Source organism: Streptococcus sp. HSISS3, assembly GCF_000448605.1.
GTDB classification, from domain to species: Bacteria; Bacillota; Bacilli; order Lactobacillales; family Streptococcaceae; genus Streptococcus; species Streptococcus raffinosi.
Genome location: NZ_CM002130.1, coordinates 484,454 through 542,124, shown reverse-complemented (window position 1 = coordinate 542,124; position 57,671 = coordinate 484,454). Strand labels below are relative to the sequence as shown.

The window sequence follows — 57,671 nt, the reverse complement described above, 5'->3', positions numbered from 1 at the left end:
ACTATGTTATAGAGAAGCGACTTCGTATAACGATGTAGTGTCGTCGAATATTTTTCCGACTGAAGACTCTCCATCGTTTTCAAATCTATGAAATAACCACCTGAAAGATTCAGACTATCAATTTTGCACTTGAAAGGAATCCCTTCTAACGTTCCAGTGATAATCCGTTCTTTCTCCACCATCTCATCATCTGTACCATGATACAAACGATTAAAAAGCTCCTCTTTTTCTAAAGCAGCAATCATCTTATCTGCTTGTTTGAAAGAGGCTTTTACCTGGCCAGCAGTTTTTCCTCGTTGACTGATGATCTTATCTCGATTCATTTCCAAGAAAGCTTCATGAGCTTCTTTAGTCTCAAAATAAGAATGGACATAATTACCAACAAGTAGGCTTTCTGTCTCCGTCTTCTCAGGCCAAAAGCCCAAATCGACAACTTGTTGTCTTAAGGGACATTTGATGTACTCCTTCAGACGAGAAGTGGACATGTAATACCTATCTTGGTAGTAATTATCCTCTGTCAATGGAGGAAGTATCTCTACTTCTTTTATCATTCTTTCTCCTTCCAAAACAAAAAGAGCTCAGTATGACTGAACTCTCTACTTTCTTCTTAAAACCTTGCACTATGTACTAGAAAGGAATATTCTCAAACATAGAATCATCTAAAGGTTCTCCACCTCCAGGAAAGCCCCCTTCTGCAGGTCCAAAATCTGGACTTTGCGAAGAAGTGTTACTATGTTCACGAGGATGTAGGTTGTCAAAGTTTGACACATTAACCTCGGTTACATAGACACGTTGACCTTGCTGATTCTCGTAGCTACGAGTTTGCAACCGTCCTTCAACGGTCACAAGATAGCCTTTCTTGATCCAGTTCGCGAAATTCTCCGCTTTACCCCAAATGACGAGGTTAATAAAGTCGGTCTCTCGCTCTCCATTTTGATTTTTGTAATCACGGGGAGAAGCGATTCGAGCCGTCGCCACTGCCTTGTTCGAAGGTGTGTAGCGAAGTTCCGGATCTGAGACCAAACGACCAGTAATAATGACTTTGTTAAGCATAAGCTTTTCTCCTTTATAAAAAATTGTTGTTGTAAAGTTACCTTGGAAAGCTTCGAATACCTATTCGTAACCTTTCCTCCGCATGCCGACTGTTTAGAGTTGGGAACACCTGTTCCTCGCCTCTAATCATCGAGATGTCGCCTTCCTTTTTGTCCATCTACCTAAACTCAAAAACAAAAAAAGCATAACAAAGAAGCCGGCAAGCCTTGTCTCAAAAAACAAGGATGCGCGTGCCTATGGCAAACCATAGGAAAAACTTCTCGTTATGCTTACTTGCTAATAACGTTTGTTGTAGCCTTTCAAAAACTCAAGGCAAGTTATCTCGTACGTGTTTTAAAGCGTTAAGCCCCTTCTTTCTGTCTGATGGCTTAACTGATAGCTAAAAGCGAGTACGCTCTCTTTTAACCCCTTAAACATGGTATGCTTTTCACTGGGACAGAACCAGTAATCACATATCCTCCTCCATGTTTCCTCTTTTCTCTAGTCACTTGACTATGAGTTCACCGTTTGAGGTGTGGTGAAATAGATATAAATTAAACAATTTATGCCTTTAGTATAGCAAACGCATGAAAAAATAGCAACCTAAGGTTAAAGATGACTTACAGTAAAATACAAAAACACCTAAAAGGTGCATGATATACATTTTATGCTCTAGTGCCATGTCAATTAGAACAGTAACAAAACCTCGACATGGACCAGCTCCCGACCTTCTTGCCTCGGCTTCCGGTTAGGCTATCTGGTATTTACAAGGTTATTCATAATTACCTTGAAGGTTCCTAAATAAACCTTTTTAGCTATTATAATATTATTTATCGTTTGAGGCAAGGAATCAAGCACTACATGATGAATTGTGATTAAAAAATATTTAATTATGATATACTTAAAGACAAGATATTATGGATATGGAGTAACACATGGCTATTAAACAAAGCGAAGGGCGTCATTCTTTAAAACAAAAATTACATGAAAGAAAATTGTATTTTGAAGATAAAGAACTTGATGATGCCCTAATAAAATATAATTACTTTAATTTATTTAATGGAATTGAAAACCTTTTACTCTCTAGTAGAAATCCCAAACGATTCAATAAAGTTACATTAGATGACTTTATTACAATTTATAAATTTAATAAAAAATTGGCGACTACAATTCTGGAGATTTTAGATAATATTGAATCAAAATTAAAAAATTCAGTAGCACACCATTTCACACAAACTTATTGTCTAACAATAAGTGATACTATGAACTATACCTTAAAATCAAATTATATAGACCCAAAAAATAGTCAATTTGCTAACAACTATCCCTTTGTAAATTACCAAAACAAAAGGATCTATGACGAATTTGATAATTTTATCCTTTTTAAACCTTTTTATCTTACAAAATTAATCAACGAAAACGACCACATTGACTATCGGTTTTATACAGATTCACGTTATACTAGCCAAAGAGGTCAGACAACTTTTCGTACAGGCCAAGCTCCAAATTATACCTATCATACTCACGTTGCAGTACCTTTTTGGGTCGCAATTGAAACACTGACCTTAGGAGAGGTGATCTGTCTACTACATTACTTAGATCCTTACGTACTAAATAAGGTAATGGAAGACTTTAATATGCCATTATTTTATCGAAATGAATTTTTAAATATGTTTGATATTATTAAATCACTTCGAAATTTTTGTGCCCACGGTTCATTAGTATATCGCTACCAATCTCCAAAATATATTAAGTTAAATGCGAACTTGGTTTCATTATTTAATTTAACACCATCTGAAACAGGTACACCTCCTTCAGCCCTATCTTTATTTGACACTCTACAGATTGTCAATTATTTTGAAAGTACTAAACCATTAAAGAAACATATCAATTCAATTATTTATAGAAACAATAAACATTTCAAATCACCTGATTTTGACTTGAATACTCGTTTATTGACACGAATGGGGAATCCGAATTTAAAAGACTGGAAAAAATTTATTTTTATGGACTCACAATATCATTTTTAAATAAAGCTAAATAAATTTGCTTTCTCTGTTGACATCTGTATCCAAATATACTAGAATAGCTATAGAAAATAGAATTGCTCTTAAGAGCGTTGGAGAATATCAACCTTATATTTTCCTCGAAAAAGTCCCCCTTGGTTTGACTACCAAGGGGGACTTTTGGTTTTACATAAGATGAGATATAACTAGGTGTTTCTGTCCTCCTGCTTCTATTTCGTCGTATAAGCAAAACTCATGGTACTATCCACTCCTAATAATTTTCGGAAGGTGTAGTTTGGATTACCGTTATAATTCGTTTCTGATATGAGAAATGAACCATCCGGGTAAACTTTTTCAATGAATGCTACATGCCCGTATGCTGTTGGTGTTCCATGTGCTCCTCCCGCAAAGGAAATGATAGCGCCCGCTTTTGGTGTTGTCCCTGTTTCTCCACCAAGGCTTGTGGCAGTCCGTACCCAATCTTGACCATTACCTATGTTACTGATAATAGGGAGTTTATCGCCACTTCGGCCTTTGAGTTTCAAGCCTAATTGGTTAATCCGAGAGGCAACTCCCCAGGTACATTGACCATAAGCATAACCCATGCCATCACCACCACCAGGTACAGAATTCTCATAAAGGTCACCTCTGACGGCTTCAAGTGCTTTTGAATCACTTTGAGAGGTTCCTCCATTTGGTTGGCTAAAGCCTTTTTCAATTTGGTAATACCACTCCGTTGCTCGTGTTTGACCTTCTAGGAGTTTATCGCCTGAATTGCCTTCCCAATAAATGAGAAAGAGTTGCGTCAGACTAGCTGGGCTTCCACTATTTTTAAAGAAGTCTTTCAACCAATTGGTGTAATAGGGATTATCCCCATGAAGCATAAAGTCAAGTTGTAGACCAAAGTCATACCACTTTTGATGTTTGCTTTTGGCATACTCTAAAAGAAGTGTGTGACGGCGAGACCCGTCAGCCGTATCTGTCCATTGACCTAACCCTAAGCCACGTTTTAGGATATTAGGGTATCTGCCATTATAGATAGATGGTCCACCTAGTAATAACCACCCCTCATCATCCCAAGAGGATTCTGTTGCCCCAACAGGAGGATTGAGATAGTCTCCTTCTGCTCGTTTGGGATTGATAGACGACTCTACCGACCAGTTTCCTAAAATCGCTGCGATGGCTTGATTGGTTACACCTTGTTTTTTGAGGTACTCCGAATTTAAATCTAATTTAACTAAATTAGATTTCATATACAAATAGACTAAAATTCAATTTGGTACAAATAAAAATTTTCGTAAAACCTGGTTTTTTCTACATTATGATATTTATGGTAAATTATCACTAAAATTAAGTACTTTTGAGAGATAAATCCTCAATTTTTACATATATAATCCTTTTAAAAATCAAGAGGTTATCAAAGGGTTATCAAAAATATCATGTTTTCAGATCTTATGTAATTGAGAAATACGAACTACCGTATCACAAAGATGATGTACAGTTTAACAACAAATATACAGTTTCTTCGTGCCAGTGCAATTTCTTTTTCTATCCTGAAGATATTCAAATAGCCCCAGATATTATTTCTAAATACTTAGAAATGATTAAATAAATCAAACATTATTTCTAAATATTTGAAAATAATTACTATTTATATTATACTGTCTTTGAGGTAACTATTATGAACTATATTAAAAGACCACATTATTTAGACTTTTTAAGAAGACATCGTGACCGACAAATCATCAAAGTTGTGAGCGGAGTTAGGCGAGCTGGTAAATCTGTACTTTTTCAACTCTATAAAGAGGAATTACTAGCAACTGGGGTAGACAAGGAGCAGATTATATCCATCAATTTCGAAGATTTGAGTTACTATGAACTGCGACATTTTCAAACATTATTTACTTATATAAAAGAGCGGTTAGTTGAAGAGAAAACATACTATATCTTTTTAGATGAAATTCAACATGTTGAAAAATTTGAACTGGTAGCAGATAGTCTATTCATCTTACCAAATGTAGACCTCTATTTGACTGGATCTAATGCCTACTTTATGAGTAGCCAATTAGCAACAAACTTGACTGGGCGTTATGTTGAGATAGAGGTTCTTCCTTTGTCATTTGAAGAATACCTATCAGGTCAATCTCTCTCTGAGAATCTGAATACAACAAAAATTTTTAACAATTATCTATTTAGTGCTTTCCCTTACTTATTGCAAACATCATCTTACGCTGAAAAAATTGACTATCTCAGAGGAATATATAACTCAATACTGTTAAACGATATTGTAACTAGATTGGGAAATCCAAATCCTACTATTATTGAGCGCATTGTCCGAACCCTTCTCAGTAGTACAGGTAGCTTAATATCAACAAATAAGATTCGCAATACCCTAGTCAGTCAAAATGTTTCCATATCCCATAATACTTTGGAAAATTATTTGACAACTTTGACAGATAGTTTACTTTTTTATTCCGTTCCACGTTTTGATGTAAAAGGTAGAGCATTATTGCAACGCTTAGAAAAATATTATCCCGTTGATTTAGGATTACGGCATCTCTTATTACCAGACCACAAAGAAGACATTGGGCATATCTTGGAAAATATTGTATATTTAGAATTGAGACGTAGATATTCACAAGTATATGTTGGTAATTTAGATAAGTATGAGGTTGATTTTGTTGTTGTAACTGATGTTGGTCACTACGCTTATTATCAGGTCAGTGAAACAACACTTGCTCCAGAAACACTAGACAGAGAACTTAGACCACTAGAAGCCATTAAAGATCAATTCCCAAAATATCTATTAACAATGGATACGATTCAGCCAACAGCAAATTACAATGGTATTGAGAAGAAAAATATCATAGATTGGTTACTAGAAAAGTAGATAGGCACTGAACACATAAATTGAGACGCAAAAATAACACTCCTGTTGAGCTCTAGTGAAACTATGAACAGGAGTGTTTTATTATGACCGAAAAAGATTATTCAGTAGAAACGAAAAAAGCTTGATTTATTTCTATCGTCTTTAATACTTTATATTCCGTTCGACAAACTTGAAGTTGTTTACTTACAGTACTCCTCTATTTTGTAGCTATATTCTTTTAGAAGTCCCCGTGAATAGATTTTTTTATTTTTTGAATCTCTAACTTCTTTCCAAAGGATAGCCGCAACTTTTAACTTGTTGGAGTAATGATTGCTAAATTCATCCGCACAAAAGTCTTTTAGAAATTGATTCCATTGGCAAGCTGAATTATCATACTTGGCGTAGTCTGACTCTCCATAGTATATTTTAATCATATCTTGGATTGTAAAATTTATGTTGTTGTCCCGTTTTACTTTTCGCCAAGCTGTTGCCATATCAGCATTAAATTTAAACGGATTAACACCTGTTACAGCTGAAAAATAATCACGAAATTTCTGATTAAAGGAAAACCCACATTCAAGTAATGATGTATTTAGGGTTATTATTTCGGTTTGATTTTTGTTTTTTTTCCTCAAAAATTTTTCTACTCTATTTCCCTTAAAATATTGTTCTATAATATGATTTAATTCTTTTTTTGTACATCTGTATTCTAATCCAAGGTACTTACAAATTTGTGAAAGCTCTTCTCGATACCAGTAGTATCTGTTAAATTCTTCAAATGATTTTATATCTCTAAAATCAGGTCTGTTTTCTTCCAAATGCTCACCTCTACAACTCCAAATTTATCTTATTATACCATAGGTAATAAAAGTCATCCCCTAGCTAATTTGTCATATAGACCTAGTATTTCATATATCATAGTATGCCATTGTCCTGTTTCATTTCATTCATCACTGCTTCTGTCACTCCTAACCTATAGTTCATATTAATTATTAGTCTAATTTTACTATACAATAAAACATACTACTATACCATAAGTCAGTCGTTCTCTAATTATAGGGGGTGTGACACCCCCTAAGTCCATTGTATCCTATCTCATAAATTGGTATAATTTTCTTGTAGTTCGATGAAACTACACTCGAAAACTAATCCTTTCTGTCTCTAATCCTCCTAATAGAAATAGAGACTCCTAATCAATCCCGTTCACATCATAATCTCCTATAAACCCAGATGTGAACAAACCTCCTTTACAACTAGGGCCATCGCTCTAGTTTTTTTGTGTTTAAAAGTTACATGATGTCCTACTCACGCGCGTGCTGAAAAAAAAGTGATAGGCTATTCTACCCATCACTTGTTGTATGAATTTTACCCAAACAAATAAACGTGTCCATAAAATCATACTAACATCAGTCTCCCTTTTAGGAATAAAAATATACTGTTTAGGCAAACATTCCCTAATTTATATCTTATTATGGCATAATTAATTAAATTACCTAAAAAGGAAATAATGTATGAAACGGTATGCTTATGTTGCTCAAATGGATATGCGTGACTGTGGTGTCGCTGCCCTTGCCTCCATTGCCAAACACTACGGTTCTGACTTCTCACTAGCTCATCTTCGAGAACTTGCAAAAACGACAAAAGAGGGTACTACTGCCCTAGGTATTACTGAAGCTGCCAAAAAAATGGGATTTGAAACCAAGGCAATTAAGGCAAATATGGAATTGTTTGATATGACGGATATTCCTTATCCGTTCATTGTCCATGTCAATAAAGAAAGGAAATTGCAACATTTTTATGTTGTTTATAAAGCTAAGAAAGATTATCTGATTATTGGTGATCCAGATCCGAGTGTAAAAGTTACTAAAATGTCTAAGGAGCGCTTTAAGCAGGAATGGACAGGTGTTGCTATTTTCTTAGCACCAGCTCCTAGTTACAAGCCACACAAGGATAAGAAAAACGGTCTTTTAAGTTTTCTCCCTTTAATCATAAAGCAAAAAACACTAATTACCTATATTGTTTTAGCTAGCTTGCTTGTCACTTTGGTCAATATTGTTGGTTCTTATTATTTACAGGGAATTTTGGATGTGTACATTCCTAATAATATGAAATCAACTCTAGGCATTATTTCTCTAGGACTTGTCATCACCTATATCCTGCAGCAGCTCATGGCATTCTCCCAGTCCTATCTATTAAGAGTGCTTAGCCAACGACTGACAATAGATGTCATTTTATCCTACATCCGCCATATCTTTACACTACCTATGTCTTTCTTTGCAACGAGGAGAACCGGGGAGATTATCTCTCGTTTTACAGATGCTAACTCCATCATAGATGCTTTGGCTTCAACTATCCTATCCCTCTTTCTAGATGTTAGTATCGTTTTTATTGTCGGTAGTGTACTAGTGCTTCAAAATATACGGCTATTTCTTTTGACACTCGTAGCTTTACCGATTTATACAGTCATTATTTTTGCATTTCTCAAGCCTTTTGAAAAGATGAACCATGATGTGATGCAAAGTAATGCCATGGTTAGCTCAGCTATCATAGAGGATATCAATGGTATTGAAACGATTAAATCGCTAACTAGTGAGGAATTGCGTTACCAAAAAATTGATAGCGAGTTTGTTGATTATCTCGATAAATCTTTTAAACTAAGCAAATATGAAAATATCCAAACTTCATTAAAGCACGGTGCTCAACTCATTTTAAATGTTGCTATTTTATGGTTCGGGGCTAGCTTAGTGATGGATAGTAAAATCTCAATCGGTCAACTCGTCACTTACAATACTTTGCTATCTTATTTTACAAATCCTATTGAAAATATTATTAATCTTCAAACAAAGTTGCAATCTGCTAAGGTTGCTAATAAACGTCTTAATGAAGTTTATCTCGTTGCTTCTGAATTTGAAGGCACAACTAGTATGACGTCAAAACTTTCTGGTAACATCACTTTTCATGATGTGTCTTACAGATATGGATTTGGGACCTACACTCTAAGTGACCTCAATTTAACTATAAAACAAGGAGAAAAAGTCAGTTTAGTTGGAATCAGTGGTTCTGGTAAAACGACACTTGCAAAGATGATTGTAAACTTTTATGAGCCTAACCAAGGCAATATTCGACTGGGTAATATGGATTTGAAAATGATTGATAAAAAGCAACTCCGTCAGTACATTAACTACCTTCCACAACAATCATATATTTTTTCAGGATCTATTTTAGACAATCTCACCTTAGGAGCAAGTCCAGACATTACTCAAGAAGATATCCTTATGGCTTGTCAAATTGCGGAAATTCGAGCAGATATTGAAGCTATGCCCCTTGGTTATCAGACAGAACTATCTGATGGAGCTGGCTTATCAGGTGGACAGAAACAACGCTTAGCTTTAGCACGTGCTTTACTAACCCAAGCTCCTATTTTGATTCTTGATGAGGCTACAAGCGGTCTAGATGTTTTAACAGAGAAAAAAGTCATCAATAATCTGATGCAGCTAACAGATAAAACAATTATTTTTGTCGCACATAGACTAAGTATCGCTAAACAGGTTGACCGTGTTATTGTCCTTGACAAAGGAAAATTAATTGAAGAAGGTAGTCACCAAGAATTGATCAATAAACAAGGCTTCTACTACCATTTATTCAAGTAAGGAGAGTTTTATGAACAACCACTTATTTCAATCAGCGGAGTTCTACCAACGTCGTTATCATAACTTTGCTACTATACTCGTGCTACCTTTGACGCTACTGGTCTTATTCATTGTATTATTTTCTTTGTTTGCTCATACAGAAATAACGGTAACAAGTACTGGGGAAATCACGCCAACAAAAGTAATCGAGGTTATTCAATCTACTAGTAATAATATTATCTCAACTAACAATCTTAAAGATAATAAGACAGTAAAAAAAGGAGACCTTCTCGTTAAATACTCTGATAAGCTCGAAGCTTCTCAGAGTAATAGTATTCAGCAGCAAATAGATAGAGATGATAGACAAGCTGCTGCTTTAGAGACGTTAATTAACAGTTTAAAACAAGGGACGAATCTTTTCGGAGATAATGATGAATTTGGCTACTCTAGCACAATCAATGCATTTTTAAACCAAGCGATTACTATTACTAGCCAAGTTAATCAAGCCAATGTCACAGTTGCAAAGCAAGAGGAAAGTGTGAATAAAGCTAATTCTAGTATTCCTAAACAAATAACAGAACTACAAACACAGGTCAACCAATATCAAGAACCACAATCAGACATTGACAATCTTAATCTGAAGCTTTCTAGTAATGTAACCACTGGAACTTACGATAATAGCGCTTCTTCACAAATAGAGACACTGCGAAATCAGCAAGTATCACAAGCTCAAGAACAGCTTAATCAAGTCAATAAAGACAAAGAAAGTCTTCAAGCCCAACTTGAACAAGCTAATATCAGAAAAGAAGCAACTAGCCTGTACGCTAACTCAAATGGTGTCCTACATCTCAATAGTCAAATCAAAGGCGAATCTTATATACCTCAAGGAACTGTTATTGGACAAATTTATCCTAATCTTTCTGAAGCTAAAAATGTAGCCATAACATACTATGTCAACTCAAACTATATCAACCAATTGAAAAAACAACAAACTGTAAGATTTACACTAAATACCGTTGGAAAAACTCCTACAGTTATAAAAGGAGAGATTGTCTCACTAGATAAAGCTGCAACAGAAACAAAAAACGGTAACTTCTTCAAAGTCACCGCTAAAGTCAATGTAACATCACAAGATAGAGAACATCTTACCTATGGTATGCAGGGAAAAGTAGTGAGTGTTATCGCTAAAAAAACTTTCTTCAACTACTTTAAAGATAAATTATTGAATAACAATTGAATCCTTATCGTTACGTTTTTTATCGGCTCTATAATTTCTGTAGTGGGTAAAACCACTGTAGAGATTATAGAGCTTTTTGAATGCAGACAAAAAGTCCCATAAGAACTATAATGAAAAGCAACCAAACCATCATTAGGAAGAACTTATGAGACTTATTAAGAATACCACAGAATTAATCGGAATTAAAGACCCTAACATCATTATTTCTCTTGTTTTTGAAACTGATACTCATATGCCAGAAAAATCTTGTTCAAGTGCATTCACAATATCGCTTCAGCTAGCCATACCAATCCTTGCCATATCTCAGATTTCTATGAGAAACGAAAAAGACAATCGCAGACAACTTCAACTAAGCCTCATACGATTGCCTCTATACATCGCCTTATTAGGACAATGTATTATCTTATAATACATAATAAACTTTACGACTATACTTTAGCCCAAAGTCATTAAAGTCGTCTATGCCCTATAATTCTAACACCTTGTTTCAAACAATACCAGATGAGGTGTTTTTTTAGCATGCCCATTTATGGATCAAAAAGTGTTAAAAATAAGACAGTAACCTCAGAATAGCTACTGTCTTATCTCTTTTTTTACTTAAAGTCTTGATAGACTTGACAAATGGTAGAAAGGAGCCGTTATACAGAACACAGTCTTTATTTAGTATTTATTTCTAATTATAAAATTCCCAATTCTTTCATACGTATTTTTAAGGTCTTTAAACGTAATCGTGACACAGGACAAGTGGTTCCCTCAAAAAACATCACTTCCTTCGTCTTTGAGTCATAACTAGCAATATTTTGAACATTAACAATAGCTGATCGGTCAACACGTTGAAAATGGTTCTTCGTATCCAATTGCAAAATTTCAGACAAGCTACCATAAAACTCTTTGATAAACTCACTAGTATAAATGACTAAGCGATGCGATTTTACAGAAGTTTGAATAAAAAGAATGTCTGAAATGGGAATGTTGATGCCTGGTCTTCCTTGATAACTATAATGTAAAATTTCCTCATGCTTATTCGTCTGTCCATGTTTTAAAACCTGCTCTAAGCATTGTTTGACACGTGCTCGATAATCTTTCTCAGGTAGGTCTTTTGTGATAAAATCAAGTGCTGAGACATGATTTTTAAAGACTAAAGGCATAGCTTCTGAAAGAGTTGTCGTAAAAATAATAACAGCATAGGGATTTATTTCTCTAATAGTTTTTGCTATTTGAAATCCTTTGTCTCTATCTCCATCAATCTCCAAATCAAGGAAGTAAACTTGGTTGACAGCTTCCTTTTGTTTATAGTCTTCAAACTCCTCTAATGTTGTAGCGCACTCAACATAAATATGAAGGTTCAAGTTTTTTGCAACATCATAAAGCGCTGATTCTAGTCGCAACTGATGATGAATATTGTCCTCTAAAACAATGATACGCATACTCCACTCCTTTACTGAATCGTCATTATCTGAGTAAAGTCCTCTTGACCGACTTTCGTCTCTAAACTTAATTGAGGATAATCTCCCAATAATTTTTTGAGATTATACAAGCCCAATCCTCTATCGTCTCCCTTACTTGATACACCTTTTTCCCAAATACGACGTTTATTTAAAGGTATTTTTGAACGTGTATTATAAATCATAACTGTTATAACATTATTTTTATTTGTTATAGCAACCTCAACGAGAGGTTTATCAGCTTCTTGCGCTGCTTCAACTGCATTTGTTAGAAGGATTGATAATATCCTAATCATATCAAGCATAGAAATATCAACAACTGGAATATGCCCTGGTACATCACACTTGAAAGTGACGCCTTGTTTTTCAGCTTCTAACATCGCTTTAGCAAGAGCATTTCTAAAAGCCAAATCATCAATATTTTTCAAATCAAAGGCAGAATAGTCTAACTTTTGAAGATTTGCATTTGTGGTTAGCAAAACATCTTTGTAAACTAACTCTATCTCATTAATATTTCTTTCTTGGATAACTGGAGCTAGACTGGCTATAATACCAGCAAAATCATGTCTAAATCCTCGAATTTCATCATATAAACTACCAAGCTTATTAACAAACTGATTAAGCTCTTTGTTCTCATCCTCTCGTCGTTTAATCTCTTGATGAACCATGTAAGTATTTTGTTGAGATTTAAGATATTGAGCGACATATAAAAAGAGCAGCAGGTGAACCAAGGAAATGGTTGAACCAAACGTATTAATAAGAAATGCATGGTTTCCCATGATAATAGTCCACATAGTCATGGAAAGAAGTAAAGCAATAAAGATAATATTAGCTTTACAGACTATCTTTTTAAAATCATCTTTTTCTAGCAGATCAAACCTAAGGTCTATATTTTTTAAGACAAGAATGAGACAAAATAAAGGAACCAGATATTCGACAAAACTCACAGCTAAAAAAAATAAAAAAACAAATGATAAAGACTATCCAAATCAATAATCTTAGTCATGACACTGCGAAAAAAGCGATGGAAAGTGTCATAACTAAGTACTATAAAAGCTGCATTAAAAAAGGAAAACGCTCTATTCTTTTTATTAGCCAGACGAAAAAGGATATAAAAATAGGCAATAAAAAGAAATGGTTCAAAAAAGTAGGGTAAATTGACAGCAACAAGGTAAATAGGAAAAAATAAAAGCCAATAAACTTTACCAATACTACAGCCCAGTTGCTTACAGGTAGCGTAAAACGGCAGATAAGCCATCAAAAGCATCTCAAGAATATTTAGTACCGTTATGAGCGCTACAAACACATAAGGTAACATTTACTATCCTATTCTCCCTTTTCCCCTACAATTAGTCAAATCACAAAAGAAATGATTGATATCATTGAAAATCGACATTCCTCCACCTTGAACAGTGGCTAATTCTTCATTCTTTAATACTTCAAAGTGCTTTTCTTCTGCTTTACGATGGTTTCCATTTAACATAAGATTTTCCTCTCTCCCAATCATTTTATTGTAAATATCATAAATGATCAATATGAAATAATTTTTTAGGAAATACCATTATTCTGTTATCACCTAAAAATACCCTTTATTCACGATAAAACTTTATTACAAATTCTAATCATCATAATAATACAACCTCTCAATATATATGAGCTTTTTATTCAATTATACCACAATAATCTTATTTTAATGAATTATTAATTGAAATGTCGATTTTTGTTCCTTAACTAAATTTATTCTAACTTTATTGCAAGCTTTTTATCATGTTCGTGCAAAGATACCTCCATGATATCATCTTTTCTTCATTTACATCTAAAACCATAAAGTATTGATGTTAGTATGATTTTATGGACACGTTTTGGTAGACTAGTATCTAACCAAAGGAGATGTCCAAATGAGCCAAAAATATACCAAAGAGTTCAAGGAAACAATTGTTCAATTGCATGAAGCAGGACAGCCTATTTCAGATCTAGTCAAAGAGTACGGAGTTGCCAACTAAACTATATACAAATGACTTCAGCTATACGGGAAATCTAAAAATCAAAATGTATCCCTTCATGAACTCCAACAAATGCGCAAAGAGATGGCTAAAATGAAGGAGGAAAATGAAATCTTAAAAAAGCCTTGAAGTTCTTTGCGAAGAAATAAAAGATTCTACTATCTTCCAAATGATTGATCATCTTTATGCTAGTCATCAGTTTTCTATCAAGGTGATGTGTCGCTTATTCCAAGTTTCACGGTTTAGCTACTACGCCTTTAAAAGCCACCAACCAAGCCAACGAGATCAAGAAAATAAACTTCTTAAAAAGGAGATTATGATCTCTTATCTTGCTTCTTCTAAGCGATATGGTGCTCCAAAGATCCATAAAGATTTATTGGAAAAGGGATACCAGATTTCCGAAAAGAGAGTACAAAAACTGATGACTGAATTAAATATTCGTTCGATCGTTAGAAAGAAATACCGACCTGCTTCATTGTCAAAACAAGAAGCAAAAGAATACCCCAATTTGTTAAAACGTGATTTTTCAACAGATAAAATCAATCAAAAGTGGGTAACTGATATGACATATATTTACACACTTTCGGATGGCTGATGTTATTTATCAAGTATTTTAGATCTTCATTCTCGAAAAATTATTGCTTGGAGACTTTCCAGACAGATGGAAACACGACTCGTTATAGAAACACTACAAGATTCCTTAAGTACGCGAACTGTAGCAGATGGGCTTATCCTTCACTCAGATAGAGGGAGTCAATATACAAGTAAGGAATACAATGATTATCTTGAACACCACAGTATTCGACACTCCTATAGTGCCAAGGGATGCCCATATGACAATAGTTGTATAGAGTCGTTTCACGCTACGATTAAAAAGGAGTGTATTTACGCCAAAACTAATGTTGGTTATAAAGATTTTCAGACCTGTTACAATAGTATTTTTAAGTATATTGAAGGTTTTTATAATTCGAGGAGACGTCACAGCAAACTGAACTATATTTGTCCGAATGAATTTGAAAAACAAAATGCTTAGTTAATAGCACTCCTTCTACGAGCTTATAAAATTCATTTTATGATCTCGTAGAAGAGCGCTAGCCTTCAAACTTTCCTCCCAAAATGTGTCCAAAATATTGACAGAATTCCAGACAGAGACGTACTGTTATAAATTTTAAAGTAGAAAAATTAGAAAATGTACAAGTATAACGGGAAATGATAGATACAGAATGTATAATAAGAAATCAGATATAAATACTTAATATTATTGTAATTACAGTATATAATATCTCTGTTGATATAGGAGTATCATACATTTTAGGCTTTATTGATATCATTTCAGGAATTATCATAGAATGTAAACGTTTTTACGATATACTATAAATGTCTCGAGATAAAGCAATTTTATTTAGGAGGTATTCGTTATGAATGCAGTGTTAAATCAATTTGAAGTTATGGATGATATTAAGCTTTCTTCTGTTGAAGGTGGTGGATGGGCAAGATGCGCCCTAGGAACGGCTGGTTCCGCTGGTTTAGGATTCTTAACTGGATCTGGGGCTGGTACCTTTACTTTTCCTATTGTTGGAACTATATCTGGCGGTGCAATTGGCGGATGGTCTGGCGGCGCAGTTGGTATCGCAACTTTTTGTTAAATTTTTCAACTAATGAAAATATTAAGTGTTTTTATAAAAAATATACTTCTTATATTTTTTATAATACTAGGTTGTATCAATATATTTAAAGACCAGACCATTTTCTTGAAAACTTTAAATATAATTGGGCTATTTGGATTTGTCATAATTGCTTTTAGAGTATTTAGTAAAAATAGAAACTAATTCATACTCTAGAGTATAATCGTACTTTACGATGAATATTATATGATAATCAGAAACAATGAGCAGTGATGGACTTCTGTAATTTTAAAGTCTGTCATTGCTTTTTTATTTTATTAGCGAGTCAAAATAATAAAGTATTCTTCTCCTTCCTCTGTAAGGTTCACATAAAGAGATCGAACAGAAAGTATTAGTATTTACACATGAATGGTTAACCTAATATTTTTAGAGCATGTTCATGACCACATAGGTAAAGACACTTCAGTGTAAACGTTTTTGTGACATATTGAGTATGCCAGAGTTGCAACGAGACAAACTAAAATGAAAAGGAGATATTGACTATGATGACAGCAATGGAACAAAATGTATAATAAGAAATCAGATATAAATACTTAATATTATTGTAATTACAGTATATAATATCTCTGTTCTTATTTAAGATTCTATAGTTTTGATATTTAGTACAAGATGAGTATAACTGTAACATTACGATGGTTATTATTAACTATAGTGGGTTGATAAAAACTATGTAAGAGAGAACGAGATTCGTTCTCTCTTTATGTGTTCAAAGTGATGAGAATCTTAATTTTAAAGTTTTTGAAGTTACGAAATCCGAAAACCTACTGTTTGATGTCCTTGATAAGTTTATTGGTAGCTTCCAGTTTAGTGTTGAAATAAAAAGTGTCAATCAAGACCTAATTATAACATTTTAGGCAAAAACGTAAAATAATAGAAAGCTTGTGCTATACTTATCCCATCTTAAGAAATAGCTTAAGATAAAAATAAAAAAGGAGACAATAGTAATGAATACTATTAAAGACTTTAAAAGTCTAAACACTGACGTATTAGCTACTGTTGAGGGTGGCGTTTGTAGACCTGTTTTATATGGAGCAAATGGCTATGGTTGTCTAGATACTAGGACTCATCAATGGCGTTATGTCGTTACCACTGGAAATGTTCAAGCAACTGTTAACACAGTTGTTAATGGCTGGATGAGGTATGGACCATGGATTCCTCGTCCATAATTAAAGGTTGATCACTTACATAAGGGGACCATAAGCAGATGATAAGCACACATAGTAATAAAAAAGAAGTTAAATTGACAAAATTGCTTGATGATTGTCTTGATTCTAAATTGTCTCAGTCTGAAAGGGTGATTTTACAAAAAGCTAAAAGTGATTTAGAAAAAAAGAGTTCTTATTTTCCACGAATTGTAGCTGATTTGGAATCTTCACTTCGTCCTTTGGCAATTAATCAAAAGTTATCAGATAGTGTAAAGCTCCTCTATATGACAATTACTAGTCATGAATATAAAAATAAAGGACTTGGAATCGGTTTGATGAGTATTGGACAATGGTTGTGAGTTTATTTTAGATAAAAGAGCTATTCTCCATTTGTTGAGTGCGAACTTTATTTTATTCCAATATTATGAATTAGTTGACAATAACTTAAACTAATGGGATAGTAAGGCTGGTTAGTGTCATAAAGCGAAATGCAAACGTTTGAGACTATAGTAAGTCTTATTATATTAAAAGTTTCAAGCTGAGCTTGTTCAATGGTTGTGAAATGAGCATCATTGACAAGCTCTCTTTTGATGTCTTATTTTCTTTCTAGATAATTCTCGAAATCATACTCTAGTATATTTATTGAGAGCTTTGGTAGTATGAACGATAAATCCTTCTTTAGGTAATACCTTCTCGCTTAGAAACATTTATGTACAAGATTGAGACGCATTAATGAGAAAAGGTCGACAGTTAGAGTATCTATATTTGTAGTATCTTCCCTTAGCAAAGAATTCTAACTGATGAGGTTGTGTTCTGCCCCATTTATGATTAATCTTTGTTTTTTTTGCCCAAAAAGCACCTTTTGGGCAAAAAACTATACCTTTTAGGAAAAGAAGAAAAAAGAGAGTTTCTTTTATGATATAGTCTTAAGACAGGAAACTTAAAAAGTGAAAGGATGATAACTATGATCAAAAAGCAACTAAAACAGATAACAGTGTTAACAAGTATCTTATTTATAGCTAACTTTCCAAATGTTTTAGCAGATGAAACCAGTTCTATAGATCAAAAAACAGCGATTATAACTGAGGATACGGTTGGTCAAAATAATTCAACCGTTGATGAAATACCAGAAATTACTGAATCCACAGATAGTTTTACACAAGTACCCGCAGTCGTTTCTGAAGAGGCCACAAGTACTAATATGGAAACACCTGTTGCTGAAGAAGCGTCCGATATAGAAGCTGAAGCTGCTCCAGAAGTTACACAAGAGCAGTATCAAGAAAATGTAGAGAACTTAACTAAAGTTTCTATCAATGATGTATATCAAATGTTTACCCCTGATGAGAATAAACATCTTCTTTATGTTGGGCGTCCAACTTGTTATTACTGTCGCCAATTTTCACCAGAGTTGAAAAAATTAAATCAATTAACACCAGTTGAATACTACAATACAGATGGTGAAGATTTTGATAAGAATGCAAGTGATTTTCTTTTCGGTACTGTGGGTATCCCTGGAACACCAACTCTTATTCGTCTTGAAAATGGACAAGCTATCTCTGGCTGGGTTGGCGGCGGCGGAGCCGATGATATTTATCGCTATATGTTTAAAGATCTAGATAAAAAAAGTAGTGAGGTAGCTTTTACTGAGAGTAACGTAGGCAACAGCGAACAAGAAAAGCAACTCCCTAGCGTTGGAGAAAAAACCGAAGCTACTAACAAAAATACAGGTGTTAGCTATACTACTTTATCAATAACGCCTACATCTTCAAATGAAAAATCTATTGGTACGGCAATAGTTGCGCAGTCAAATAATCTTCCTAAAACGGGAGATAAGAAAGATTATTTGACAATTATTGGAGGTATTATGTTGCTGATAGTCTATGGACTACTTAAGAAAATTGATAAAAAGTATATCAGTTAACAAATAATCACTTGTTTTCAAGGGAGATCAAATGAACTTTCTATCACTTAAGACAAATTCTAGAGTTTATCAGTTTGCTCTTGAAGATATTTATTACATTAAGACAATCAAGGAGCATAAAATTGAAGTGGTAACGATTGATTGGTCTTATTCATTTTCTTCAATACTTATATTGAAAAGTGTAGGAGGTAACCATTATGAACAAAGTTTATTTTAAGAGATAAATTGTAAAACATAGTGCAACAAAAACTCTAAGCAGGCTCTGCCTGCTTAGAGTTTTTTGTGTTTAAAAGTTACACGATGTCCTACTCACGCGCGTGCTGAAAAAAAGTGATAGGCTATTCTACCCATCACTTGTTGTATGAATGGGGCCTTAAGGGATAGCTAGATGAACTTAGCAGCTCTCACTTACTAATTCAGACACGCAGAACAAACAACTCAATTTTACATACAAAAAAAGCGTAGGAGAATTTCCTACACTTCACGCTATGTTGAAATTTCACAGCGTTTCCATTAATCCTCAATGAGGTGATAACATGGAAAATGTGATTTTAATACTGTTATTATACTAAAAGTTTAATTCTTTATCAATAAAAAACATAAATATCTTTATATTTTGTGGTAGTGTAAAATAAGTTGTGTAAACACAAAAAGGAATAAATCCATTATAGTAGAGTTGCGAAACAATAGCAGCATCTTGAACCTCTCTACCATACCTATTAATTTTGCTCAAATCACTTTCACTAACAGACCGGTATTTGGGTGTTTTCTTGACTTTAAGCCACTTTTTATGCTAATATTTATATAGCGAGAGGATACGGTAGGACGTCTGGTAACAGAGCGTTCAAAGGTATCAGTTTCTGGTACGGGTGCGGTGCTACCTTCAGCTTCGAGCTGTAAAGAACCCTTACTGACATTGGTCCTCTCTTTTTTTATTTGCTCCTGACTATGTTCAGGAGCTTTTTTTGTATCCTCAATTTGATTGTGTAATCCTTGATTGGTTTCTGTTGCTGGTAATGTCTTTTCTTCCTCTTGTATCTCTTGGTTGTCAAACTTACTAGCTTTTAATACATCATTCCAATCCTGTTTAATTTCTCCAGGTTTTTCAGGAGGAAGATCTGCAACTAATCCCACTCCCTTCTCTCCCTCCGATGCTCTCTTAAAAGTACTTCACCAAATTGTACCCCACTATCCTCACTGACTCGTGCCTGGCAATCGACACAATACAATTCTCTAGCCAATCGCTGTTGTCGCCCACCTACATAGACCACCTCATCCATTCCAGGCAACATATAAGGTAGCATGGTATCAACCAGCTCATCAAAATGTGATTCATCGTTACTTAAAAAGAAACGTGCAGGATGGTCACTATTTTCAAAATCTCCAATGCCCACAAGACTATCATCTTCTGTCAAGAGATAGTAATAAGCAGCTGTGAGGTCTTCTGTGTATCGAAAGAATAAATGTGATTCATGACAAAATGGGCATGTTTTATACTTATGGCCAATGACTGATTTTAACCAACGTACAAGCAAATCCGATAAAGAAGCTTTGATACCCTTAAACCAGAACAAGATATTGGGTAGAATAAAACCAACAATTATAGGAATAACGGTTAGATTATTATCCACTACCAAAAGATAAAACTGGGACATGGCTGTTAATCGCAGGAACCAGACAATAGTATTAAGGAAGATCAGATTCGTGCCACTCAAAAAAGTACTGACTACTGTAGACTCTTTATTCTTCACAAAAGTAAGAGTGACACACTTGATAGCAAACATAACTACAAACAAAATGATATAGGCTAACATTCACTTACCTCATTTTCAAAATCAGTAAATTCAGAAGCTACTTCTCCTAAAAGAGAGATTAACTTAAAAGCACCCAAGGTATTATCTTGACTCAAGTTCGTAAGCATACGGTCAAGGGTTTTTAGACAACGTTTCTTCTCTGAGAGTTTCCGTCTATCCAATAAAGCACTATCTTCTAAGTCTTCTGTGTTACTAGAGGAACGTAGTTCATTTAGATCATAAATATCCCCAACGTCCAGTACTGACAATTTTCGAAGCACCCTAGAAACAACTAATGAAGAATAATTCTGCGCGTGCTCTAGAAGTTCAGCAGACTCTTTCAAATTTTGAATAATGGTGTCTCTTTTGGCAAGTTCTTCCTCATCTAAAAGTAAAGCATCCAGTGGGAAAAGTTGTTCCACGATTGTCTTTTGACCTGATACGACAGAGTTACTTTGTCTCAAACCAGTGCTAGGGACAAAATGCTTTCCGTCTACAACTATAAGTCTCTTTCCTAACCACTTGTCAACAATACAACGCTCACTAGACACTACAATACCATCCATACGTGTTCTCTGAATAGCAACCTCGTCACCTGCTTTTAGGTTGGCAATCCACTCTGAAATGTCTTTTTTTGATAAATACATTATTTTGTTTTCTCCTTTGCGACTGATACGATATCACGAATAGCATCCTCATCAAGACGAGGTGCAGCATGCTTCCCACTTGCCATTCGTTCAATCCGTTTGGACCATCCACCAGAATTCTTATCCTTATGATAAATAACTACTGTTGCTGCTTTTTCTACCCCCATAGCTTCAGCTAAATTCTTACCACTTTCATCAAGAACATTGACATAGATAATCTTGTTTCGTTCTTTTTTAGTTAAGCTCTTGTTGAGTACTGGAATTGATTTTTGACAGTAAGGGCAATCAGGTCTAAAGAACACATATATCTCTGAAGCTGTATTCTTCTTATAAGGAAAAATGACATTATCTTTCTTAAAGTAATCAAGTTGGTTTGATGTAATCCTCGTTGCGTGGAAACTTTGTTGTGTGAGTTCTTGGTCAAAAACTGAAGTAACCATACGATTGCTATAACTATATTCATTCTTAAAATTAGAAGTAAAACCTATCAGAATTACTGGTAACATAAATAACCCAAGAACAACTTTAGTCGATGTAAACTGATGAGCATGGTCCACACCTTGATATACGATATAAAAGGTCGTAAGAACCCAAGGTAAGATAATTCCAAAAAGCAAACCAAACCAATCAAATGGAAATGCATAGACCACCTTATGGTTCACTACAACTACCATCAAAATAGATAATATCACAAGGACCGCATAGCTAATATACCAACCCTTGTAAAGTGGATTATCCTTTAATTTTGGGAATGCATCACAGAGGGACTGCCAAGCAGATTCAATTTTTATTTTCATTAATTATCGTTACCTTTCAATCTTTTTTTATAGCCAAGAGAATGATGACATGTTGCAGTTGCTGCGCGTGATTTAATCTTTTTTTGCTGATAAGAAGGCATCAACCTTCTTGATAACCTCGTTGTGTGGAACAAATAACGTATAGAGTGTTGGGATGATTAATACGGTTTGTAAAATCATTTCCAGCACATTATTCAGTGTTAGCGAATGCCATGATAGGAAAAAAGTAACTACCGTAAACAAGTACAAAATAAAATATGTAACAAGAACTAGCCAAGCAATCGTTAAGAAAATAAAGTAGTTGATTTTACCGATAACTTCATCACTTACTAGGGCCAATCCTTTCAAAAGTCGTGGTCTTTTTACTACGATTACAACTACAAGCGAAACAACTAACCATACAAGTCTTCTTCCTAAGTATTCCAAATAATCCATTCACAAACTCCTTTACTCTATCTATAAACAATAATGAAATAATCATCAAAAGGGAGTTTGATTTTTTCTGGTAGAACTTCTTTTGAAAATACAATGATCATATGTTCATACTCTATTGAGAATTCTTCATAGAGACTAGTTAAGTGTGGAATCAAGTCATTTTTGATATATGCCATAGGTATCATAGGGTACTCTTTCAATTCCCAGGAGTCAGTTTCAACAACAGCTGATAACTGGAATTTATCATCATCTAAAGGTTCTGATATCTCCTTTACAAGATAATCTATTTTATGTAGTTCAGAAAAATCATAAGCCTCGCAATCACACCAATCTTTATGATTTGAAAACAGCTTTTCTTGAATGATTTCGACAATAACGTCAGAAGCATTTGTTGTTGTTTGACTGAACAAAGAAATACTTTTACGCTTTAACATGTCATGTCCAGTTACACCTTCAACCTCGACCTCATTTACATATTCCAAAAAGTTCATTAAACGTTTAGATACTTGCGTATTATCTTTACGGCTATTCTCGAAAACGAAAAATAAACTAGAATTTTCAAATGCTGGTTCTTCTGCGTAACCAAATATTTTAGAAAGTAGAATTGTTTGACGTTCTGTTGCTCGGTCATACTCAATAAAAAAAGGGTTATCGTTCACAAATACAACAGCATCAGGAACCATTAAAAGATTAACCCGACTAATAGGAAATACGACTTGTATGTTAAGGTCGTAAACAGACTTGTCTTGTTTTTTTAAGAAAAGCTTGTTTAAGATTTTAGCAACTAATCGTCTGGTCTCTAGATCATGAATATTTACGGTTTGAGGTTTCCCTCCTAAAAGATTATTACTGACAATGCTATATACTGACCTATCATATTCTGTCGTTGTCGTCAGCAACCGAATTTTATCAATCCCCTTAATCATAGTAAGCAACCAGGTACTAAAACCTTTGTTCAGATAATATATTTTTCTCTTACCGCTTCTAGCATCCGAACATGCTGAAATAGGATGATTAACCTTTCCAACAAGACGATAAAACCATGAATTAGGAGTTTTGGATTTTCGTGTTACTGCGGTATAAATGAGGTCAACGATTTCCTTATCAAAATAACCAAACCTTAGTAAGTGGTAAAAGATAATGAGCTCCTCTTCTGAAAACGACAGTGAGATCTTTTGATTTTTTGAAACAAAATAAGTAGCTATTTTATTTCTCTGGGTGTAATGAATTTTATTTTTTTATTTGAAATAAACGAGGTAAAATCTCTATTTTTTATATCTTGCATTTTGTAGTTCTAAAATAGTCAATCAATAGGGTATATAGTCTAGTCTTTTTTCGAAGAGTGCAGCTATTACTTTTAAAGTCGTGTTATGCCTTTACTATTGCCTTACACAAGTATTCTCTTATACCCGTAAAATGCTGATTGATACTTTCATCTCCTCTCATTCATATAATCGTAGTATGTTGCTATAACGATAACCCTATAAAATAAAGTTGATTCTAGCTATACAATGCTCGCTATTTACTCATTTATAATTTACGTGTTTCTAATGTTACCTTTCAACCCCATAAATACAGGAAACTCTTAGACTATTGTTCTCTGTATACTTTCATTCATAAAATCTGGGTATTACATAACACTCGCAACAACCGGTTTTATTAGGTTTTAAGTACTTATAAACTACAACTAGGATTCATTTATAATAGGTCGCTATAGTGTTCAGTATACCCAAGAATAGATTATTTTCAAGGGAGTGACATGGGTTGACTTTTAATGTTTTCACTCTATACTATTAGATATAATTAATAATTAAGGAGCAAATTATGGTAGGAAAAAACAAAAAACTGAATCAGATTTTATTAAGGAACTTGAAGCTTTAGAACAACAAAAGAGAGAAGCTACAGAGCAACTTAAAGCCTATCTAAAATCACAAACAGATAAACTAGGGCAAATCTATTTTGAATTGAAAAAACTAGAAAATCCAGATTTATCTATTGATGAGTTGGTTGTTGAAACACAAAATAAGGTTAAAGAAGTAAAGAAAGAAATTAAGCAAAGAAAAGCAGAAGAAAAAGAAAGAAAGTATGCTGAGAAAACTAACAAAGAAACGTATAATGACTCTAAAAATTAGAACAAAAGCAACGGAAATCGTTGCTTTTTACGTTATCTAAAAACCTTCTTCTTCATCAATAGCCATTTGTTCTACATTACTTTTTAAAGTTTTAGTTGCTTTCTCACGTGCTACACGAGATAGCTCTTGAGCTAATTCAAACTCTTGATTAGGTGCTTGAATATTTTGAGTATCAACTGTTTCAGGTGTAGAGGATGGAGCTAGGATCACTCTTTGAGAGATTTCTTTATCCTTCAACTCAACGATATCATTTTTGCTTTTTACAGTTTGTTTTTCTTCAACAACTGGAGGGATTTCAGAGATATCGATCTCCTCTTTTTGCTCAGTATCCTCTGTCGACTCTTCTCTAATTGAAGTGTTTTCTCTATGTTCTGTCATACTTTCGTTGACTAAGATTGTTCTTTTACCTGATGGGGAATCATCCTTTTTACCAACCGTATCATTTACATTACTATCAACATTTGGCACTTTAACATCCATGATTGCTTGCCATTCTTCTTCAGTAAAATCACTTTCATAGAGGTGGCTTTCAGACTCTTTTTGAGCATAATATTCTATCACTTCTGCTCTCCACAACTTGTATGCTTTTGCAATTTCCGGTTCTTCCTCTCCAAGCCCATAAACCTTATTGAAAGGTGTATGTGAGACGAAAGAGTCCTTTGAAATATCCATTTCAAAATGCGGAGATGTTGTTAAATAAATCATATTTGAGACTTCATCATCACTGACGATAACACCACCAACTTGGAACTTCTCTAGGTTATTTGCATCTCTAGCAGTGAAGTTATCTTCTTCTACTACTTCCTCTGAAGTCGCACTTGAGTTACCTTGATTCCCTGCTAAGAGATCATCGTTTGCTGCACGTTTGGTTTCTTTAAGAGCATAATGTTTTCCTCCTGATCGTAGATTAATGAACTCTACAACCTTTGTTGAGGTTTGTTGGAAGGTAAAGGCATTACGATAAGACATCTTGATTGCATCGGCTCCAGATTCGCCAATAGAATCCCTAATTTGTTCGTCATGTTGATAAGCATGCATAACTGGAACATGGAACTTACGAGACTCATCTAGGAAATTACTATCATTACCTGGCATCAAATAACCATTCTTTTCATCTTCATAAAAAGCAAAGAATGGAGACTTATCTGGGAGACGTCTTTGAGCAGCATTTTGCATAACCAATGTTACCATCTGTGCTACCATTCGAGACTTTTCTTTACCAAGAACACCTTTAGCAGAATTGACCAAAATCATCCCACCCGTTTTTAAAACTATATCCAAATCCTTGGTGCTTTGAGAGAAAAATACACGACGGATTTCTGGTGAAGATGATAGGTCATCAATGACTGCTTTTAGACCAGATACATTAGCATCAAAGGTATAATAATATTCCTCTGTGTACGAATTTAATTGATGAGCATTGATGAAATAATCATAAGAGCTTTGGAGGTTTTCAAGTTTATTCCTTTCATCATTAAATGCGTTAATAGCTTCATGAACATTCTCTGGTCTAAGGATAGTATCAAAGAGTTGTTCGTGTTCACGATTGTACTCTGATTCCTCTAACCACTTTTCTTTTTCATGCTCTAAGAACGCTTCATGCTTTTTCAACGTTTCTTCAAAAAGCCTTTTCTTTCGATTGAGTAATTGTTCAAAAACAGCAATATAGGCTTCAATCCAATCGCTAGAACGTAACATATTTGAGAATTCAGTTAGTGTTGGAGACTTACCTTTTAACATATAGTTGATTGGTGCATCTGGGATCAACGCTACCTCTTTAATGACAGTAATGATATTATCAGTAAGTTGTCCTTCTTGGTTAAGGAAGAAAGAAGAACCAGTCCCTGTTGGATCACTAAATCGTTTAAATAGGTCTCGAACCGCCCCTTTTACCTGAGTAGTATCTCCATCTAAAATATTAATTGCACCAGTTCCTGGGTTAGTAGGATCTAGAGTCCAAATCATTTCGTCGGGGAAGCCCATCTTATGAGCATACTTAACAATTGTGCCATACATTGAACCCGATGGTTCGGTCATATAAATACCATTTGTAAGCTCTGCAGCATAACCATTGTTATACCACTGTTCCAACAATTCACGTCTTTTTTTCTTCCGTTCAAACTCTGTGCTAAAGAATTCTTCTTCCAGTTCTTCATCTACTTTCATCAAATACTTACGATAGGATAGTAGATAATATTTCATATTTTCCATATCCTGTAGCATTGCTGGAATCAGAATCGTTGCCGATTTACCAGTACCAATCAAACCAAAGATAATGGTATGATAAGTCCTCTCATTAGCATGTAAAATCACTTGCTCTCCAGTTTTAGAGTTAAGCCCCATAACCAAATTCGCTTGACCTTTTTCATCTTGATTATGAACGATATTACTTAATACACTGTCTTGGAAATAACGTCCACCAAGCCATTGCTCTACAAGTTTCTCGTAGGTTTTTTCAGCAATTCCAGTCGCATAACTATTATAAAAAATAAGACCAATTGCTCCAATCGGAGTCAACAATAATAAACTGTTGAACCAGTCCGCTCCTATTAAAGGTTTGAGGGTATGATAACTTAAAACAATACCTGTCTGACTTCCATTTGGTATTGACCAGGGCATATATTTGAGATAATTATCTGCCACATCATACATACGATTAATAAGGGATAAGATAAAATTATTGATTGTTAGTACATATAATCCAGAAGATATAAGTACTGCTGCTAGTGCTGCTCTTATAGCATACTTACCAATAATCTTCTTTCGTTCTGCTCGTTTCAAGGTATCATATTTTTCAAATAACACGAAAATTTGACGACTTGTAACATTACTGTGCCATACACCAATGTATAAAACTAAAGCCATATTAACGAACAAAAATATAAATAAAGATATAAATACCCAATTAGGTAAACGCCATCTAAAGATAAACATAATAATATTGAAAGCAAATAATCCAAAAGATATATGATATACCCAATCAATATATTTTCGCCAACAAAACAGTAAGATATCTATCGTTCGCTTACCATTTGTATAATAACGATTAAAAAATAATTTCAAGATCTTCCGCATAAAGCACCTCTCTAGTAAGCAAACATTCTTTTCAAGACTTCCATAAATACAACAATAGCAATCGGACTTATTACTCCAAGTCTAATGAATAGATTTCGTCGAGGTAAGCTTGTTGTTTTCTTACCTTCTGTAATTAACCATTGATAGTGATATATGTATCCTTGTATGAAACCATATGCAGGCAATATTCCAACTGCAAGAATTTCTATTAGGGTAAAGACTTCTACGAAGCTAATCATAGAGAAGTCACCACTATGTGTGCCTCCCTTTGATATCATTGCGAGTCCATAGATGATGAAAATAGGGATAAATGTAACGATATATAAGAATAAAATTGATTTTAAGGCAAAATTTACTCCCATAATTTGTTTCTCTGGATTATTGATAGATTTAGCATAACTCCACCTACCGATACCGATGAAGACCAAGGTAATAGGTAAGACATACCGAAAAAAGACTATCAGATAATAGACAATAGCATTGATATTATGATGGTTCATTGCCCCTCCTTGTTAAATTTTTCTGTTCCGAACGTAAACAAAAAGTTCCCATTTCAGAGGGAACTATATGCGACTCAACTAGTAAAAAATGTTGATAAGATTTTACTGTTCACACGATTTGGATAGAAACTATTGAAACGTGATTTGATACGAAACAGACATTTTTTCTCTTCCGTATTCTGTGAATTACTGCTCACTTCTTCAGTTTTTTTAGCCACTCGACGCCCCCTGCTATTTGCGTCTACCCAGCGATAATGAGCATCTTGAATAACAACTGAAATTTCATCTCCTTGCTTAAAAGGAACTCGATTTAAAGAACCTGAGTCCTTCATTTTAATTTTTATACCTGGAAAGTCAACCAACTCTACGGTATGTAGACTCTGTGGATCAAAACTGATAAATCGCACTTTAAACAATCGTCCTATGACTTTCTTATTATCAATCATCTCAATCAAAGCATCTTGAGGTGCTTCTTCGAGAACTTTCATATCTCCCTCGATACGAATATAGTCATGGATAATGTGACGTTCTCTTTGATTTGGACTTGGTTTTTGGGTATTGGCCCCAGTAATTTTAAATTCCACCCTATCAAAGACTGACACTACTTCGTCTAGGTTAACAAATGAAGAATCACACTCATAACTTACCCTATGTTTTGGAATGAATACCGTTTGTAATTTTTTGGTCATAACCATGATACCTGCATTACTACCATTGTTAATCACGGCAGATACAATACCTTCATGAGTACGTTCCAAGATGTTTTTTCTATCTCGATTACGTGAAGAGTTATCTTTACTCTTTTCAATTTGCTGAAGAAGTTGATAATTAGTTAACCACTCAGCTAACTCAATACTACCTTCAACAACATAGTTTGATGGGTTATTAATAGTTAATTTATAATTGTCGATAGTTTGGATATGAATTTCAGTTAATTTGCAAGGGAAAATACGCCCAACCATTTTAAAGAAGTCTTTTGGTTGGCGGAAGCCTGATTCTGTTTGTTTAATATAAACTGTTGTTCCAGCAAGTTCTCCATTCTGAACACGCCCTACTAACATATCGCAGAATGCGACACCTTCACCGATAGGGCGACCATTTCTATTTCTCGGAATAAACGGCTGTGTTTCAAGTACATTCTCTACCACAACTGATACAACCTTATTAGTTGCTTGTTCTAACAAATACTCATCTTCAGTATTTCCGAGATCAATATATGGGAGTGTATAGTTTCGAATGATATCTGAAACTTCTTCTGGAACACATTCGATTTCTGGTTGCTCAAACCATTGTTCTTGTTCATCTTTCCTATCTGCAACAACCAATGTTTTAAATTTTTGCTCCCCTAAACTAGCATAATGGACGTTTTCATAACCGTCCTCTCTTATAAGTTTAAGTGCTTTCATATTTTTCTCCTTTAATGTCTTTTTTTACATTAAAAGCATAACAAAAAAGGTCACTACCTGTAAGATAGTGACCCCCCCTTGACTTTTGTTAATTCATTGCGATTAGAATTTCCTCTTGACTTTTTATATAGAATGTCTCCTTTATTTAGTGCTAACGACTGCAATGTAACGTAAATCCTTGCCAATTTTATTGAAAAAACTATACATTTTCGTAAATTGGGAACGATTTTCTTTTTGTAAGCCTCGGTATAGAATCTGACAAGTTTTTAAGAATCCTTCATCACGAATCATCCCTGACAATGACATCAAAGTCATGTTTCCATAGGTTGCTTCAACACTTGAAAAGCCGATTGCCTGAAAAAGTTCTTGCCAATGATTAACATGTAAAGGTTCAACATTAGCATTAATCGTTTGGCTTAACTGATGTAATTTTGCTTCTGCTTTATCAGAAACATAGGAAACATCATGTGTTAAAAGGCGTCCGCCTGGTTTCAAAACTCGTAGATATTCCTTAATCGCTTTTGCTTTGGCTTCTCCGCGAAGCATGGTTAACATCGCCTCATTAATGACAATATCAAATGAATTATCAGGGAATGGGAGCTTTAGTGCATTTCCTTGCTGAACGTGGATATGATTCTCAAGTCCTGCATTAGCAATGTTAACACGCGCTTTTTCCAGCGCCTTACTATCCATATCAACACCAATAATTTGACAACCATAAGTTTGTGCCAATTCAATTGATGTGGTACACATATTGCAGGCGACCTCTAAAACCTTACTGTCTTTGGAAAAATTTCCCTGTTCAACCAACCAATTAGTAGCTTTTACGCCTCCTGGGCGCAAGCGTGTTTTTCCTAACCTAGCCAAAAAATGATGTCCGATTTCTTTTTTAGCCATATCTATGTCTCCTTTCGGATGTAAAGCTTATCTTTATAGCGACTAATCGCTATAAACCTTATTTTAGCATAAATTTTGATTCTCTTGTAAAAACATAAAAAACCAGAACCTCGGTTCTGGTTAACTTGTATTACAAGTTTTTCTTATATTTATATTAGTGGGTAGCTCCCGCTAGTATAAACCCTTTCTTTAATTATTTTTTAGATTTGTTTTATACTTCGTTCAGCGCTGTGGATTAGTACCATGTTTTAATCGCTTTGACGATTTAAAGGAGACTCTAACCACAGCTCTTTGTTTTATTGGTAATGAGAATGATAACGCTTGGACGTTTTATTTCGTGTAAGAATACAAGGCAAAGAGTGCGTGGAACGAACAACAGCTGCTAATCACTTGGAAAGGAATCAGAAACTTATGTTCTATGTTGGTATTGATATCGCCAAAACCAAACACGATTTAGCTTGTATGGATGAAACTGGAGAAACAGTAATCACTAACTTTAGATTTGCCAATTCTTATCAAGGTTTTCATCAGCTGAAAATAAAGCTAGAACAGCTATCTCCTATCACACAAGATGTCCAGATTGCACTTGAAAGTACAGGGCACTATAATTACAATATTGTCGCTTTCTTAAGAGAGATAGGCTACAACGTGTTTGCTTACAACCCTTTTATTATTAAGCAATTTGCCAAATCACAATCCCTTAGAAAAACTAAGACAGATACGAAATACACTTTATTAATCGCTCGTAAGCTACGCTCTGACGTCACTCCTGATTATTATCAGACAGATAAAGTAATGGATGAATTAAAAGAACTCACACGCTATCAAAATCGCTTAATTCAGTCCCGCTCTAAATGCAAGAACTTATATATCCGATTACTTGACATTATCTTTCCTGAGATTAATAGCTACGTTAGTAATCTTCATAGTCATTTTGTCTATGAGTTATTGACTAAGTACCCTTCTGCTCAAAAGATAGCTCGTGCTAGAGTCTCATCGTTACTTAAAATCAAACGGCTAACCGCTGATAAAGCTCATCAGATACAAGAGATAGCCAAACAAACTATTGGTAATACTTCTACCGTGTTATCCTTAGAATTAGTGCAATTAATTGAAAGCATTAAACACTACGATAAGCAAATTAACCAAGTCCAAGAAGAAATTAACCTCTTGATGATTGAGTTGAACTCTCCTATTACTTCTATTCCTGGAATTGGAAGTCGCCTTGGTGCAATTATTCTAGCTGAAATGAAGACTATTCATAATTTCAGAAATCCAAATCAGCTTCAAGCCTTTTCAGGTTTAGACCCTGCCATTTACCAATCAGGACAGATGGATAATACCGGTCATATGGTAAAACGAGGTTCCTCTTATCTAAGGTATGCCCTAATACAAGCTGCCAAGCTCATCTCGATTTACTCACCTCATTTTAAAGCCTATTTAAAGCTAAAAATCAGTCAAGGAAAACACTATAATGTAGCTGTGACACTTGTTGCCAAGAAGCTTATTCGTGTCATTTATCATCTCCTCAAAACCAATCAAACCTTTGATGAGGCTAAACTAAGATAAAAATACAGAAATCAAGAATGATTTTTAAAACTTGCTCCAGGGCAAGATTTTTTGCGTGTCTAAAATTAAGCTTTTAGACTAAAAGGTGTAAAATAATAAGTCCATCCTCCAGACGATTGAGTAACTTGCATTCAAGTTTATCGCAGTGGTGTTTTTTATTTTTTAGAATTTCCTCTTGACTTTTTATATAGAATGTCTCCTTTAATGTCTTTTTTGACATTAAAAGCATAACAAAAAAGGTCACTACCTGTAAGATAGTGACCCCCCTTGACTTTTGTTAATTCATTGCGATAAGAAGCCCGACACACAACACTACAATTGGTGTAATTAAGGCGAAAATTGAAAAGATTTTCTTGGCGATACCAATGGTAACATATAAGAAACTCGCTAATGTTAGTAATAGAACCAAGATCATAAACATAATTCTCACCCTTTCTTCTGGCTCTGTTTTAATTATTATTATATAGATTTTTGATATCAATGCAAGGCTAGAGAGCAACAAATGTAAAGATAACTGATTATAAACTACTTTTTCCCTTTGGAATAATACTTCGCTTGGGTGGTAAACCCAATCTAATATAATACTTTAGAGGGACTTTGGGATACATCACTAAAAACTTTTAAGAACTACTAGTGCAGCCCTGAGGTTTTCAAAAGACAATAAAACTCCAACACTGATTAATGTACAGGTAGGTTAGTGCACCTTTTCGATATTAAAAAAGTAATCTAGATATCCACTAATGACATTAGTAAATCCTGCTAATGACTTTTTTATATCAATAACACCTAAGAGTTCGAGATGTTCATTGAATATTCTTTTATAATCAATGTTTGGTATCAATAAAATAATTTGTGCACTAACGTTACACCGCCTAATTTTTTTGACTTTTTTCCCATAGTTACATCCATGTGTAAGTGTGATAAAATATAGACAATTGGTTGCTGTAGTAATTCTTAATGAATTAAATTGATTACTAATTTTAACTTTCAACTTATATTTTTTTATATACCTTTTTACAGTAATCAACAACCAAAAGTGCTTTACAATATTTAGCATGCTTCTCCTCCAATTTCTATTCCTATTATAGCTTGGTTATATCGTTTAATTAGTCGAATATCGTAAACGGTTCATTTATTGTCATCTACGATAAAAATATAGCGATGATGATTGTTTCTAGACTATTTACGACTTATCGGTTTTATTACTCCAATCACTACTTATACAATATTAACTTGGAGAAGAAATATGGATTTTTATTTAGATGCCATAGAAATGCATTAATTACCCCTAAATAATATCATTCTTATCTAAAACAACAAGTCATATAATTTTTAATTTTGGAAAAGATCTCAATGTCTTTTGTTTTAGGATAAGGAAGATACAGTTACTAAATATTTTAGCGAATGAGGAGTACACTAATTGTTAAATATTTTTATTTTAGAAGACGAATTTTTACAACAAACACGAATAGAGACTGTTATTAAGGATGTTATTTCAAAAAATCTCTAAAATGTAAAGGACCTGAGATTTTTGGAAAACCTAGCCAGCTACTTGATGCGATTACCGAAAGAGGTTCTCATCAACTTTTCTTTTTAGATATTGAAATTAAAGGAGAAGAAAAAAAGGGGCTAGACATTGCAAAAGAAATTCGGAAAAAAGACCCTAATGCAACAATTGTTTTTGTAACAACACATTCAGAATTTATGCCAGTCACTTTTAAATATAGAGTTGCTGCACTAGATTTTATTGATAAAGCTTTGGATGATGAAGAGTTTTATGAACGTGTTCTTTTAGCAATTGAATATACCATGGATAAAATGGGTGCCACTATTGCCCAAGATTCATTTACTTTTGAAACAGCTACGGCTCAAGTTCAAGTTCCTTTTAACAATATTTTATTTTTTGAAACATCTCCAACAATACATAAAGTTATTTTGCATACTAAAGAAGAACGCATGGAGTTCTACGCCAGTATTTCAGAAGTTGAACGAGCTGATGACCGCCTATTTCGATGCCATCGTTCATTTATCGTTAATCCTGAAAATATCGTTAGGATCAATAAAGAAGATAAAATGGTAATGTTTGAAAATAATAATGAATGTCCCATTTCGCGTACGAAATATAAGGGCCTCCTAGAAAAAGTTAAATCTCTGAAAAGCTAAGGTGTTTCTATGGATATAGTTATAAATTTATTGCTGTTCTATTCTAAGATGTTAGTAGCATTGTTACTGTTTCAACAGGTTAGTAACCAACCAATCAAACCTTTGTGGTGTATTATTGGTCCATTTTTGTATGTTCTACTCCTCATCATATGTCCTCCTGTTGGGTACTTTACTTTCTTTTTTACCTTTATTGCTTATAACATATATCAAAATAAGTATGGTAGTAAAACACTTGATATTTTTTATGGCTTGTACCCCGTTATCGTTGAAAGCTTGCTAGGTAGAATGTTAGCATTCTACGTTTTCCCTCTACTAGGAGTCTCTGTCTTCAATGAAGTCAAACTAAGTTGGTATGATATCTTAATTGAATTACTGGTTTTCCCTCTTCATTTACTCATAGTAAAATCTCTTAGGTTAGATTTTAACGAAATAAAAGAAGGTTTCAAGCGTTACTATTTCAAGTATTTATTGTTACTGATCAACATCTCTATGTTTGTATATATGCTCTTAGTTTCTATACTTGTTATTTATAGAGACAAATTAGCTGATGCAGATAATTGGAGAGGACATATTAATAACTTTTATATTGTTCTGTTTTTTGTAATGCTACTCTATCTCAATGCAATTTCAAAAGAAAAACTAGAGAAGGAAATAATTGATCAAAAAGATACTCAATTAAATGAACTATCTATTTACAGCCATCATGTTGAATCACTTTATGAGGAAATTAGAAGTTTCCGTCATGACTACATTAATATTTTGACCAGTCTAAAATTAGGAATTGATAATCAAGATATTGAAGCTATTAAAACTGTATACAATGGTGTACTTAGAGATAGTGCAAACCAATTCTATGATAGTAAGTTTGATATTGCTAAACTTAGTAATATTAAGAATGATGCTATCAAAAGTATTCTTTCCGCTAAATTACTTGAGGCACAAAATAGGGGAATTTCAATTTCTGTTGAGATTGACGAACCTGTTAGTAATTTTAGGATAGAATTACTAGATTTCATAACTGTTCTTTCTGTCCTTTGTGATAATGCCATTGAAGCCACCATTAAAGCCACAAGTCCTAGAATGACTGTTGTTTTCATAAACAATGATGATTCATTGGTACTTATCGTTGAAAATAGTATAAAATCAGAAAAAGTGGATGTTAGTCATATTTTTGCTAGGGGGTACTCTAGTAAAGGGGAAGGAAGAGGCCTTGGGTTACATAATGTAAATAGCGTATTGGAAAAATACCCTAAATCTACGATTACCACTCGTAGTGCAAATCATCTCTTTTCTCAAACTATCAGATTTTGTGAATAAGTGTCGGCTTTTAACTTTAACCTCTTTAATCGACTTAGGTTTTGCCGTTGAATAGTCTGTTTCTAGTATTTTTTGCTACATAGCTTAATAATTTTTGGGACCACTAGCTGTGCTAGTGGTTTTCGTAGGACCCAAAAAGACAGTAACTTCAGAATAGTTACTGTCTTTTTTATTTCATGTTTATCTTAAAGCCTTGATAGACTTGAAAAGTGGTTTATAAAGACTTCTTAATACTTTATCAATGCCCTACATCTGAATATGAAATATAATAACGTTGCCCATCTTTGACAAAACTATACCAGTTTCCATCAGGTAAAATTTCATATTTATCCCAATCAACATCACCTGCAGGCATTTTAGAAACAACCCCACTGTCTTTATCTGGTGCAGCATATACAGGGGTTTCCTCATCAAGTGTCAATGTTCCAGAAGTAGCTGTCCAAGCACCTCGACCACCTTCAACTCCCCCAACTTGAGAAGCTGGTGTTGTTGCTTCAGCCACTTGCCCAGCATCTGTAGTGCCTGCTTGAGCTTGTTCTTGAGAGGAAGCTTTAGGCGCTACTGCTGAAGCCTGATTGTCATTTTCTTCATTTGAAACTGCTGAAGTTGATGATTGGACTGATTTCTTATCCTTCTTAACAGCTTTACTTGAGCTTGAAGATGATTTCTTAACCGTCTTGGCTGGGCTACTACTTGTGCTAACACGCGCTGACTCATGACTATTAAACTTAGTCACTAAGAAGATAGCGAGGATAACTACAATAATAGCTGATAGGATACCAATGAGTTTAGTTGTTGTTTTCATGATTGACGTTCCTTTTCTTATGATTTACAAGATTAGTATAATATAAAGACAACTAAAGTTTCATTGAAGTCATAAACTGTAGTTTTTTCGTCATAAAAGGACAACATTTTCTATTTTTAGCGTCTGTTTTAAATGATAGTCTTTAAATCGTATTGACAAAGAACAATTAGGATACCTCCCTAAACTCTCTCGAACAGCGGACAAACCTATATCATGTCGATCCCCTTTGCTTTAGTAACTGAGTTTAAAGATATGGAGTACATTGATAGATTCTACTGCTCTCCAAACCAGATTCAATAGTATTATCCCTTTAAATTAGAATAAAAATTCTCCATTATATCAACAAAAAAGAGGCTATACCCCCCCTTTTTGTTGTTCAAACGCTTACGCTGATTCTTATTTTAGCATAAAACATTCTATAGTCAATGTTAGTAATTACTTGTGGCTGTACCATCTAAATAGTTAATGTTAGCATTCTTTGAAACGTTCTGAAGTGTGACCGAACTCACATTTCCATCACTTGTTGCTAATCCTTCTTCTGATAGTTCAACTCCATACTGTGAACCATTTTCATCAAAGGACGTCCAGTAAAGCGTTACAGTCCTAGGTACTAACTCATTGTCAGTATAGTTTGCAACAACACAATAATCTAAGTACATATTTGGGTTTTTCTTCAACCATTTGGCTAGTGCATTTTCGTAGTATAGCATACCGTTTGGATTATTAGCATCCGTTTTACTATCAGACATCGTTCCTGCATTCAAATAGCGTGTCATAGGTACTAGATTTTTTATTTCAGAATTCAATCCAGAAAACTGATAACCAATAAGATGGCCACGATTCATCAGATAAGCTTTTTTGACTTTTCCGTGCTCATCTTCATACTTAAAACGATAGTTATGCCAACCGACTGGATCAACATTTATTTTACTTTCCCTATCATCTTGTGGTTTGTCCGAATACTTTAGTCTGATGTGCCCATATGTTGCTCTACCAAGACTATCCAAATCTCCATTGACCATTAGCTTATGGTTTTCAAAAGGCAATGGACTATAGCTAAAAGCATCAGACTTTCCACCACTTGTTTTAGAAGAACTGTTTCCTGTTTCCGAAGATTCTGACTTGGGAAAAAATTTCCCAAATAATTTTCCGACATCACTTGAATTGGCATGCTCTCCTTTACTAATAACATTAAAGCCACTAGATAAAATACCAGGTACATTAATTCCTTGGGACATACCATATCCAGCTATACAAAACATAACAACAATAGCTATCGGTATCCAAATCAGACTGCCAAGACAACCTCTTTTTTCATTGTTTTTTCTAAGCATAAGACCTCCTTAATTCTCTATAAATTCATTATAGACTTAGGAGTCACTATTCGTAACCCAGTGACATAAAAAAGGCCTTAAGTAGCCTTTTGACTAATCTTGAGACAAGTTCACACGTTCAATCAATAAATCTTATAAGGTGATTCTTATCTAAACTATATCCTTGTATTTCAGCAACTTTCTTAATATCTCCTGTTTCTTTATAAACCATAGAGGCATGGCTGTCTTTTAAAATGCTAGGAGTGATTACCTTACCATAAGCACGTCCAATGTTCTTTGCCAAATGACCTATTGTATTTCTCCCCATAGGCTTTTTCAACATGGTTAAAAATAATGACGGTATAGAAGGGTCTAAGTCCCAGCGTCCACGTCGTTCCTTAACAAATGGAGCTATATAAGGAATTGTGAAAGGAAGAAAACGGATAAATTGTTTCTCATTGTTCCTAACAACCCAAATTCCTTTTTTTCGCATGTCAATATCCCTTACTGTCAAGTTAACAACTTCTTGAGTACTTGCTCCAGTACCAATTATGATCGCAAATATAGCAATATTTCGCTCTTTCTCCTTTTCCCAATTATCAGCCTTTTTCTGAGTTGGTAGAGTTGTAACATAACTGTTTGCCATGAAATCAAGTAGCCCTTCAAGCTCTTGCTGCGTATACAAAATAGTCTTTTTCTTTGATTCGGAATATATTATGTTGTGGTAACTCTCTTTATAAACAATCTTCCATTCATTAAACACGTTACGATAAAATAACGGCATTCCTCTCTCAATTGTAAAGGAGGTATTCGTAAGATAATTCCAAAATGCTGCTAAAGTATAGAGAATAAATCTTTTTCCTGCTGGTTTCAGACGTAAATTTGCCAAATAATTTTGAACAAATTCTCGTGGTAATTTTTCTAAGTCTGTCAATGATAGGGAGATACCCTCTTTATCAATCGTAATTGCATAGCTATTTAAAAATTTCTGGATTACTGACAAACGTTCAACCATTTTGGGAGAAGGCTCTTCGACATCTACTTGAAGGTAAGATATATACTCATCTATAATATCTGGTAATTGCCTTCTGAGTGCTAGATATTTATCTTTCTGTTTTGACATAATTCTCCTCCTCTCAATAATGATAGCAATTAACTACAGGTTTACCACTTATATTTTTAAACCTATTATATCATACAAGATTGCATGTTGATTTTAGATTTAACTAGTATAAAAAATCTCTAAAACAAAATAGCGATACATCGTGTATCGCTATTATATATATAATATATTTTCAAAAACATATCTGAAGTTATACTTTAAAATAATCAAGTATCTCAGTCAAAAGTTGTTCTCTTGTCTCTTCAAAATGACTATCAGACAGTGACTCTAAACCTTTATCTTTAAGTTCCCACAGCTTTTCTTGCAACAGTTTATCTGCTAAATGTTTAATATCCGCCTTATTCTCTTCGTCAGGCGTCTTTGAGAGTTCTATTTTAATTGCTGCTTTAACTGCTACTACTATTAGTCCTAAACGGTCTTTGTCATTCGTTCCATTTTCATAGTTTGGCTCAGACCAGTCTGGAACATTTGAAGGACGATTATCCTTATTAGTTGGATGACTATCTCTCAAATCTGAAAGTTTTGTGTACCCTGCTACTTCCCATTTATTGAGCAACGTTCTTGTCCAACCGAAAGTACGGTTTGCATCACTTCCTGTTCTTTCCAACGCCTCAATAACTAGTTCATGGTCCATTGTTTCAAGCCAACGTTTGAGTTGATTTTTATTATTGTAGTTGTCAGCTTTGCTCCCTTTAGGAAAAACAGTGTAGAATTTCTCCATCACGATAGCCATCTTACGTTTGAAGTCTAACTCCTTCTTCTTCTCAAAGGTAATGACTTTATCGTTTGTTGCAACAATACGTCTCAAATCGTCATCGAACGGTTTAAACCTAAATATATAGTGGGTAATTGATTTTCCTTTTTTGATTCGCTCTACTGTTAAATCCTGTATGACAGGAAGCCCATGCTCATCAACTAATAGCGTATTGATTTCATCCAACGCTTGCTGCAGCTTAGTACCTTTCGAACGAAGTAAACTTGGACTATCCAAAATCAAAACTTCTTGCTCCAGTTCTTCAGCTGTATCTTTTACAAAGCCTGTTTTACGCCAGTCTGCTAAATGTCTAAATAATCGTTTAGAATACTTACTCTTCAATAGGTTATGGTAATCACGTCCATACTGAATGTACTTAGCTTTTTTACCCCACTCTGGGTTATTGAAAAGGTCCTTAACTGTACGCTTGACCGCTACTTTTACTTTTAATCCATCTTCTGTAGTTACTTCATCATATTCAGTATATTCCGCATCAGACAAGTGGATTTTAATCAGTTTATTTTCGTGGTCTACTCTAAAGGTCTTGAACAGTGGGATGGAGGTATAAGAGACTACCTTACCATCGACAACCTTTTCGGGATGTCGATATACAATTTTAGTCATTCTTTCCTCTAGTTCCTCAACTGTAGTTTCAAATCGCTTACCAGTCCTAGGAACAATTTTTTGTTCCCTAGAACTGTAAAATGTATTTCCTGCTAGCATTGCCAGACTCGAATAAGAAAAGATTGCTGCTTCGTTTTCGTCATAAACATCTCGCAACTCACCAAATATAGAATAAATCATGTTTTCTTGAAGAGGTGAAAGGTCTCCCAGCTGAAACATTTGGGTGAACTTATTATCATATTTGATGATTTCTCTGAACTCTCTATTCTCTACCAAATGCTTCTACCTCTCTTAGTTCATTCATCATACATTTTGGTCGTATTTTAAATAAAAGTAATTATTTTACTACAAGCTAATTACTCACTGCAATATGTGACAGGGTATAAATATATTAATTTACAACCCTTTTGTATGACATTATATCACTAATATTCTGATTTTCATAGTATTTTTTAAAATTTACAACCCTTTTGTAGGATATACATACAATTTTATATGACATACATGCATTTTTGTAGACTTAACATACAACTTTATAGGACATACCTACCAATTTGTAGGATACACCTGCAATCTTATATGACATACATACATTTTTGTAGACTTAACATGCAACTTTGTGTGTCTTTCATGCAAAATTATATGATATACCTACCAATTTGTAGGATATACATACACTTTTATATGATAAAGGTAGGCTTAGCTCAATAATAGCAAGGGTTTCAGGAGTTCTACTACTTAAACTATAATTAACTACTTAGTTACTATTATTAACCACTTAATACTACTTAATACTATTTAAACTATTATTACTAAAACAAAATTAATAATACTAAGCTTTAGAACATCACTATTTTCTCTCTTAATTATATTCTAAAATACAACAAAACAAAAAGTGTAGTAATTACCTACACTTTTGTATGCAAAAAAAGATTTCAATACGAGTTACCTACATTTTTGTATGATAACTACATGTTAAACTTAATTACTTAAAACTCAACTCAGTTTCTACCAATGTATTAAACAACTCCTTTTGTTCTTCATCTAGAAGTTGGTACATCTGATCTAACATTTCAGTGAATAACTTATCAGATCCTCCGCGTTTAGGATAATTGCCATTTTCTCCTTTGAGGTCTTTTTTATTTAAAACAGCTCTTAATGCACTAAAACGAGACATTGATAATTGTGTCATATTTAGATTTGAACGCACTTTTTCTTCCGGAGTTTTTGCTGGTTCAAGTTTAGTTGGAATTTTGTTTTTTCTTTTTTCTGAGTAACAATGTTTACTTTTTTTGGAGAAACAGCAGCTTTTTTGGGTTCTACACTTGCTTCAGTTAGATAGGTAATATCATGCTTCTCCTTGAGTTTATCAATTACTACTTCTTCAATCTCTTTCCCTTTAAAAAAACGGTCAAATACTTCTTTAGCTGTTGTGCGATCATTTGATTCAACAGCTGTTAAAAGGTTATTATAATTTCTTTGTTGGATAGTATTAAGCTTTTTCGCCATTGTGTTCTCCAATCGTCTTAATTAGTTCATTCATAACATTTGTGATTTGTTTTTGAGGGATGCTATAGCCACTATTTGTAAAAACATTTGCTTGATTAGCAATCATATCTTTGTATTGTTTATTATTAAATAAGTATTGCTCAAAAACTTTAGTATTATGTTCTTCCGCAATTTTCTCAAGAGTTGTTACTGCTTCTCTTGCTTTGACTTGTTTAATTGATTTTTTACTAAAGCCGGGCCCTTTATCAACCTGAGTTATAACGATTCCAGCAATAACAATATCAATTCCAAAGAAAGAAAATCCTTCTTGAACAGCTTCAATATCTTCGATTGTATCTTTTACACCTTCAATACCAAACTTATCAGGTGTAGTAGGAATAAGAACATAAACTTTCGAATTTGTAAAAAGGGTACTTGTTGTAGAAACACCAAAGAACGGAGGTGTATCAAAGAGTACAAAATCGTAGTAATCATTGATATCTTGAACTACGTTCCTTAAACGAAAATCCCTATCTTTTAGTCCTGAAGCTTCACTCTCCCAGTTCTTCATCAGCTTACTACCTGGAAGCAGATCATATCCGTCAACCGGGACAATAGCATCAGCTACTTCTACTTCTTTTTTTAGTACAGAATAAATCCCTTCTTGTTCGTCTTCGTTCACTCCTGCTGCCGTAGTTAGATTGCACTGACCATCTAGATCACCTGCACACGTTTTATATCCAGCATTTCCTAGAGCTTGAGCCAATAATAAACTTAATGTTGTTTTGGCTGCTCCTCCTTTTTCATCCATCACTACGATTGTATTTGCAACCATATCTACTCCTTTCAATCCGATATGTACGATACACTATGTATAACAATGCGATACATATTTAACTACTTAAAGTATACCATATAGAAATTCAATAGCAAGTACTGTGTAAGATATATCGTAAACAATACATGATACACTATGTATAGTATATAAAAATAATGTTTCCTAACAAGGTTATCACGCATTAGCTAATACATAGTGTATCGTTTACTATATACTATTCAAAAGCATAACATATTACTGAGTATCAAACCACAACAAAAGTTATACCCGATACACTATATATTATGTAAAAAAGATAATGTATAATAGAGGATGTATCTTACAGATATATATTATACATACTGTATTGATATATAGTGTATAGTATTATGTTCGAGTTCTAACTCAAACATAATACCATTTGCTCACTACACTATACATAGCATTACTATATATAAATGACTAACAAAACAAATTGCAATTTTTTAATCGTATATTATAAACGATGTAGAGTATATAGACAAACAATGTAATGCAAAGCATTATATCGTATATCTTTTATAAAATACTTCTGGAAATAAAGAAAATTAACGCACATCACCATACACGATACATTATATACTATATAAAATATAAGAATGTACTCTAGACGACGTATTTATTCCATATATAATATACATAATGTATCGATATATAGTGTATATCACTATATTCGACTTTCTACTCAAATATTACACACTACACTATACATAACCTCACTATATATAGTGTAGTGCAAAGAAAGAAAAACTTTGTAGTATGCTATAGACGATGTAAGATATATCGTTAAGTAATGTACTGCTAGGTATTATATCGTATATTCTTTATTCATTCATTTAATATAATAAATAAGAACAGTTCTATCACAAGACGATACCTAATACATTATGTAATGTGAATAATGTATAGTTTCTTTATTTATCGTATATAGTAGATAATATACGATGCATATTGAACGATACATTAAAGAACTATATATGATTATATTCTTATTGGTTAATAAGTTATATTTAAAATTAGTATAAAGAGTGTTCTAGATTATTTACGATACAAGATACATAGTTTATCAATGTATCTTGTATTTCTTTTTTCATGACGACTGATTCTTCGCTTATTACTATTGGTGGACTATACATAATGTGTTGTAAACTATAGACTATGTATAGTATATAATACAATGAAGAGTAGTATATATGGTTATAATTCGAATAACGATAAACTTGTAATGTTAGTTGCTCTTTGCTATACTAAAGACATAAATTGTTTAATTTATATTTTTTCCACCACCTCAAACGGTGAACCTTTGGTCACGTGACTAAAGAAAATAGAAGCATGGAGGAGGAGATGCTATTTCTGGTTCTGTCCCAGCAATAGGTATCCCATGTTTGATTGGGTTAAAAGGGAGCGTACTCGCTTTTAGCTATCAGTTAAGCCATCAGACAGAAGAAGGGGCTTGACGCTTACAACAGGTACGAGATAATTTGCCTTTAATTTTTTGAAAGGCTACAACAAACGTTATTAGCAGATAAAAGCATAACGAGAAGTTTCCTATGATTTTCCATAGGCACGCGCAACCTTGTTTTTAGAGACAAGGCTTGCCGGCTTCTTTGTTATGCTTTTTTTGTTTTGAGTTTGAGTAGTCGGACAAAAAAGGAAGGTGACATCTCGATGATTAGAGGTGAGGTACAGGTGTTTCCATCACTAAATTGTCGTCATGCGGAGGAAAGACTACGAACAGGTGTTCGAGACTTTCCAAGGTCACTTTAAAACAACAATGTTATATTTTATAAGGAGAAAAAAATGACAAAAATTATTACGATTGGACAAACCGAGATGATTCGGGTAGGACGTGATTACCCTTGCCCTATTTGTGGCAAACCAGATTGGTGTCTGGTTTTTGCAGATCAATCTAAAGCAGTCTGTGCTAGAAAGATTGACCCAGACAAACCACAATTTGGTAGTGCTGGGACGATTTATGATTTGGATCCCCAAAAAGCTAAAGACGTGACTTTTGAACCTAGTTGGAAAAGTCAGCCTTTGGCAAGTATCTCAACACTTCACAAGGTAAATTCTCTTGTGATTGAAGTGTTGGGATTAACTAAGGACCATGTCAAGCACTTAACAAGTGCAGAACGAGGTCTTTCTGTTGAGACTATTGCACTGCGTGGCTATGCTTCATCAACAAAGCAAACACGCCAGAAGCAGGTTGATACAACAGTATCTCACCCAGCAACTATTTGGGAAAAGCTCTTTGTTGCAAATGGGCTTCCTAAAGATGCTTGGCGTGGAGTTCCTGGTTTCTATTGGAACGAAAACGCAAAATGTCCTATTTTTGAATCAAAAGATGGAATTCTAATTCCATGTCGCAATTCTTGGGGACAAATTGTAGGTTTTCAAGTACGTCTTGATAACATTAGTTATCAAGCCAAAGTAAACGAAGCCTTTCAAGAGGGACGAAATGCACGTACTGCTAAAGTCTTCCAAAATGAAGATGGAAGTTTCGATTGGTATGTGTTTGCTAAAGGTTCATCACGCGAACTAGCAAGTGGGACAACTAAGAAAACTAGTGTTAAACTTCTTTCTGGACTTGAGTTGACATTTAAAAAAGGGCAAAAGTATGTCTTTGTTTCGTCAGCATATAAGCCAGAAGGAACAAGTGCTAAGTCTTTTCCACATTTTGCTTATTCTGATGACATTTTAGAACAAGCACGCTTTTCGGATGAAGGCAAGGCTAAAGTCAACCTTATGAGTAAGGTTGATAACCTTCTAGTTACGGAAGGTTTGCTTAAAGGAGATATCACCGTATCAGTTGCGAAAAACACTCGTCTTTCTCAATTGGGGAATATCTGTGTTATCTCTATGGCAGGAGTAGCAGCATGGCGTCCTATCTCGGACTTTATTGGAAAGACTGAACTCAAAAAGGTCAAACCTATTTATCTAGCCTTTGACCAAGACTTTGAGGATAATGACTCAGTATTTGAACGTATGTATGACATGGTTCAAGATCTAGTTACGAAGCAATCTTGTACGGTTCGTGCTCTAATCTGGCCTCACGAAAAGGGAATCGATGATTTCCTTTTGAAAGCTTCTCCAGAAGAAAAGATTAAGTTCAAAACGTATAATAAACAGGATATGGTATAATGAAGAAAAATTATTTGGAGACGTATAAGGGTTGGATATCAAGAAAGTAGAGCGACTGATCTTTGAAATCAACACCATTCATATAAAGTATTCAGAAGAGTATTTTGAAAGTGGTAAACTTGCTAAAGTCAATCTTAATCACACTTTTGCGAAGGTGCCAGTTGATGAGATTCTAAAATATCGTTTGAATCTGCACGAATCTATCAACGATTATTTGATGGTAGCAGATGTCAGCGATATTAGTTACTTCTATAGAGTGAAGACATCTGAATCTATTTTAGATAAGATTGAGCGTTTTACTAAAAGAGCAGAAGGGTATCCAGTAAATTCGGTTTTAAATGATATTTTTGGAGCACGTGTCATTTTGCCAACATCTGTCATTACTGAAGTGATGGATCGTTTAGATGATTGGAAGGAAGAATACGGTCTTAAAAATTGGTATTTAAAAGATACTGAAGACTATACTGGCATCCATCTCTACTTTAAAAACAAGAGTCATTTCTATTATCCTTGGGAATTACAAATCTGGGATAAGAATGATATTTTTCGAAATATAGAGAGTCACAAACGAGATTATGCAAGGAAACTTGATAACAATAATTAGGTTTCCTTTTTTACGGAATAAATTGTATGTCATACTATGTATAGTTCATAGTGTATCGTACATAGTACATATAAGAGAAAGAGGAAGGTAGTAGCTTTAAGCTTTACCTTCCTTTTTGCTATTAAGGAGAAAAACAATGGCAAATTTACTAGCAGTAGCACAACAAACAACTAAAAAAGTCACTTTTCCGAAGATAAAAGAGACTGATAAAGCTGCAGATATCGTGAGAAGGTTTTGTATTTATTATGCGAATATTCGTAGATATCAATGTCAGGAACTTTTATCTCAAGAAGTCGGAGCAGTAGCAGTAGAGGTATTCGGACAAGATAATGTCTATACAGCCTATAAAGTCAAAGACATCATGGCTGATATTGAAACCATTGGTTATGATCAAGCTTATTTTTCGAATAAGCTAAAAAGACTGTTCGAGGGCATGAGTTTGAGGGATGAAGAAAATCAGGAATACCTTTTCGGTGAACAGATTCTTCTCACACTCCATGGGAGTAGATTACCTGCTACTAAAAGTGCAGAAGATACCAAACGCACTTTGTATCTTCTCATTGTCGACGATTCAAAGGTTAGAGTACCTTTGAAGAAAAACCTAAGTTTTTGGAGAGAGAGTAGTTCTCAAACGAGGTATGGACTAGTATCTTTTAGCTTTCTTGAATTGATGTCTATCCATAGTGAAGGTATCTACAAGGAATGTAGTTATTATGGAAATATCCAAAAGATAGCTAACGTTCTTAAAAGAGAGTATGAAGATGCTCTTGCAGCTAACCTTAATGCACAATATGTTAATCAGTCAACTAAGACGATAGCCAGTGTACGTGAGGATAAAATCTTTCAAGATCATGAAATGAACAGTAATACGTCATTTCTTGATTTAGGGTTTTCGAAAGTTGAAGTAGATACCGAGCGTTATCGAGGTAGTGATTTTGATAAGGAGAAATTCAGGGTTCTAGAGAACGAATGGGAGAAGTTGTGTAATCACTTACCTCATTCTACTGTAGAACCCGAACTCAAATTCCGAAAGCTAGGAAAACATAAAGCAAGCGGACTTTATGTGCCAGGGTTAAATATCATGGCAGTTGATGTAAGAGATTCCTCATCATTCATACATGAGTATGGACATTATTTAGACTATACGTATGATCAATCAGGTATCATTAGCTCTACATCACATAGCTTTAAGGATATTCGTAATATCTACAAGGCTAGCTTGCTGAAACTTATTCAAATAGCAGAGGAAACCAGAACGGACTTAGCTCAAGCTGTTCATATTAAGAAGAAGTTGGATTATTATTTGACACCGACTGAAGTGTTTGCACGTGGCTTTGAGTGGTGGGTTTTTGAAACTTATACCAAAGATTCTGAACTGCTATCTGATGAAGCTACTTACTATACTCGATTAGAGTATAGGGCTTTGAGTCAATGTCGACACCTTTTGTTCGCATTTTTTGACACGTTCTTTGAGAACTATCGTGCAATGCAACCTATTTATAAGGTTGAGAAGGAGCCAAAAACACTAGTAGCTTGTCGAAAGCCACTTAAAGATAAACCAACAACTGAAGGAGAACAGTTAAGCTTATTTGAGTTCTGAGAGGAGAAAAACAATGATTGTAAACAATATTTTAAAAGAAGCTATCGATAATAATATCCAAGATATTACCTTCTTCCCACATGGTGAAGATTACGAGGTAGTATTTAGAACTGCTGATGTTAAACAGGTCCATGACTTCATTTCATCAGAGGATGCGGATGCTCTATTTTGTCATATTAAATCTATAGCTGATATGGACGTAACAAAAAACCGTTGTAGTCAGGTAAGGACTTGTGACTATCAGTTGGATGATGGTAGAGTAATCACCATTAGGATATCGACGATAGTTAATTTTCAAGGACTAGAAACGATGTCTATCCGACTTATTCATGTGAATGAGCGACGAATTTCTTTGAGTGAGTTTGATAGTAGTCGTATGGAAGAAGTGCTTGAACAAGTAAGCATTCCAGGCTTACATGTCATTACTGGTCCTGCAGGTGTCGGCAAAACGACTTTAGCCTACTCGTTACTTGCTGAAGCTTTTAAAGAAGGTGAAGTCATAACAATTGAAAGACATGTCGAGATTAAGGAAATGTCTTTTTACCAACTACAAGTCAATAAAGCTAACGGTATGGAACTGGAAAAGCTCGTGACTTTTGTATTACGCTTCAACCCTGATGTCTTGTTTATTGGTGAAGCTAATACACAAGAAGAAGTAGAAGCAGTAATTAAGGCTGTTTCTGCAGGATTAAGTGTCGTTACAACAGCTTATCAAGATGACTTTTCAATCCCACACGATGTTTTAGAAATGACACAAGGAAAAGATGGGAAACGAAACGTAGCTTTGATTAAATAAAAGAGGAGAAAACAATGACTGATACAATTAAGATTGATGCTTTTGACTGCTTCATGGCAGTAAGCCATTTTGATGAAGAAATGGCTGAAGCACATACACCGACTGAGGATGCTATTCATAATTGGATAGTTGATCATCAAGAGGATGATGAGCTGATTGCTGGGATTCTTAAACATCTGGATCGTACGATTAAGGATGCTATGGCTTACTGCATCAGAAAAGCCAGTAAATCTGACTATAGAAATGGTCAAGGTGCTATGGTTGATGATGCCACAGTCTTTTCTTGGGTTAAAGAGTATTTTACCGCTGAGAAGGTTGAGACCAAATCCGTTGTAGGGAAAATGACTACTGGTAGTAAGAAATCAACCAAGCAACCAACTAAGAAGCCAAAAAAGAAACAGAATAAGAGCCTAAATAAAACAGAAACTAAAAAGAAAGTTCCAACTAAGAAAAACCTAAAAAGGATGGGAAACAGTTAGATCTTTTTTCAGATTTATCTGTTGAAGAAGGGGAATTTTAACAACAAGGAAAGAAAAATGGTCCTAGGGCCATTTTTTTATGATTAAGGAGAAAAACAATGGCAAAATCAAATAAGAGTATTCAAGATATCGTTGACAATCGTCTAAAAGTTCCTAACGGGTTCTTCAAGTGGGCGAAGAATGATTTTCCTATCTATGAATGGACTAATAAGTCCAGGACAATTATCTCTTCAGACCGAAAAAATTTTCGGAAAAGGTCACAAAACGCTTATCACTTAACAGCCGTTTAACCTTTGTAGGAGATACTTTTTACTTTGTCTGGATGGGAGTCACAAAGAAACGCATTGAAATGCAAATGTATGCCGTAACTCAATCATTTGAAGAAGGAAAAGAAAAGTTTGACGTCAGCCTTTATAACTTTTATCAGCTTGCCAACAATAAGATGGTGAAAGCACACTCGGATCCATATCTTTCAGTCCAAAAAGGTAAAGAAATCTATAGTACTGGATTCCAAAATCAGAGAAATGCTCTCTTTTTCGGTTCTGGTGCATTTAGTGTCTATACGCTTTATGGTGGTATGGAAAATCTTATTGAAAAGTTACAATCAAAATCTGAGTTGAGATACTTAGATTTTGATGAAGTGATTAAAGAAAATTTTGAGATAAGCTTAGTGCTACCTCATCTTTATAAATATAGAGAGCGTATTGAATTCGCCCAAAAAATTAAGGCGCGTGGAATCGTCAAAGATTTGGTAGGGTCTACGTTTTATAAATCATATTACTCATATAGTCTAGGACATAGTCATGCAAATATGAGTAAGGTTACCACGAACTTTCTTAAAAGGAATAAACCGTATCTAAAAAATACGGATATAAATGTTGAAAAGGCATTTTTCGAGGAAGATTTGCGTAGACGATATGGTCGAACCTTCGAGGGGTTATATGAGTTGATTATAAACGCTATGATTTCTGACAAGAAGCCACTAATTAAGCGTTTGGAAAGTATCATACCATCCACTGTGAAACCAATTCGTTTTATTAACTGGATGATGAAAAACAATATCTCCATTCGTGATTATGAGGACTATCAAGAAATGGTAGAAGCTCTGGGAATTCCATTTGATGGAGATTATGTAGTTATCCCAAAAAATTGGGAAAATAAACATACAGAGATCGTAGAAAATTATTCAGCTCTTCTCGAGAATCAACAAGCACGTGGTACATATTTACGTGTAACTAATGCTGTCAGAGATTTGAGAGTAGAGAAACAACGCCTTGAGGACGAAAAGAAAGAGGCGAAGTTGAGGGTTGAAACAGCTAAACGTTTGACAAACATGATGAAGGCTCAGACCGCATTTGACAAGTATGCTTTTATCTTTCCTAAAGACGAAAGTGAAATTGTCAAAGAAGGCAAAATCCTACATCATTGTGTTGGAAGTTATGCAAAAAAACACTTTGTCTACGGAACTTCTATTATTGTCTTTGTTCGTGATAAAGCACACAGAGAAACCCCTCTCTATACTCTTGAATTGAAAAACAATAGGATTATTCAACTGAAAGGAGAAAGGAACAAATCCGCAGATGAAGAGGCAAAGAAAGAAGCAGAACTTTTTTTAGCCCATTGTGGAAAGCTTAAAATTGAGTTTTAGATAAGAGGAGAAAAAATGAAACCGAGAACTCATTATGAGTCAACTGCGTTTTCATGTTATACTAGAGATAACACTATACGTGATTTCATGTATAATTCAGGGAGAAACGTCATGAAGTTGACTATTGTTCTTTATAACAATAAAAAGATGATTGGAAAATACCTGGTTGATACAATCAGTAAAACCTTAGATACGTTTGAAAGGGAAGATGATTTTTTGTTGAACACAGAATTCACCTATGAACGTATGGTAGATTTTCTAAAAGGGCGTCAAATTGATTTTGGACGAAAAAACCGAAAGGAACTTTTAGGTTATACCTATACAGCTCCCGATGTCTGGCACGAAATTGCTATGACACACGGTTTTGATACCGATGATTTTTATTGGGTATCAATACCAGAACTCAATGATGAGCCATTTGTTTTAGAAGATCATCATCCTAATTTGAGTAGAAAATAGGAGAGATACTATGACTGTATTTACCTCTAGCAAAGGAACTCAAGAGAAATGGTTGAAAGATGACTATTTCTATAAAAGAGACTTTTTTGGTGGGGAGGCTGAAGCTGAGTTTCTAGTATCTGAGTTTTTGAAAAGTTGTGGGATTGAAGATTATGTACCTTACGAAAAAGTAGGTAGTGATCTTTGTCGTTCACAAAATTTCATACCAGAAGGTGGAAGCTTCGTTACGATGTTTCGTTTGCTACAACAAAGGGGGTATACGGAATCAGATATCGAACAAATAGCCAAGAAACAACCTCAAGAGCAGTATAACTTTTTGAAAAAAGAGTTGGCTGAGATTGGTTTTTCAGAAGCTGAGCTTGATTCGATATTTGCCAGACTCTTTGAGATTGATCGCTTAACCTTAAATGTTGATAGACACTGGAATAACTTTGGTATTATCTTTTCTAAAGATGAACCGCCATATCTATTAACTTTGTTTGATTTTGGTTACTCTCTAGGAGTTACCTTTCCCAGAACAATGCCCACGCATGTAGCTATTCGTAAGAGTAAAGCTATGACAGTCAGCAAAAGCTTTGATAAGCAATGTGAACTGGCTGGAGCATTCTCTTTTGACATTCAAGATAGTTTTATTGAGTTCCTCAAAAACAGGAAAACACGAGAGGCTCACATATTTTTGAGTCGTATAAACAAATACTACAACTAAAAAGAAAGACTTGGTATTATACCAGGTCTTTTTTAGTTTTAAGGAGAAAGAACAAGAATGGAAGAACAAAAACAAAATAAAACAATGACTAAAGCAGAAAAGGTTCAAGCTAACCTTTCTGCCATTAAACTTGTGAAAGCACTCGAAGCAGATAACCGTCTAGCTGATAGTGCTGAACAAGAAATTCTCTATAACTATGTTGGTTGGGGAGGACTTGCTAACGATTTCTTTGATAGTAAGATTAATCGTTTTGCAAAAGAGCGTGATGAGCTAAAAAGTCTTGTCACTAAAGAAGAATACCGTGCGATGGAAATGAGCTCCTTGACGGCTTACTACACAAGTCCAGAGATTGCTACTGCAATGTGGGATAAGATTGTAGAAAGTGGTTTTAAAGGAGGTAATATTCTTGATCCATCAATGGGTACTGGTATCTTCTTTGAAACAATGCCAGAGGATATCAAGAAGAATTCTACTCTTTATGGAATTGAACTTGATACCATTACAGGTGCTATTGCTAAACACCTTCATCAAGATGCTACTGTTTTAGTCCAAGGATTTGAAACAGTAAACTTTGAAGGGACACCATTTGACTTGGTCATTACGAATGTTCCATTTGCGGATGTTCGCATTGTCGATAAAGCTTATGATAATAAACCTTATCGTATTCATGATTACTTCTTTAAGAAAGCTATCGATTTGGTACCCTATCATGGGATGGTTGCTGCTATCACTTCAACTGGTACTGCAGATAAGAGTGCTGGTTCAATTCTGCCAGAACTCCGTCGTAGCGGAACTCAGTTTTTAGGTGGTGTCCGCTTACCAAATACTGCTTTTAAAGATGCTGGAACACGAGTGGTAACAGATATCCTATTTTTCCAAAAAGGAGCTTTTATCCCTGTTCCCGATAATAATATCGACTTCTGGTCTTCAGATAGAAATAAACTCCCCTTTGATAAACGTGTCTCACTCAATCCCTATTTCTTCCAGGATGCTATTTGTAAAAATCCTTGTGTCCTAGGTGATTATCAGGTACGTCATTTCAATGGTGGAACACTGGATCTTGTGGTAGATAGCTCTTTTGACTTAGTTTCAGAGCTTCAAGAAGCACTATCAAAAGTAACAGTGCCTTTCGAAGTAGAGAGACTAGAACCTCGTGATATTATCCTTAAAGAAGAAGTGAATCATCTTGACCAAGGCTTGCTTACTTCACTTGACATTCGATTGAACGAGTATGCTTGTGATAAAAATGGGCGTGTTTATTATCGTGATAACACGTCTATCCGTCCTAGCTCACGCGCAGCTGAAATGATTTTTTATCAAGACGAACAAGGACAGTTCGTAAAATACGATGATAAATACAAAGAAGAAGCCATTTTAGACTTTGAAGCAGCAGTAGAAGCAGACCCTAATATTGTTACAAATACATGGGTAAGTCAAACACCTTCTAAAGCAGCTAAAAGTAAAGGGCTATACAAAGGTATTTATTTCTATGAAACACCCCTTACGGATACAGAAAACAAGCGTATTCGTGGCATGGTTGCTATCAAAAATGCGTATCAAGCCATTATTGATATTCAAATGACGACAGACTATGATGAAGGGAAATTCAAACAACTGCTTGCAACACTTAATCAAGCCTACGATACTTTCAAGAAGAAGTATGGTTATATCAATCAAGCGGTGAATGCTCGCCTCTTTGACCGAGATGACCGTTATCCTCTTATCGCTAGTCTTGAATTAGAGGAGTTGGACGAGAATGACAGCTCAAAGGTAGTCTTTGTGAAGTCAGATGCTTTTAAAAAGCCAACTATTCGTCCTAAAAAACACCTCCATCAAGTGATGTCAGCAGTAGAAGCCTTGAATGTGTCGCTTTCAGAAGGTCGTGGCGTTGATTTGAACCTCATGAGTTCTGTCTATCCAGATGTTTCAGAAGATATGATGATTTCTGAACTAGGTGAGACCGTGATGATTGATGTGGAACGCTATATTGATGATAAGACTGTACACTATGTTACTAAGGATAAATTCCTTTCAGGTGATGTTCTTGCTAAACGTGATTGCATTAACTCTCTCATTGAAGACGGAGATACACAAGCGGATTGGGAACGTTATTTGGAATTGATTTTATCTGTTGTACCAGAACCAGTTGTCTTATCTGATATTGATTTCAGCATTGGTTCTAGCTGGATTCCTAGTAACGTCGTTTCTCAATGGGTGTTTAGTGAATTGTTGGATGAAAAGGTTGGTCTCCATTCTGAAGAAGCTAAATCACTATTAGTGACATCCAGAATCGGACGAGGTTTCAACGAACGCTTGTTAAACTGCTATATGAGTCGTCAATCTAACCTTCGTTTAGGTCTACGTGATGAGTACAATAAAAGCTACTCACACGCAACAGATATTGTGGCTCACTTGCTTACAAGTAATCAACCAACAATCATGCGTAACTTTGGTACGACTGAAAACCCGATACGTAAGGTTGATGAAGTGGCTACAGCAAACCTACGTGAGTGTGAACGTGTTCTACAAGAAAGCTTTAAGAACTTTATTCATGAAAATCCAACAGTTCAAGAAGTGATTGAGGATACCTACAATGAAGTCTTTAATCGCTATGTGACACGTCAATATGATGGAAGTCTCTTGGAATTTGATGGGTTGGCTAAAGGAGTAGAGCTTCGCCCTCACCAAAAAAATGCGGTACAACGTATTCTTGAAGAGAGACGTGCACTGCTTGCTCACGAAGTGGGTACTGGTAAGACACTAACCATGATTTCTGCAGCTTTCAAGATGAAAGAACTTGGGCTTATTCATAAACCATTGTTTGTAGTTCCATCTAGTCTAACAGCACAATTTGGTCAAGAAATTATGCGTTTCTACCCTACCAAGAAAGTGTTTGTTACGACTGAGCAGGACTTTGAAAAGTCACGCCGTCGCTTGTTCGTTTCTCGTATTCTAACGAGCGACTATGATGGTATTGTGATTGGGCATTCTCAATTTGAGAAAGTTCGTGTCTCACAAGAACGTGAACAAGCCTTTATTTCTGAAAAGATTGATGAGCTTGATGAGATCATTGGTTACGCAAAAGCTAATGACGACAAAATTACTTTTAAGCAAGCACAATCTATGCGTAGAAGTCTTGAGGCAAACTTAGAAACGTTGCTTGAAAACAAGACTGGTATTGATGAGTTTATCAACTTTGAAAGCCTTGGTATTGATATGCTTTTTGTTGATGAAGCCCACGGGTACAAGAATGTCCGTCCTATGACACGTTTGGGGAACGTTGCTGGTATTACCAACCGTACCTCAAAAAAGAATATGGATATGGAAATGAAGGTGCGCGTGCTTCAAGAAGAGCATGATACACGTCACGTTGTCTTTGCGACTGGAACACCAGTTTCCAACTCTATTAGCGAAATGTATACGATGATGAATTATCTTCAACCAGATGTCATGGAACACTTCGGTGTAAGTTTCTTTGATGCTTGGGTTGGTGCGTTTGGGATTGTTGAGAATAGTCTTGAACTTAACCCTACTGGAGACAAGTATATTTCACGTAAACGCTTTGCTAAATTTATGAATCTCCCTGAGCTGATGGCGATTTATCGTCAGACTGCAGATATCCAAATGACTGAAGACCTTAATCTTCCAGTTCCTATGGTAGAAAAGGTAGCGGTTGAAAGTCAGTTGACTGAGAACCAAAAAGTTTATTTGGATGAGCTTGTAGAACGCTCAGACCGAGTTAAAAATGGGAATGTAGATCCTAGTGAAGATAACATGCTCAAAATCACTAGTGAAGCCAGAAAGTTGGCTTTAGACATGCGTTTGCTTGATGCGGAGTTCTATGTAAGAGCTGATGCAGATAAACTCATGCAAGTGGTTGAGCGAGTGGACAAGATTTATCACATGGAGGCTAAGCATAAAGGGACACAAATGATTTTCTCTGACCTTGGAACTCCTAATGGCAAGGGTTTCTCTGTTTATCAAGAGTTGAAAGATTTGCTTGTTGAACGAGGAATTCCAGAAGAAGAGATTGCTTTTATTCACGATGCTGCTAACAAAAAGGCTAAGCTCCAACTTCAACGTCAAATGAATGCTGGTGAGATTCGTATTCTCATGGCTTCAACGGAAAAAGGGGGAACCGGTCTTAACGTACAACGTCGTATGAAAGCTGTTCATCATCTCGATGTGCCTTGGAAACCGTCTGATATTATCCAACGTAATGGACGCTTGGTTCGTCAAGGAAATATCTATCGTAAGGTAAATATTTTCCACTATATCACTAAAGGAAGCTTTGATAACTACCTTTGGCAGATTCAAGAAACAAAGCTCCGTTATATTACGCAAATCATGACCAGTCGTACACCGATGCGAGCTTCAGAGGATATTGACGAGCAAACACTCTCAGCCTCTGAATTTAAAGCCATTGCGACAGGCAATCCATGCACCAACTATTGCTTCAGCTGTTGAAGGAAACAGAAAAACTGTCGAACAAGGTGCTCAACTGGACCTTACTTCTCTTGTGACAGTGGCAGATAAAGAAGATGATGCTCAAGCAACACTAGGTGATAAGGTACATGCTGAAGTCGTTTCAGTAAATGGAAACACAGCAACCAAGACAGTTGATACAAACACCCCAGGCACTTATACAGTTAAGTATAAAGCTGTTGATAGCCAAGGTAAAGAGTCAGGTGAGATTGAAGTTACTGTAGTTGTAAATCCTGCACGTCAAAACGAGGCTCCTACAGTAGAGATTCCATATTCAGATCCAGCTCCAAACAAAAAGAAGTTTATCTATATACTGGAGAAGAAGCTGACGTTGATATTACCTTTAACGACGATTCTGGAAAAATTAAATCCGCATCATTAAGAAAAGGTGGAAATATTGCCTTAAATAATATTGATGGGAACCCAGAAAAACAAAATAATGAATGGGGCTACACTGTAACAGCGATTAATTCTGAAACTGCTACACCAGCAAAAATTAAAGTTACTGGACAAGTTTCTGGTATTGCTGAAAGTAGACTTCCAAAAACAGAAAACGACTCTCTAGAGCTTGTAACTCGTTTTGCCACTGCAACTGATACAGATGGTGCAGAGATTTCCAATAATGCAACAAAAACTAAAAATAATGGAGAAGTAGTTGGTACTTACCTGACTGACCCAGGTGCAGTAACTTTCGTATTAAAAGCACAAACTAAAAAATATGATATCAAAACTCCATCAGAAGCAGATAAAGTAACCGTATCAAATGCTAACAATGTTACTGATAAAGAGTTTGAAAAAATTAAAGAGAAAGTTAAAGTTGAATATTCTCAAAACAATCCAGATGCACGTTTAGCTGACAAAAAAGGTCAGGAAGTAGAAGATGCTTCAAAAGTTGTTGATAAAGTGGAAAAAGATGGAAACAATGTTGTTGTAACCTATAAAGATGGTTCTAAAGATACAAAACCATTAACAGAATTTGTAGTCAAAGACACCACAGCTCCAGCGAAACCAGTCGTCGATACAGACCTTACAGGTAAAGCCGGTACTAAGACACCAGTTGAAGTGAGTGCAGAACCAGGATCAACAG

49 protein-coding genes and 4 pseudogenes (1 of these 53 cut by a window edge) are annotated in these 57,671 nt (G+C 34.8%); 26 read left to right on the top strand and 27 right to left on the bottom strand.

Features of this window, described 5'->3' with window-relative positions:
- Positions 1-551: the 5' portion of a PD-(D/E)XK nuclease-like domain-containing protein gene (locus HSISS3_RS02725; RefSeq protein WP_021151517.1), read on the bottom strand. It extends 298 nt beyond the left edge of the window; the window shows 551 of its 849 coding nt (coding positions 1-551); its start codon is at positions 549-551; its stop codon lies beyond the left edge, outside the window.
- 76 nt (positions 552-627) lie between these two features.
- On the bottom strand, positions 628-1,053 hold the full coding sequence (ssb, locus tag HSISS3_RS02720; RefSeq protein WP_021151516.1) for a single-stranded DNA-binding protein: 426 nt from the start codon (positions 1,051-1,053) through the stop codon (positions 628-630).
- A gap of 914 nt (positions 1,054-1,967) precedes the next feature.
- On the opposite strand from ssb, the gene HSISS3_RS02715 reads away from it, so the two are divergent.
- Positions 1,968-3,062 (top strand): Abi family protein, encoded by a 1,095-nt coding sequence (locus tag HSISS3_RS02715; RefSeq protein WP_021151515.1) that lies wholly within the window; start codon positions 1,968-1,970, stop codon positions 3,060-3,062.
- A gap of 206 nt (positions 3,063-3,268) precedes the next feature.
- Here the strand turns inward: HSISS3_RS02715 and HSISS3_RS02710 are convergent.
- Positions 3,269-4,255: pseudogene (locus HSISS3_RS02710) on the bottom strand (phage tail tip lysozyme); the annotation flags it as partial.
- A 464-nt stretch (positions 4,256-4,719) separates the two neighbouring features.
- On the opposite strand from HSISS3_RS02710, the gene HSISS3_RS02705 reads away from it, so the two are divergent.
- Positions 4,720-5,928, top strand: coding sequence for an ATP-binding protein (locus HSISS3_RS02705; protein WP_021151513.1), 1,209 nt, complete (start codon positions 4,720-4,722; stop codon positions 5,926-5,928).
- 179 nt (positions 5,929-6,107) lie between these two features.
- Here HSISS3_RS02705 and HSISS3_RS02700 read toward each other — a convergent pair whose 3' ends face one another.
- A complete protein-coding gene (locus HSISS3_RS02700; RefSeq protein ID WP_021151512.1) occupies positions 6,108-6,725 on the bottom strand; it encodes an SAP domain-containing protein in 618 nt (205 codons plus the stop codon).
- A gap of 693 nt (positions 6,726-7,418) precedes the next feature.
- On the opposite strand from HSISS3_RS02700, the gene HSISS3_RS02695 reads away from it, so the two are divergent.
- The 3 genes and pseudogenes from HSISS3_RS02695 to HSISS3_RS02685 all read left to right on the top strand — a co-directional run.
- The gene (locus HSISS3_RS02695; protein WP_021151511.1) at positions 7,419-9,557 is read left to right on the top strand and encodes a peptide cleavage/export ABC transporter; all 2,139 of its coding nucleotides are present in this window, start codon (positions 7,419-7,421) and stop codon (positions 9,555-9,557) included.
- Between the two features lie 10 nt (positions 9,558-9,567).
- A complete protein-coding gene (locus tag HSISS3_RS02690; RefSeq protein WP_021151510.1) occupies positions 9,568-10,773 on the top strand; it encodes an HlyD family efflux transporter periplasmic adaptor subunit in 1,206 nt (401 codons plus the stop codon).
- 231 nt (positions 10,774-11,004) lie between these two features.
- Positions 11,005-11,226, top strand: a pseudogene (locus HSISS3_RS02685) (IS110 family transposase); the annotation flags it as partial.
- A gap of 224 nt (positions 11,227-11,450) precedes the next feature.
- Here the strand turns inward: HSISS3_RS02685 and HSISS3_RS02680 are convergent.
- Genes HSISS3_RS02680 through HSISS3_RS02665 form a run of 4 tightly spaced genes read right to left on the bottom strand, consistent with a single transcriptional unit; the run spans position 11,451 to position 13,701 of the window.
- Positions 11,451-12,200: a LytR/AlgR family response regulator transcription factor gene (locus tag HSISS3_RS02680; RefSeq protein WP_021151509.1), complete on the bottom strand. Its 750-nt coding sequence runs from the start codon at positions 12,198-12,200 to the stop codon at positions 11,451-11,453.
- 11 nt (positions 12,201-12,211) lie between these two features.
- Positions 12,212-13,165, bottom strand: a complete 954-nt coding sequence (locus HSISS3_RS02675) for a sensor histidine kinase (RefSeq protein ID WP_003094496.1) — start codon at positions 13,163-13,165, stop codon at positions 12,212-12,214.
- A gap of 2 nt (positions 13,166-13,167) precedes the next feature.
- Positions 13,168-13,536: a hypothetical protein gene (locus tag HSISS3_RS02670; protein ID WP_042771729.1), complete on the bottom strand. Its 369-nt coding sequence runs from the start codon at positions 13,534-13,536 to the stop codon at positions 13,168-13,170.
- 3 nt (positions 13,537-13,539) lie between these two features.
- A complete protein-coding gene (locus tag HSISS3_RS02665) occupies positions 13,540-13,701 on the bottom strand; it encodes a bacteriocin (protein WP_003094124.1) in 162 nt (53 codons plus the stop codon).
- 415 nt (positions 13,702-14,116) lie between these two features.
- On the opposite strand from HSISS3_RS02665, the gene HSISS3_RS11490 reads away from it, so the two are divergent.
- The 3 genes from HSISS3_RS11490 to HSISS3_RS02650 all read left to right on the top strand — a co-directional run bounded on the left by HSISS3_RS11490 (position 14,117) and on the right by HSISS3_RS02650 (position 15,867).
- Positions 14,117-14,221, top strand: a complete 105-nt coding sequence (locus HSISS3_RS11490; protein WP_125411941.1) for a helix-turn-helix domain-containing protein — start codon at positions 14,117-14,119, stop codon at positions 14,219-14,221.
- Positions 14,222-14,390: 169 nt separating this feature from the next.
- Positions 14,391-14,816, top strand: coding sequence for an IS3 family transposase (locus HSISS3_RS11485; RefSeq protein WP_003094345.1), 426 nt, complete (start codon positions 14,391-14,393; stop codon positions 14,814-14,816).
- Between the two features lie 823 nt (positions 14,817-15,639).
- Positions 15,640-15,867, top strand: coding sequence for a Blp family class II bacteriocin (locus HSISS3_RS02650; protein ID WP_021151506.1), 228 nt, complete (start codon positions 15,640-15,642; stop codon positions 15,865-15,867).
- Between the two features lie 685 nt (positions 15,868-16,552).
- Here the strand turns inward: HSISS3_RS02650 and HSISS3_RS12090 are convergent.
- Positions 16,553-16,736: pseudogene (locus HSISS3_RS12090) on the bottom strand (transposase); the annotation flags it as partial.
- A 114-nt stretch (positions 16,737-16,850) separates the two neighbouring features.
- Here HSISS3_RS12090 and HSISS3_RS02645 point away from each other — a divergent pair.
- The 3 genes from HSISS3_RS02645 (at position 16,851) to HSISS3_RS02635 (ending at position 18,972) form a co-directional block, all read left to right on the top strand.
- Positions 16,851-17,072, top strand: coding sequence for a garvicin Q family class II bacteriocin (locus HSISS3_RS02645; protein ID WP_021151505.1), 222 nt, complete (start codon positions 16,851-16,853; stop codon positions 17,070-17,072).
- A gap of 74 nt (positions 17,073-17,146) precedes the next feature.
- Positions 17,147-17,410, top strand: a complete 264-nt coding sequence (locus tag HSISS3_RS02640; RefSeq protein ID WP_051176068.1) for a bacteriocin immunity protein — start codon at positions 17,147-17,149, stop codon at positions 17,408-17,410.
- A 605-nt stretch (positions 17,411-18,015) separates the two neighbouring features.
- On the top strand, positions 18,016-18,972 hold the full coding sequence (locus tag HSISS3_RS02635) for an LPXTG cell wall anchor domain-containing protein (RefSeq protein WP_021151503.1): 957 nt from the start codon (positions 18,016-18,018) through the stop codon (positions 18,970-18,972).
- 729 nt (positions 18,973-19,701) lie between these two features.
- Here the strand turns inward: HSISS3_RS02635 and HSISS3_RS02625 are convergent.
- The 6 genes from HSISS3_RS02625 to HSISS3_RS02600 all read right to left on the bottom strand — a co-directional run bounded on the left by HSISS3_RS02625 (position 19,702) and on the right by HSISS3_RS02600 (position 23,570).
- Entirely contained in the window at positions 19,702-20,106 is a 405-nt protein-coding gene (locus tag HSISS3_RS02625; RefSeq protein WP_042771724.1) for a hypothetical protein, read from the bottom strand.
- Positions 20,097-20,786, bottom strand: a complete 690-nt coding sequence (locus tag HSISS3_RS02620) for a hypothetical protein (RefSeq protein ID WP_021151502.1) — start codon at positions 20,784-20,786, stop codon at positions 20,097-20,099. The genes HSISS3_RS02625 and HSISS3_RS02620 overlap by 10 nt, the downstream gene beginning before the upstream one ends.
- Positions 20,780-21,412, bottom strand: coding sequence for a hypothetical protein (locus HSISS3_RS02615; RefSeq protein WP_021151501.1), 633 nt, complete (start codon positions 21,410-21,412; stop codon positions 20,780-20,782). The genes HSISS3_RS02620 and HSISS3_RS02615 overlap by 7 nt, the downstream gene beginning before the upstream one ends.
- Complete coding sequence (locus tag HSISS3_RS02610) at positions 21,412-22,209, bottom strand: thioredoxin family protein (RefSeq protein WP_021151500.1); 798 nt, start codon at positions 22,207-22,209, stop codon at positions 21,412-21,414. Before HSISS3_RS02610 ends, HSISS3_RS02615 begins: the two co-directional genes overlap by 1 nt.
- A gap of 72 nt (positions 22,210-22,281) precedes the next feature.
- Entirely contained in the window at positions 22,282-22,644 is a 363-nt protein-coding gene (locus tag HSISS3_RS02605) for a hypothetical protein (RefSeq protein WP_021151499.1), read from the bottom strand.
- Positions 22,645-22,661: 17 nt separating this feature from the next.
- Positions 22,662-23,570, bottom strand: a complete 909-nt coding sequence (locus tag HSISS3_RS02600; protein WP_021151498.1) for a replication-relaxation family protein — start codon at positions 23,568-23,570, stop codon at positions 22,662-22,664.
- 1,038 nt (positions 23,571-24,608) lie between these two features.
- On the opposite strand from HSISS3_RS02600, the gene HSISS3_RS12230 reads away from it, so the two are divergent.
- Positions 24,609-24,776, top strand: a complete 168-nt coding sequence (locus HSISS3_RS12230; protein ID WP_021151497.1) for a hypothetical protein — start codon at positions 24,609-24,611, stop codon at positions 24,774-24,776.
- Between the two features lie 36 nt (positions 24,777-24,812).
- Here HSISS3_RS12230 and HSISS3_RS02590 read toward each other — a convergent pair whose 3' ends face one another.
- From HSISS3_RS02590 to HSISS3_RS02575, 4 genes are all read right to left on the bottom strand, one after another.
- Positions 24,813-27,641 (bottom strand): hypothetical protein, encoded by a 2,829-nt coding sequence (locus tag HSISS3_RS02590; RefSeq protein WP_240472094.1) that lies wholly within the window; start codon positions 27,639-27,641, stop codon positions 24,813-24,815.
- Positions 27,642-27,862: 221 nt separating this feature from the next.
- Entirely contained in the window at positions 27,863-28,351 is a 489-nt protein-coding gene (locus tag HSISS3_RS02585; protein WP_042771718.1) for a hypothetical protein, read from the bottom strand.
- 74 nt (positions 28,352-28,425) lie between these two features.
- Positions 28,426-29,757, bottom strand: coding sequence for a hypothetical protein (locus HSISS3_RS02580; protein ID WP_021151495.1), 1,332 nt, complete (start codon positions 29,755-29,757; stop codon positions 28,426-28,428).
- 141 nt (positions 29,758-29,898) lie between these two features.
- Complete coding sequence (locus tag HSISS3_RS02575) at positions 29,899-30,654, bottom strand: class I SAM-dependent methyltransferase (RefSeq protein ID WP_021151494.1); 756 nt, start codon at positions 30,652-30,654, stop codon at positions 29,899-29,901.
- A 411-nt stretch (positions 30,655-31,065) separates the two neighbouring features.
- Between HSISS3_RS02575 and HSISS3_RS02570 the strand changes: the two genes are divergently transcribed.
- On the top strand, positions 31,066-32,223 hold the full coding sequence (locus tag HSISS3_RS02570) for an IS110 family transposase (protein ID WP_042771716.1): 1,158 nt from the start codon (positions 31,066-31,068) through the stop codon (positions 32,221-32,223).
- A 694-nt stretch (positions 32,224-32,917) separates the two neighbouring features.
- On the opposite strand, the gene HSISS3_RS12085 is transcribed toward HSISS3_RS02570, so the two are convergent.
- The gene (locus tag HSISS3_RS12085) at positions 32,918-33,280 is read right to left on the bottom strand and encodes a hypothetical protein (RefSeq protein ID WP_042771714.1); all 363 of its coding nucleotides are present in this window, start codon (positions 33,278-33,280) and stop codon (positions 32,918-32,920) included.
- A gap of 363 nt (positions 33,281-33,643) precedes the next feature.
- Here HSISS3_RS12085 and HSISS3_RS02560 point away from each other — a divergent pair.
- Positions 33,644-34,386: pseudogene (locus tag HSISS3_RS02560) on the top strand (response regulator transcription factor).
- Positions 34,387-34,395: 9 nt separating this feature from the next.
- Positions 34,396-35,703, top strand: coding sequence for a sensor histidine kinase (locus HSISS3_RS02555; protein WP_021151491.1), 1,308 nt, complete (start codon positions 34,396-34,398; stop codon positions 35,701-35,703).
- A gap of 238 nt (positions 35,704-35,941) precedes the next feature.
- Here the strand turns inward: HSISS3_RS02555 and HSISS3_RS02550 are convergent, their stop codons facing one another.
- The 7 genes from HSISS3_RS02550 to HSISS3_RS02520 all read right to left on the bottom strand — a co-directional run bounded on the left by HSISS3_RS02550 (position 35,942) and on the right by HSISS3_RS02520 (position 42,645).
- A complete protein-coding gene (locus tag HSISS3_RS02550; RefSeq protein WP_021151490.1) occupies positions 35,942-36,508 on the bottom strand; it encodes a hypothetical protein in 567 nt (188 codons plus the stop codon).
- A gap of 428 nt (positions 36,509-36,936) precedes the next feature.
- A complete protein-coding gene (locus HSISS3_RS02545) occupies positions 36,937-37,842 on the bottom strand; it encodes a DNA/RNA non-specific endonuclease (protein ID WP_021151489.1) in 906 nt (301 codons plus the stop codon).
- Between the two features lie 118 nt (positions 37,843-37,960).
- Positions 37,961-38,944, bottom strand: a complete 984-nt coding sequence (locus HSISS3_RS02540) for a tyrosine-type recombinase/integrase (RefSeq protein ID WP_021151488.1) — start codon at positions 38,942-38,944, stop codon at positions 37,961-37,963.
- A gap of 190 nt (positions 38,945-39,134) precedes the next feature.
- Positions 39,135-40,598, bottom strand: a complete 1,464-nt coding sequence (locus HSISS3_RS02535) for a replication initiation protein (RefSeq protein ID WP_021151487.1) — start codon at positions 40,596-40,598, stop codon at positions 39,135-39,137.
- 709 nt (positions 40,599-41,307) lie between these two features.
- Entirely contained in the window at positions 41,308-41,514 is a 207-nt protein-coding gene (locus HSISS3_RS12225; RefSeq protein ID WP_042771711.1) for a hypothetical protein, read from the bottom strand.
- Between the two features lie 2 nt (positions 41,515-41,516).
- Entirely contained in the window at positions 41,517-41,831 is a 315-nt protein-coding gene (locus tag HSISS3_RS12220; protein WP_021151485.1) for a hypothetical protein, read from the bottom strand.
- Positions 41,815-42,645, bottom strand: a complete 831-nt coding sequence (locus HSISS3_RS02520) for a ParA family protein (protein WP_021151484.1) — start codon at positions 42,643-42,645, stop codon at positions 41,815-41,817. Before HSISS3_RS02520 ends, HSISS3_RS12220 begins: the two co-directional genes overlap by 17 nt.
- 1,821 nt (positions 42,646-44,466) lie before the next feature.
- On the opposite strand from HSISS3_RS02520, the gene HSISS3_RS02515 reads away from it, so the two are divergent.
- From HSISS3_RS02515 to HSISS3_RS11915, 11 genes are all read left to right on the top strand, one after another.
- A complete protein-coding gene (locus HSISS3_RS02515; RefSeq protein WP_021151483.1) occupies positions 44,467-45,807 on the top strand; it encodes a DUF3854 domain-containing protein in 1,341 nt (446 codons plus the stop codon).
- Between the two features lie 31 nt (positions 45,808-45,838).
- Entirely contained in the window at positions 45,839-46,411 is a 573-nt protein-coding gene (locus HSISS3_RS02510; protein WP_021151482.1) for a hypothetical protein, read from the top strand.
- Between the two features lie 136 nt (positions 46,412-46,547).
- Positions 46,548-48,011: a hypothetical protein gene (locus HSISS3_RS02505; protein WP_021151481.1), complete on the top strand. Its 1,464-nt coding sequence runs from the start codon at positions 46,548-46,550 to the stop codon at positions 48,009-48,011.
- Positions 48,012-48,024: 13 nt separating this feature from the next.
- On the top strand, positions 48,025-48,807 hold the full coding sequence (locus HSISS3_RS02500) for an ATPase, T2SS/T4P/T4SS family (protein ID WP_021151480.1): 783 nt from the start codon (positions 48,025-48,027) through the stop codon (positions 48,805-48,807).
- A gap of 14 nt (positions 48,808-48,821) precedes the next feature.
- Positions 48,822-49,286, top strand: a complete 465-nt coding sequence (locus HSISS3_RS02495) for a Cas9 inhibitor AcrIIA9 family protein (protein WP_021151479.1) — start codon at positions 48,822-48,824, stop codon at positions 49,284-49,286.
- Between the two features lie 322 nt (positions 49,287-49,608).
- A complete protein-coding gene (locus tag HSISS3_RS02490; protein WP_240472093.1) occupies positions 49,609-50,934 on the top strand; it encodes a PcfJ domain-containing protein in 1,326 nt (441 codons plus the stop codon).
- Between the two features lie 111 nt (positions 50,935-51,045).
- On the top strand, positions 51,046-51,393 hold the full coding sequence (locus tag HSISS3_RS02485; protein WP_021151477.1) for a hypothetical protein: 348 nt from the start codon (positions 51,046-51,048) through the stop codon (positions 51,391-51,393).
- Between the two features lie 52 nt (positions 51,394-51,445).
- Entirely contained in the window at positions 51,446-52,099 is a 654-nt protein-coding gene (locus tag HSISS3_RS02480; RefSeq protein WP_240472092.1) for a hypothetical protein, read from the top strand.
- A gap of 57 nt (positions 52,100-52,156) precedes the next feature.
- The gene (locus HSISS3_RS02475) at positions 52,157-56,566 is read left to right on the top strand and encodes an SNF2-related protein (RefSeq protein ID WP_021151475.1); all 4,410 of its coding nucleotides are present in this window, start codon (positions 52,157-52,159) and stop codon (positions 56,564-56,566) included.
- Positions 56,523-56,966: an immunoglobulin-like domain-containing protein gene (locus HSISS3_RS12215; protein ID WP_021151474.1), complete on the top strand. Its 444-nt coding sequence runs from the start codon at positions 56,523-56,525 to the stop codon at positions 56,964-56,966. The genes HSISS3_RS02475 and HSISS3_RS12215 overlap by 44 nt, the downstream gene beginning before the upstream one ends.
- Before the next feature lie 521 nt (positions 56,967-57,487).
- The coding region (locus HSISS3_RS11915; RefSeq protein WP_042771781.1) for a hypothetical protein at positions 57,488-57,671 on the top strand (184 nt) is incomplete at its 3' end.

Coding starts and splice junctions, on each gene's coding strand:
- ssb (WP_021151516.1), bottom strand. CDS start 1,053: ATGCTTAACAAAGTCATTATTACTGGTCGTTTGGTCTCAGATCCGGAA.
- HSISS3_RS02715 (WP_021151515.1), top strand. CDS start 1,968: ATGGCTATTAAACAAAGCGAAGGGCGTCATTCTTTAAAACAAAAATTA.
- HSISS3_RS02705 (WP_021151513.1), top strand. CDS start 4,720: ATGAACTATATTAAAAGACCACATTATTTAGACTTTTTAAGAAGACAT.
- HSISS3_RS02695 (WP_021151511.1), top strand. CDS start 7,419: ATGAAACGGTATGCTTATGTTGCTCAAATGGATATGCGTGACTGTGGT.
- HSISS3_RS02690 (WP_021151510.1), top strand. CDS start 9,568: ATGAACAACCACTTATTTCAATCAGCGGAGTTCTACCAACGTCGTTAT.
- HSISS3_RS02680 (WP_021151509.1), bottom strand. CDS start 12,200: ATGCGTATCATTGTTTTAGAGGACAATATTCATCATCAGTTGCGACTA.
- HSISS3_RS02670 (WP_042771729.1), bottom strand. CDS start 13,536: ATGTTACCTTATGTGTTTGTAGCGCTCATAACGGTACTAAATATTCTT.
- HSISS3_RS02665 (WP_003094124.1), bottom strand. CDS start 13,701: ATGTTAAATGGAAACCATCGTAAAGCAGAAGAAAAGCACTTTGAAGTA.
- HSISS3_RS11490 (WP_125411941.1), top strand. CDS start 14,117: ATGAGCCAAAAATATACCAAAGAGTTCAAGGAAACAATTGTTCAATTG.
- HSISS3_RS11485 (WP_003094345.1), top strand. CDS start 14,391: ATGATTGATCATCTTTATGCTAGTCATCAGTTTTCTATCAAGGTGATG.
- HSISS3_RS02650 (WP_021151506.1), top strand. CDS start 15,640: ATGAATGCAGTGTTAAATCAATTTGAAGTTATGGATGATATTAAGCTT.
- HSISS3_RS02645 (WP_021151505.1), top strand. CDS start 16,851: ATGAATACTATTAAAGACTTTAAAAGTCTAAACACTGACGTATTAGCT.
- HSISS3_RS02635 (WP_021151503.1), top strand. CDS start 18,016: ATGATCAAAAAGCAACTAAAACAGATAACAGTGTTAACAAGTATCTTA.
- HSISS3_RS02620 (WP_021151502.1), bottom strand. CDS start 20,786: ATGTTAGCCTATATCATTTTGTTTGTAGTTATGTTTGCTATCAAGTGT.
- HSISS3_RS02615 (WP_021151501.1), bottom strand. CDS start 21,412: ATGTATTTATCAAAAAAAGACATTTCAGAGTGGATTGCCAACCTAAAA.
- HSISS3_RS02610 (WP_021151500.1), bottom strand. CDS start 22,209: ATGAAAATAAAAATTGAATCTGCTTGGCAGTCCCTCTGTGATGCATTC.
- HSISS3_RS02605 (WP_021151499.1), bottom strand. CDS start 22,644: ATGGATTATTTGGAATACTTAGGAAGAAGACTTGTATGGTTAGTTGTT.
- HSISS3_RS02600 (WP_021151498.1), bottom strand. CDS start 23,570: ATGATTAAGGGGATTGATAAAATTCGGTTGCTGACGACAACGACAGAA.
- HSISS3_RS02590 (WP_240472094.1), bottom strand. CDS start 27,641: ATGGCTTTAGTTTTATACATTGGTGTATGGCACAGTAATGTTACAAGT.
- HSISS3_RS02585 (WP_042771718.1), bottom strand. CDS start 28,351: ATGAACCATCATAATATCAATGCTATTGTCTATTATCTGATAGTCTTT.
- HSISS3_RS02580 (WP_021151495.1), bottom strand. CDS start 29,757: ATGAAAGCACTTAAACTTATAAGAGAGGACGGTTATGAAAACGTCCAT.
- HSISS3_RS02575 (WP_021151494.1), bottom strand. CDS start 30,654: ATGGCTAAAAAAGAAATCGGACATCATTTTTTGGCTAGGTTAGGAAAA.
- HSISS3_RS02570 (WP_042771716.1), top strand. CDS start 31,066: ATGTTCTATGTTGGTATTGATATCGCCAAAACCAAACACGATTTAGCT.
- HSISS3_RS12085 (WP_042771714.1), bottom strand. CDS start 33,280: ATGCTAAATATTGTAAAGCACTTTTGGTTGTTGATTACTGTAAAAAGG.
- HSISS3_RS02555 (WP_021151491.1), top strand. CDS start 34,396: ATGGATATAGTTATAAATTTATTGCTGTTCTATTCTAAGATGTTAGTA.
- HSISS3_RS02550 (WP_021151490.1), bottom strand. CDS start 36,508: ATGAAAACAACAACTAAACTCATTGGTATCCTATCAGCTATTATTGTA.
- HSISS3_RS02545 (WP_021151489.1), bottom strand. CDS start 37,842: ATGCTTAGAAAAAACAATGAAAAAAGAGGTTGTCTTGGCAGTCTGATT.
- HSISS3_RS02540 (WP_021151488.1), bottom strand. CDS start 38,944: ATGTCAAAACAGAAAGATAAATATCTAGCACTCAGAAGGCAATTACCA.
- HSISS3_RS12225 (WP_042771711.1), bottom strand. CDS start 41,514: ATGACACAATTATCAATGTCTCGTTTTAGTGCATTAAGAGCTGTTTTA.
- HSISS3_RS12220 (WP_021151485.1), bottom strand. CDS start 41,831: ATGGCGAAAAAGCTTAATACTATCCAACAAAGAAATTATAATAACCTT.
- HSISS3_RS02520 (WP_021151484.1), bottom strand. CDS start 42,645: ATGGTTGCAAATACAATCGTAGTGATGGATGAAAAAGGAGGAGCAGCC.
- HSISS3_RS02515 (WP_021151483.1), top strand. CDS start 44,467: ATGACAAAAATTATTACGATTGGACAAACCGAGATGATTCGGGTAGGA.
- HSISS3_RS02505 (WP_021151481.1), top strand. CDS start 46,548: ATGGCAAATTTACTAGCAGTAGCACAACAAACAACTAAAAAAGTCACT.
- HSISS3_RS02500 (WP_021151480.1), top strand. CDS start 48,025: ATGATTGTAAACAATATTTTAAAAGAAGCTATCGATAATAATATCCAA.
- HSISS3_RS02495 (WP_021151479.1), top strand. CDS start 48,822: ATGACTGATACAATTAAGATTGATGCTTTTGACTGCTTCATGGCAGTA.
- HSISS3_RS02490 (WP_240472093.1), top strand. CDS start 49,609: ATGGGAGTCACAAAGAAACGCATTGAAATGCAAATGTATGCCGTAACT.
- HSISS3_RS02485 (WP_021151477.1), top strand. CDS start 51,046: ATGAAGTTGACTATTGTTCTTTATAACAATAAAAAGATGATTGGAAAA.
- HSISS3_RS02475 (WP_021151475.1), top strand. CDS start 52,157: ATGGAAGAACAAAAACAAAATAAAACAATGACTAAAGCAGAAAAGGTT.